Annotated in this window: 40 protein-coding genes; 18 read left to right on the top strand and 22 right to left on the bottom strand. The window is 37.6% G+C overall.

All coding sequences use genetic code 11. The annotated features are described in order from the left end of the window. The first annotated feature begins 120 nt into the window (after positions 1 to 120). Positions 121 to 267 carry a DUF3368 domain-containing protein gene (locus tag H5968_RS14075; RefSeq protein WP_187040460.1) on the top strand — a complete coding sequence of 49 codons (147 nt, stop codon included), beginning with the start codon at positions 121 to 123 and terminating at the stop codon, positions 265 to 267. A gap of 126 nt (positions 268 to 393) precedes the next feature. Here the strand turns inward: H5968_RS14075 and purF are convergent, their stop codons facing one another. Both purF and purL read right to left on the bottom strand, forming a co-directional pair. Beyond that, positions 394 to 1,881, bottom strand: a complete 1,488-nt coding sequence (gene purF, locus H5968_RS14070) for an amidophosphoribosyltransferase (protein WP_187040459.1) — start codon at positions 1,879 to 1,881, stop codon at positions 394 to 396. Positions 1,882 to 2,101: 220 nt separating this feature from the next. Continuing rightward, the gene (gene purL, locus H5968_RS14065) at positions 2,102 to 4,468 is read right to left on the bottom strand and encodes a phosphoribosylformylglycinamidine synthase subunit PurL (protein ID WP_187040458.1); all 2,367 of its coding nucleotides are present in this window, start codon (positions 4,466 to 4,468) and stop codon (positions 2,102 to 2,104) included. An 89-nt stretch (positions 4,469 to 4,557) separates the two neighbouring features. Between purL and H5968_RS14060 the strand changes: the two genes are divergently transcribed. Both H5968_RS14060 and H5968_RS14055 read left to right on the top strand, forming a co-directional pair. Continuing rightward, entirely contained in the window at positions 4,558 to 5,043 is a 486-nt protein-coding gene (locus H5968_RS14060; RefSeq protein ID WP_096567496.1) for a PIN domain-containing protein, read from the top strand. Then, on the top strand, positions 5,030 to 5,224 hold the full coding sequence (locus tag H5968_RS14055; protein ID WP_096567498.1) for a hypothetical protein: 195 nt from the start codon (positions 5,030 to 5,032) through the stop codon (positions 5,222 to 5,224). Before H5968_RS14060 ends, H5968_RS14055 begins: the two co-directional genes overlap by 14 nt. A gap of 579 nt (positions 5,225 to 5,803) precedes the next feature. Here the strand turns inward: H5968_RS14055 and H5968_RS14050 are convergent. From H5968_RS14050 to H5968_RS14040, 3 genes are all read right to left on the bottom strand, one after another. Continuing rightward, entirely contained in the window at positions 5,804 to 6,631 is an 828-nt protein-coding gene (locus tag H5968_RS14050; protein ID WP_187040457.1) for an Rpn family recombination-promoting nuclease/putative transposase, read from the bottom strand. Positions 6,632 to 6,698: 67 nt separating this feature from the next. Further along, a complete protein-coding gene (locus tag H5968_RS14045) occupies positions 6,699 to 7,352 on the bottom strand; it encodes a hypothetical protein (RefSeq protein WP_187040456.1) in 654 nt (217 codons plus the stop codon). A gap of 492 nt (positions 7,353 to 7,844) precedes the next feature. After that, the gene (locus H5968_RS14040) at positions 7,845 to 8,330 is read right to left on the bottom strand and encodes an allophycocyanin subunit alpha-B (protein WP_096567504.1); all 486 of its coding nucleotides are present in this window, start codon (positions 8,328 to 8,330) and stop codon (positions 7,845 to 7,847) included. Between the two features lie 227 nt (positions 8,331 to 8,557). Between H5968_RS14040 and rlmD the strand changes: the two genes are divergently transcribed. Beyond that, positions 8,558 to 9,928, top strand: a complete 1,371-nt coding sequence (rlmD, locus tag H5968_RS14035; protein WP_187040455.1) for a 23S rRNA (uracil(1939)-C(5))-methyltransferase RlmD — start codon at positions 8,558 to 8,560, stop codon at positions 9,926 to 9,928. A 451-nt stretch (positions 9,929 to 10,379) separates the two neighbouring features. Continuing rightward, on the top strand, positions 10,380 to 10,829 hold the full coding sequence (locus H5968_RS14030; RefSeq protein ID WP_096567507.1) for an anti-sigma regulatory factor: 450 nt from the start codon (positions 10,380 to 10,382) through the stop codon (positions 10,827 to 10,829). 76 nt (positions 10,830 to 10,905) lie between these two features. Here the strand turns inward: H5968_RS14030 and H5968_RS14025 are convergent, their stop codons facing one another. Further along, the gene (locus tag H5968_RS14025; RefSeq protein ID WP_187040454.1) at positions 10,906 to 11,166 is read right to left on the bottom strand and encodes a DUF6439 family protein; all 261 of its coding nucleotides are present in this window, start codon (positions 11,164 to 11,166) and stop codon (positions 10,906 to 10,908) included. A gap of 80 nt (positions 11,167 to 11,246) precedes the next feature. On the opposite strand from H5968_RS14025, the gene H5968_RS14020 reads away from it, so the two are divergent. Further along, positions 11,247 to 11,591, top strand: coding sequence for a hypothetical protein (locus H5968_RS14020; RefSeq protein ID WP_187040453.1), 345 nt, complete (start codon positions 11,247 to 11,249; stop codon positions 11,589 to 11,591). 311 nt (positions 11,592 to 11,902) lie between these two features. Continuing rightward, positions 11,903 to 13,294, top strand: a complete 1,392-nt coding sequence (gene asnS, locus H5968_RS14015) for an asparagine--tRNA ligase (protein ID WP_096567513.1) — start codon at positions 11,903 to 11,905, stop codon at positions 13,292 to 13,294. Between the two features lie 316 nt (positions 13,295 to 13,610). On the opposite strand, the gene H5968_RS14010 is transcribed toward asnS, so the two are convergent. Both H5968_RS14010 and H5968_RS14005 read right to left on the bottom strand, forming a co-directional pair. Beyond that, the gene (locus H5968_RS14010; protein WP_187040452.1) at positions 13,611 to 15,404 is read right to left on the bottom strand and encodes a DUF3685 domain-containing protein; all 1,794 of its coding nucleotides are present in this window, start codon (positions 15,402 to 15,404) and stop codon (positions 13,611 to 13,613) included. 360 nt (positions 15,405 to 15,764) lie between these two features. Beyond that, positions 15,765 to 16,223, bottom strand: a complete 459-nt coding sequence (locus tag H5968_RS14005) for a Fur family transcriptional regulator (RefSeq protein ID WP_187040451.1) — start codon at positions 16,221 to 16,223, stop codon at positions 15,765 to 15,767. A 468-nt stretch (positions 16,224 to 16,691) separates the two neighbouring features. Here H5968_RS14005 and H5968_RS14000 point away from each other — a divergent pair, with 468 nt between their 5' ends. Next, positions 16,692 to 17,174 (top strand): CRR6 family NdhI maturation factor, encoded by a 483-nt coding sequence (locus tag H5968_RS14000; protein WP_187040450.1) that lies wholly within the window; start codon positions 16,692 to 16,694, stop codon positions 17,172 to 17,174. Between the two features lie 150 nt (positions 17,175 to 17,324). Here H5968_RS14000 and H5968_RS13995 read toward each other — a convergent pair whose 3' ends face one another. Next, entirely contained in the window at positions 17,325 to 18,284 is a 960-nt protein-coding gene (locus tag H5968_RS13995; RefSeq protein WP_187040449.1) for a glycosyltransferase family 9 protein, read from the bottom strand. 225 nt (positions 18,285 to 18,509) lie between these two features. Here H5968_RS13995 and ispD point away from each other — a divergent pair, with 225 nt between their 5' ends. From ispD to H5968_RS13980, 3 genes are all read left to right on the top strand, one after another. Then, positions 18,510 to 19,214, top strand: a complete 705-nt coding sequence (gene ispD / locus H5968_RS13990) for a 2-C-methyl-D-erythritol 4-phosphate cytidylyltransferase (RefSeq protein WP_187040448.1) — start codon at positions 18,510 to 18,512, stop codon at positions 19,212 to 19,214. Positions 19,215 to 19,443: 229 nt separating this feature from the next. After that, positions 19,444 to 19,986, top strand: coding sequence for an SMC-Scp complex subunit ScpB (scpB, locus tag H5968_RS13985; protein ID WP_187040447.1), 543 nt, complete (start codon positions 19,444 to 19,446; stop codon positions 19,984 to 19,986). A gap of 137 nt (positions 19,987 to 20,123) precedes the next feature. Continuing rightward, positions 20,124 to 20,468, top strand: a complete 345-nt coding sequence (locus H5968_RS13980) for a DUF760 domain-containing protein (RefSeq protein WP_187040446.1) — start codon at positions 20,124 to 20,126, stop codon at positions 20,466 to 20,468. Positions 20,469 to 20,508: 40 nt separating this feature from the next. Here the strand turns inward: H5968_RS13980 and H5968_RS13975 are convergent, their stop codons facing one another. Further along, positions 20,509 to 21,711 carry an HhoA/HhoB/HtrA family serine endopeptidase gene (locus tag H5968_RS13975; RefSeq protein WP_187040445.1) on the bottom strand — a complete coding sequence of 401 codons (1,203 nt, stop codon included), beginning with the start codon at positions 21,709 to 21,711 and terminating at the stop codon, positions 20,509 to 20,511. Positions 21,712 to 21,807: 96 nt separating this feature from the next. Further along, complete coding sequence (locus H5968_RS13970) at positions 21,808 to 23,043, bottom strand: RNA-guided endonuclease TnpB family protein (protein WP_187040444.1); 1,236 nt, start codon at positions 23,041 to 23,043, stop codon at positions 21,808 to 21,810. 396 nt (positions 23,044 to 23,439) lie between these two features. Here H5968_RS13970 and H5968_RS13965 point away from each other — a divergent pair, with 396 nt between their 5' ends. Beyond that, complete coding sequence (locus H5968_RS13965; RefSeq protein ID WP_187040443.1) at positions 23,440 to 24,333, top strand: M23 family metallopeptidase; 894 nt, start codon at positions 23,440 to 23,442, stop codon at positions 24,331 to 24,333. A 118-nt stretch (positions 24,334 to 24,451) separates the two neighbouring features. Here H5968_RS13965 and H5968_RS13960 read toward each other — a convergent pair whose 3' ends face one another. The 4 genes from H5968_RS13960 to H5968_RS13950 form a co-directional block, all read right to left on the bottom strand. Further along, positions 24,452 to 25,483, bottom strand: coding sequence for an isochorismatase (locus tag H5968_RS13960; RefSeq protein ID WP_187040442.1), 1,032 nt, complete (start codon positions 25,481 to 25,483; stop codon positions 24,452 to 24,454). Between the two features lie 874 nt (positions 25,484 to 26,357). Continuing rightward, positions 26,358 to 26,885: a hypothetical protein gene (locus H5968_RS26135; RefSeq protein WP_370569772.1), complete on the bottom strand. Its 528-nt coding sequence runs from the start codon at positions 26,883 to 26,885 to the stop codon at positions 26,358 to 26,360. Positions 26,886 to 26,990: 105 nt separating this feature from the next. Next, complete coding sequence (locus tag H5968_RS26130) at positions 26,991 to 27,398, bottom strand: hypothetical protein (RefSeq protein WP_370569771.1); 408 nt, start codon at positions 27,396 to 27,398, stop codon at positions 26,991 to 26,993. Positions 27,399 to 27,964: 566 nt separating this feature from the next. Then, the gene (locus H5968_RS13950; RefSeq protein WP_187040441.1) at positions 27,965 to 30,259 is read right to left on the bottom strand and encodes a DEAD/DEAH box helicase; all 2,295 of its coding nucleotides are present in this window, start codon (positions 30,257 to 30,259) and stop codon (positions 27,965 to 27,967) included. A gap of 174 nt (positions 30,260 to 30,433) precedes the next feature. Between H5968_RS13950 and H5968_RS13945 the strand changes: the two genes are divergently transcribed. Then, positions 30,434 to 31,813 carry an AAA family ATPase gene (locus H5968_RS13945; protein WP_187040440.1) on the top strand — a complete coding sequence of 460 codons (1,380 nt, stop codon included), beginning with the start codon at positions 30,434 to 30,436 and terminating at the stop codon, positions 31,811 to 31,813. Positions 31,814 to 32,199: 386 nt separating this feature from the next. Here the strand turns inward: H5968_RS13945 and H5968_RS25150 are convergent, their stop codons facing one another. The 5 genes from H5968_RS25150 to lepB form a co-directional block, all read right to left on the bottom strand. Continuing rightward, complete coding sequence (locus tag H5968_RS25150; RefSeq protein WP_222620675.1) at positions 32,200 to 32,484, bottom strand: hypothetical protein; 285 nt, start codon at positions 32,482 to 32,484, stop codon at positions 32,200 to 32,202. A 5-nt stretch (positions 32,485 to 32,489) separates the two neighbouring features. Next, entirely contained in the window at positions 32,490 to 32,729 is a 240-nt protein-coding gene (locus H5968_RS13935; protein ID WP_096567545.1) for a hypothetical protein, read from the bottom strand. Positions 32,730 to 32,826: 97 nt separating this feature from the next. Then, on the bottom strand, positions 32,827 to 34,563 hold the full coding sequence (locus H5968_RS13930; protein ID WP_187040439.1) for a R3H domain-containing nucleic acid-binding protein: 1,737 nt from the start codon (positions 34,561 to 34,563) through the stop codon (positions 32,827 to 32,829). A 53-nt stretch (positions 34,564 to 34,616) separates the two neighbouring features. Continuing rightward, on the bottom strand, positions 34,617 to 35,753 hold the full coding sequence (gene ldpA / locus H5968_RS13925; protein ID WP_187040438.1) for a circadian clock protein LdpA: 1,137 nt from the start codon (positions 35,751 to 35,753) through the stop codon (positions 34,617 to 34,619). Positions 35,754 to 35,886: 133 nt separating this feature from the next. Further along, complete coding sequence (gene lepB, locus H5968_RS13920) at positions 35,887 to 36,537, bottom strand: signal peptidase I (RefSeq protein WP_187040437.1); 651 nt, start codon at positions 36,535 to 36,537, stop codon at positions 35,887 to 35,889. Positions 36,538 to 36,759: 222 nt separating this feature from the next. On the opposite strand from lepB, the gene H5968_RS13915 reads away from it, so the two are divergent. Then, positions 36,760 to 38,079, top strand: a complete 1,320-nt coding sequence (locus H5968_RS13915; protein ID WP_187040436.1) for a dihydroorotase — start codon at positions 36,760 to 36,762, stop codon at positions 38,077 to 38,079. A 100-nt stretch (positions 38,080 to 38,179) separates the two neighbouring features. On the opposite strand, the gene H5968_RS13910 is transcribed toward H5968_RS13915, so the two are convergent. Then, entirely contained in the window at positions 38,180 to 38,722 is a 543-nt protein-coding gene (locus H5968_RS13910) for an acireductone dioxygenase (RefSeq protein WP_187040435.1), read from the bottom strand. 397 nt (positions 38,723 to 39,119) lie between these two features. On the opposite strand from H5968_RS13910, the gene H5968_RS13905 reads away from it, so the two are divergent. Together H5968_RS13905 and H5968_RS13900 are read left to right on the top strand one after the other, a co-directional pair. Beyond that, the gene (locus tag H5968_RS13905; RefSeq protein ID WP_187040434.1) at positions 39,120 to 40,559 is read left to right on the top strand and encodes an FAD-binding domain-containing protein; all 1,440 of its coding nucleotides are present in this window, start codon (positions 39,120 to 39,122) and stop codon (positions 40,557 to 40,559) included. 269 nt (positions 40,560 to 40,828) lie between these two features. Continuing rightward, positions 40,829 to 44,692, top strand: coding sequence for a DUF2157 domain-containing protein (locus H5968_RS13900; RefSeq protein ID WP_187040433.1), 3,864 nt, complete (start codon positions 40,829 to 40,831; stop codon positions 44,690 to 44,692). A gap of 90 nt (positions 44,693 to 44,782) precedes the next feature. Here H5968_RS13900 and H5968_RS13895 read toward each other — a convergent pair whose 3' ends face one another. Next, entirely contained in the window at positions 44,783 to 45,733 is a 951-nt protein-coding gene (locus H5968_RS13895; RefSeq protein WP_187040432.1) for an NAD-dependent epimerase/dehydratase family protein, read from the bottom strand. A gap of 297 nt (positions 45,734 to 46,030) precedes the next feature. Here H5968_RS13895 and purD point away from each other — a divergent pair, with 297 nt between their 5' ends. Beyond that, positions 46,031 to 47,314: a phosphoribosylamine--glycine ligase gene (purD, locus tag H5968_RS13890; RefSeq protein WP_187040431.1), complete on the top strand. Its 1,284-nt coding sequence runs from the start codon at positions 46,031 to 46,033 to the stop codon at positions 47,312 to 47,314. A gap of 404 nt (positions 47,315 to 47,718) precedes the next feature. Continuing rightward, the gene (nblS, locus tag H5968_RS13885) at positions 47,719 to 49,665 is read left to right on the top strand and encodes a two-component system sensor histidine kinase NblS (RefSeq protein WP_187040430.1); all 1,947 of its coding nucleotides are present in this window, start codon (positions 47,719 to 47,721) and stop codon (positions 49,663 to 49,665) included. The last annotated feature ends 244 nt before the right edge of the window (positions 49,666 to 49,909 follow it).

Raw genomic sequence — 49,909 nt, 5'->3', positions numbered from 1 at the left:
TTGTATGTGTCAACAAATTAGTTATGTTCATTGGATGGAAGATATCATGAGATGTTGACATTTTCACCCTTAATAGGACTACTATAACTGAATATGTAAACTTTTGTAACGACATTCAACATTTCTGGTACAATTGGTATTTTATTAGTAGCAAAGCAACAAGGTTTGATTCCTGCAATCAAGGATATTTTAGATGATTTAATTAGGGAAGGTAAACATATTAGTTCACGACTTTATCAAGAAGCTTTGTTAGCTGCAAAAGAGTGATTTTAAGTTAAGGATGTTTTTCTGAATCAGGATATCCAGGATTTAAGGATGTACAGGATGAAAGATTCTGACAAAATAAAATATTGAAGCGGGCAAGATGCCCACCCCACAAGATGATACAATTATCTAGACTGTAGCTTTTTCCAACATCAATTTAGAACGCTTCACTTGTTCAGGAATAGCTACAGGATAATCACCTGTAAAACAAGCAGAACAAAAACTATTTGTATCTTCCCTGGTTGCTTCTAACATTCCTTCCCAACTTAAATAAGCAAGGGTATCAACTTCTAATTTTTTGGCTATGTCTGCTACTGACATTTTAGCGGCAATTAGTTGATCTTGGGTATCGGTATCAATCCCATAAAAGCAAGGATGGGTGACAGGTGGGGAAGATATTCTCATGTGTACTTCTGATGCACCTGCTTCACGCAATGCTTTAACGAGTTTGCGGCTAGTAGTTCCCCGGACAATGGAATCATCAATTATTACCACCCGCTTACCATACAATACATCTTTCAGGGGGTTCAATTTCATCTTAATCCCCGTTTCCCGCATACTTTGGGTAGGTTGAATAAATGTTCTACCGACGTAGCGATTTTTAATCAAACCTTCACCATAAGCTACCCCTGATGCTTGGGAAAAACCAATGGCCGCAGGTATACCAGAATCAGGTACACCAAATACTATATCTGCTTCTATTGGTGATTCTTCCGCTAGTCTCCGTCCCAATCGCATCCGATAGCTATATAATGTCTCATTGTGCATGACACTATCAGGACGAGCAAAGTAGATCATTTCAAAGATACACAGTTTGCGCTGGGGTTGCTGATTCCACTTATATGATGTTAAACCCTGTTCTGTGATCCAAACTAACTCTCCTGGTTCGACATCGCGCAGATATTCAGCACCGATAATATCTAAACCGCAGGTTTCAGAAGCGAGAACGTAACGTACTGGATCACTGTCTAATGTACCAATTACCAGGGGACGAATGCCGTTAGGATCTCTTGCTGCCATGATACCATCGGGTGTACCAACTACCAGACTAAATGCACCTTGACAACGGTGAAGCGCACGAATCGCACCTTCTAACCAGTCTGCACCAGCATTGACTTCTTCTGCGATCGCATAAGCAATCATTTCTGAATCGGTGGTTGTTAGCAAATGAACATTACTCTGAAGTAATTCTTCCCGCAATTGTATGGTATTGACTAAATTACCATTATGTGCTAAAGCCAAATGACCTAAACGAGTTGAGATAACTGCGGGTTGAGCGTTAACTTTGCGACTAGAACCAGTAGTAGAATAACGGTTATGACCAACTGCAATATTACCGACTAATTCTTCTAAAATAGTTTCATTAAATACTTGAGAAACCAGCCCCATATCTTTATGCTGGTGTACATAATGTCCATTAAAGGTAGCAATACCAGCAGATTCTTGACCCCGATGTTGCAGGGCATATAATCCAAAGTATGCCATTTTTGCTACATCTTGTTCTGGTGCATAGATACCAAAAACACCACACGCCTCTTCTGGTTTATCACAAGCGTTTTCACTAATTTCACTAATATTTATAGATGGATCAGAAGTGATAGAATGCTGGGGAATCATGCTGGTTTTTGCTCCTGGTAACTGGGTACTGGGTACTGGTGACTGGTGACTGGTGACTGGTGACTGGGGAGAAATATTTACCTTCTTCCTCCTGACTCCTGACTCCTGCCTCCTGCCTCTTAATAAATCTTTAACCATCCATTAAAACAGTACCGTAAATTGGTCAAGGATGGGGGATGAATTGTAAATTTTCATGCCTGATCCTTGACATTGATGCGGTTTATGTATTGGCATAGAGAGCGAGACGTTGGGCGATCGCCTGATCGTAAACGTTGCTCATATCGCTAATGCTGACTTTCATCACTTCTTGGTGATCAGCAGTAGTCACTGTTAACCCTGTTGCCAAATTAGCAACAATACCTAATTTTTGCCAATTTTCTCCTAAATGTTCCTGTAAATAGGATTCCCAAATTTCTTGATTTTCCACACTCACAGAAACTAAAATTCTCGCACCACCTTCACCAAACAACACTTCATCAAAGCGAAAAGCAGAGTTTGCAGAAATACCTAAATTTAATTCTGCTCCCAACTTTCCACTTAAACAACATTCCGCCAAAGCTACAGTTAGACCGCCTTCAGCAGTATCATGTGCTGAACACACCCACCCAGAATGAATACCATAACGACACACGCTTTGTACTTTTCGTTCTAAATCAAAATTAACCCTTGGCGGTTTACCTGCAATCGTATTATGAATCGCTGCTAAATATTCAGAAGCTCCCAATTCGATTTTAGATTTTGGATTTTGGATTTTGGATTGCACAGGTAAACCTAAAAGATAAATTACATCACCTACATTTTTCCAGCCCTGTCCACAAATTTTATCCAAATCCTCAATTAAACCAACCATTCCCACCACAGGAGTAGGATAAATAGGCTGGGGATTTCCCTGAGCGTCAAAAGTTTCATTATACAAAGAAACATTTCCACCCGTAACAGGCGTTCCCAACTCCTGACACCCTTCACTTAATCCTTTACAAGCTGATGCTAACTGCCAATAACCGATAGGTTTTTCAGGACTACCAAAATTAAGATTATCTGTCACCGCTAAAGGTTCAGCACCCACACAACTAAGATTCCTTGCAGCTTCAGCTACAACAGACTTAGCACCCTCATAAGGATCTAAATAAACATAGCGAGAGTTACAATCAACCGTAGCAGCAACTCCGCTTCGGTGACTGGTGACTGGGAAAGAATTTAAAGGACGTAAGCGCACTACAGCCGCATCTGCCCCACCAGGCAACAACACAGTATTATTTTGCACCTGATGATCATATTGGCGATATACCCAACTCTTAGAAGCAATGGTAGGTGTACCCAGCAAAGTTAATAAAACATCCTGCCAACTTTGTAACTTACCATTAACTGTAATTCCCCTAGCATCACAACTAGGCAAACTATCAACACTCCAATCCCAGGCTGTTTTTGCATATTCTGGTGGTTCTGTTAACAGTTCTCTTTCATACAAAGGCGTATTTTCAGCCAAAGCATCCGCAGGAATTTCCGCAGCAACTTCACCCTTAAACAAAATTCTGACAATGGGTTCAGCAATTACCGTACCTGCGACCACTGCTTGAAGTCCCCAACGGTGGAAAATATCAATTAACTCCTGTTCTCGGCCTTTTTCGGACACAAACAGCATTCTTTCCTGAGATTCAGAAAGCAGATATTCATAAGGTATCATTCCATACTCACGCGCTGGAACTTTGTCAAGGTTAAATTCAATACCGACACTGCCTTTGGCTGCCATTTCCGAAGTAGAACAAGTGATACCCGCAGCACCCATATCTTGAGCCGCTACCACTGCCCCGGTTTTAAATGCCTCTAAACAAGCTTCAATTAAAGACTTCTCTAAAAATGGATCGCCCACTTGCACCGCAGGACGGTTATCCATTGACTCATCGGTTAATTCTGCACTGGCAAAACTCGCACCACCCATACCATCCCTACCGGTGGTTGAACCAACATATAATACAGGGTTGCCAATTCCTGAAGCACCGGATTTTACTATTTCTGGTGTTTCCATTAATCCCAGTGCCATGACGTTAACCAAGGGATTTCCTGAATAAGCTGGATCAAAATAAACCTCACCGCCTACCGTGGGAACACCTACACAGTTACCATAATGGGAAATACCCGCTACAACGCCATTAAATAATCTTTGGGTTTTGGGATCATCCAAACTACCAAAACGCAGAGAATTTAATAACGCAATTGGACGCGCCCCCATTGTAAAAATATCTCTTAATATACCTCCCACACCTGTAGCAGCACCTTGGAAGGGTTCAACTGCGGAAGGATGGTTATGGGATTCTATTTTAAAAGCTAGTTGCAGTCCATCGCCTAAGTCTACCACACCGGCATTTTCACCGGGTCCGACAAGAATGCGGGGTCCTGTGGTGGGAAACTGTTTGAGGAGGGGACGGGAATTTTTATAACAACAATGTTCTGACCACATTACCCCAAACATACCTAGTTCGGCTTTGTTAGGGTGACGGCCTAAGCGGCGGACAATTTCGGTATATTCTTGTGGTTTAATGCCTTCTGAGGCGATTTCCTGGGGAGAAAAGGGACTTTCGGTGGTCATGGTTTGTTATGCACCAAGAGGACAGATGACTATTTTATCTGGTTACGCATCAAGTGGAGTATAATCTTCTTCTACATTGTTTTAAAACTATGAATAAACAATATAGAATATATTTGGACGTTTGTTGCCTTAATCGTCCTTTTGATGACCAAACCCAATGGCGAATTAGGTTAGAAACAGAAGCAATTTTAGAAATTATCAATAATTGTCTATCTGGAACATGGCAATTAGTCAGCAGTACAGCTTTAGAATTAGAAATTGCTAGGACTCCAGATATAAACAGGAGAGAGCAAGTACAAAAAGTATTAAGAATGGCTCATGATAAGATTTTGGTTACAGAAGAAATTACTAGACGTGCAATAGAATTAACAACTTTTAATATTAAAAAATTTGATGCTTTTCATCTGGCTTGTGCTGAAAATAACGCCGATATTTTTCTAACCACTGATAGCCGTCTATTGTCAAAATCATTAAGCTATAAGGATAATATAACTATAATAGTTGCTAATCCAATGATCTGGTTAGCAGAAGCTACTAATAATATTGTACAAGGAGGAGAAAATGACCCCAATTGAATTATACAGAAAAGGATTTCAAGCTCTTGTAGATGCTTTAGGATATGTGGACGCTATCAGATTTATTCGTCAATTTGATAATGGTAGTGGAGACTATACAGAAGAACGTCATCAATGGTTAGATCAGGTGACAATGGATGAAATACTAGCAGATATTAAGAAACATCAAGAAAATATCTAGGGGACTAAAGATAAATAGGGTTAGAAAAAAATTGATCTGTTAAAAAAACACAAGCCATTTCTAAGGTGCGTTGTATATCGGTAGATGTTTTCATGTTGGTTAATTTTTGGGTGGGTTGATCTAGTTTCCTGTTTTCTGACTGGGAATACTAGTATTAAGACAGTATATGATTTTAACATAAAAAACTATAAATATTTTCAATAAATAGATAATTTCAAATAATATATGTTATTCATGAGATTGAATTTGATTGGGATATAATACGAGCTTCCGACAAAGATGTTTTTCTTAGAAGAAATGCAGAAAATAAACGTCAATCGGAGGAAGGTATTATAACAATTTTGTATAATAAAGGTATAGAATCTTTTGAAAATCAAACTGTTTCTAATAAAGGATTAACTGAAAGAAATTTAATATCTCGTGTAGAAAATACTAAGGGTAAAAACACTGCATATCGCAGAGTAAAAGCATAATAATCATGGTGATTTAGATGTCAAAAATGGCTTTATTTCCCATGATGAGATAGAATTTTGAAAAAAGTGATCAGTTAAACTAATCACTTTCCATTTCCTCTTAACCTTACTCCACAGGATTTTGATCCCCAGATTTTTCCGCAACCTTCCTTACCGCTTCAATATCCACATCTAACCTTGTTGCTATTTCTTCCACCGTCAAACCTAACTCTATTAATAGCGGTACTGATTCCAACCTACCTTCTAGCCTACCTTCTAGCCTACCTTTTGTTCTTTCTTCTTCCGCAACTTCTCGGAAATACCTTGTTTGCTTTAAATCTTCAAAAGTAAACATTGCTTCTATCTCCTGACGGGTTAAATTATTGAATTTATAAACTAAGATCGTCTCTAACAATTGTAAGACTTTTTGCCTTTGGGCTGCATCTGTAAATTGTTGTCGGGATTTGTCCATTAACTGTTGACTGTGATCAATTGCAGTTTCTTCTTTCTCTACTACTAATTTTACCATCCCCAACCCAACGGAATTATCATTAGTAACTTCTAATTCATCCAAATAAATGATTGTTACTTGCTGACTCATTAGCAAACCTCGATACTGGATAGGTACACCAGGATCTAAGCTACGTTTAGCAAAAATCGCTACTGCATGAAAATCATTTTTTGGTTGATATTGATTGAGGTAAATAAAGATTTCTGCAAATAATTTCCAGTAAAAATCTGTTTTTGGTTGAAATTGCACCTCAACAAAATAAATCGGTTGTTCAGGTATCTCTGAATTTGGTATGAATAACCCATCAAACCGAAATGCTAACTCTTTTATTTCTACAGATGTAAATTGATAATTTTCTGCTTCTGTAGCTGGTTTACCAATCAATTCAAAAAGAATATTTGGTAATGTTTGAAAGAGTTGATAGAAGATAGTATCTGTTTTCACCCTGCGAAAAATTCCTATTTTTTCAACTACGACAGAAATAAAAAGGTGACAGTTAAAAGATTTGACATTATCCACCTATTTCCAAATTACTTAAAATCAAATCTGCTCTTGGTTCAAAACCATCTCCATATTCTGCTGGATAATGGGTAATTGCATAAAATACTTTACCCTTTTCTTCTCCAATATAAATATTACCAAAAATCTCTTGACCTTGACTAAAAGTAATCTTTGCTTTTGCCCAAGGATAGGTTACAGTGCTGCTACGATTGACAATTTGCCATTTATTAGATGCAATTATCCCATCTTTACTATTAATAAAATTTTTGACTTCTTCTAAAGCTTTTAAATCATCAGGAAAGACAAATTTAACATAAGCATTTTCATTTTTTACACCTCCAAAATTAGCAGTAAATTTCACTTCTCTTACTTTATTGATATCTTTATTTTGAACTAAAAAATCCTCTTGAGGAAAGTAGGTGCTAAATATATTTTTCTCCTGGTAAAGTTTTAAGGAAATGTTGGTTTTTTCCCCTTCCACAGAAATAGTAGCTGTTTTATTATTTGGTCTATTTTGTGCAGATTTATTACTATCTACAATGGGTTTATTTTCGGTAATGCGGCTATTGTCCGCAGAAATTTGGTTTTGAGTAGGTGTAGTACAAGCAGTAATTCCATTTAATAAGATTGTTGCTGCTACTACTTTAATAAGATTCAGATACATTTTACCAAAATGTGTTAGTGTTTACAAAGATTTGACTAATATATGCAATTGACTGTTTCTGCTACCATCAAAATGATGTATTTTTCTCTTTCAATCAATTGCTCAAAGGTATACATTTTTTCTTCAATTCTTCAGTGATTAAAATCACCGATGAATATGATTACAATCACCATTATCCATGATGAAGATCCTCCTCTAAGAATGAACATCTTGGGATAATAACTCATAACTGAACTCTAGCCGAGTCATTAATAGGGAACACAACTAATGACCGACAGCCTCCTGTCGGTTTTTTGTTTTTGGTGAGCGTCAGTAGATGCACATAAAATATCCCCACAACTTTATAATAACTTGACAAATATGTTGCCATAATTTTGCCATAGCAACTATCAAGTGTGGGGAAAGAGTGATCAAATGAGCAAGATCACCAGTAGCTTTACGCAAAGCACCAGCCGTGATGGCGATCGCTAATGTTGCAGAGAAACCTTGTAATTAGGACATCGCTTGAATGATGTAATCAAAGTAAGGCTCTGCGGCTGCTGCATCTTCACCACTCAGTAAGCCCAAGGATGCTTGTTTAAGGCAGTTGATAGCTTCTACCATTCCCGGTACAGGAACACCCAGAGAATTGTACATTTCCCGTACACCAATCAACCCAATTTTTTCAATTGGTTCTTTGTCACCAGCAAGCACACCATAGGTAATCAAGCGCAGATACCAGCCGAAGTCACGGATACATAAAGCGCGTTGCTTATCTCCGTAAGCATTGCCACCGGGAGCGATAAAGTCAGGGCGCTTTTGCCAAAGTTTTTTGGTTGCTTCCTGAACTATCTTTTTTTCGTTTTCTGACAGGGTTGCAGCGATTCTAGTCCGCTGTGCGCCTGTTTGCAAAAATTCTTTGATACTTTTGAGTTCGCCACTGCTAGGGTAACGCAGTTCGTCGTCAGCTTGGAGAATAACTTGGCTAATTACAGTCATGATTATGTAATCACGGAAATTATATTATTTGTTAGTTTAACCAGTTCGCGGTACAGAAGTGAAGGGTATATTGGTGATTGGTGACTGGGGATTGGTGACTGGGGAAGAGGTAATTGGTAATTGGTGATTGGTAAAAATTAATATTTGTTAATAATATTTTTCCTATTCCCTATTCCCTATTCCCTATTCCCTATTCCCACCCACTAATAACTAATAACTAATGACTAATGACTAATACAGTTTGGCAACAGGGTGAAGTAATAGAACTAGAAATTACTGATTTAAGCGACACTGGTGATGGCGTAGGACGCTTTGAGCAGCGTGTGGTATTTGTTCCTGATACAGTAGTGGGCGATCGCACTTTAGTCAGACTTACACACGTCAAACCCAAATATGCTCATGCTACCCTCAAACAAATCCTTCAACCATCTCTTCAACGTATCCGACCTAGTTGCATTGTTGCTGATAAATGTGGTGGTTGTCAGTGGCAGCATATAAATTATGATTATCAGCTTACATCAAAACATAATCAAGTAATTCAAGTTTTAGAAAGAATAGGCGGTTTTGTTAACCCACCGGTAGCTTCCGTCTTATCCACATCATCATCTTTAGGTTATCGCAACAAAGCCACCTATCCCGTCCGGATCTCAGCTACCGGACAAGTTCAAGCTGGTTATTACCAAAAAGGTAGTCATCAACTCATTAACTTAAATCAATGTCCAGTTCAAGACGCTCGTTTAAATCCTTTATTAGCAGAAGTAAAACAGGATATTAAAAAGCGGGATTGGTCAATCTATGACGAAAAACGCCACCAAGGGCAAATTCGCCATTTAAGTTTACGTATAGGTCGCCGTACAGGGGAAATGCTACTAACTTTAGTAGTCAAAGATAGAAATTTACCAGACATTGAAACCCAAGCCCAGGAATGGTTACAGCGTTATCCCCAGTTAGTAGGAGTTTGTTTGAATCGCAATAGCGATCGCACAAATGCTATATTTGGAAAAGATACAACTTGTATTGCTGGGATTCCTTACCTGCGAGAAAAATTCGCTGGTTTAGAATTTGAAATCCGCCCGGATACATTTTTTCAAGTTCATACAGAAACGGCTGAAGCACTGTTACAAGTCATTCAGTCAGAATTAAATTTACAAGGTCAGGAAGTTTTAGTAGATGCCTATTGTGGTATTGGTACTTTGACTTTACCCCTAGCAAAACAAGCACGCCAAGTTATTGGCTTGGAAGTGCAATCAGCAGCCGTAGAACAGGCAATTTTCAATGCCCAACAAAACGAAATTAATAATGTAACCTTTCAAGTAGGAGCAGTGGAGAAAACTCTACCAAATTTGGGAATTATACCAGATATTGTCTTACTTGATCCGCCACGTAAAGGATGTGAAGCTAATGTCATCAAATCTTTACTGAACCTGAAACCTTCGCGCATTATTTACGTCAGCTGTAAAGTAGCCACCTTGGCTCGTGACCTAAAATTACTGTGTGAACATGGACAATACCATCTTACAAGAGTACAGCCAGCCGACTTTTTTCCCCAAACCGCTCACGTAGAAACAGCAGCCTTTCTCCAGCGATATCCATGCTAAAAGCAACTACTTTAGCTTATATGTTAACCAATTGTTTACAAAAACTTAAATGGAAAATTTGTAGTCCAGTGCATACTAATAATGCTAAAATAAAATTAACCTAAAAATAGAGATTTCTTTTTTAACCATTAAAGTTGCATGACTCTGATTTGAAAAAGTGAAATAAATTGTGCGAATTATTAAGCGGCTACAAAGAAAGTTGAATATTTATATACTTTCCCAAAGTAATAAATAGAAACATAGAAGTTGTTAATTGTATTAGCAAAACAATTACAGCCAAATTTTAATTAAGCAATTTTCACTTATATTTAGAGTCAATGCTCCCTAGCAATTTCATAAATTTAGTTTTACAGACGCAAGTTTGAAGGCAGCATGACCACCTTAATCTTTATCAGGGTGCCGATAACAGCAAACTGATGTCTAGCTAACTAAAAGCTACGGGGTTTCTCTTGTGATTACCATTTCTCTTCGTCCACTTGGTCGCTCTTGGGGTACTATTAGTTTTGCCTCCACTCTTTATCTATGCCCAATATTAGATTTACTATTGGCAGATATTCCCACAAAATTACAAGCCGAACTGCGGCTAGGACTGCAAGAAGCCCTAGTAAACGCAGCTAAACATGGCAATAATCTTGATCCCAGTAAACTAGTAGTAGTTCGTTTTTCCTTGATAGATAATCAATATTGGTGGATTATCTCCGATCAAGGTAATGGTTTTACTCCTTGTTGTAATGCTCATAATGATCCCACCGACTTTTTACCACCAGATGAATCAGAAAACGGTCGAGGGATGTCTCTTCTGCATCAAATATTTGATCAAGTACAATGGAACCGCAAAGGAACAGAATTAAGACTTTGCAAGCAAATAGAAACTCGGCGTTTGTTATCTTTAAGAAGATAGAAAATGGGTAATGGGTAATGGGTAATGGGTAATATTATTCCCAATCACCAATCACCAATCACCAATCACCAATCCCTCAATGTTTACCGTGAGTAGGACAAGGAGGGGCAGAAATAGACTTATCTAACCAGCCTATAGCCTGTTCTAACCTAGCTTGTGCCTCTTGAGGCTCATTTTTGACCAAAAAAACCATAGCAGCCGCTACAAGCTCACTAGCGCGGGCATTGCGGTTAGACTTGAGACGATGCCAGTCATCAGGAGAAATAGTCAATTTTTCCATCAAAGTTTGGGCAAGTTCCAGAGTAGTAACATCATTTAATTGACTGGTTTGATACATAAGACTAAGTGCTGAGTTAAGAGTAAAAGTTATGATGTAATTATCATAGCCAATGACCCATCACCAATGACCCATCACCAATGACCAAACCAGAGGAAAACCAGCAAACGGACTTTGAACAGGAACTACAGGAACTAGAAACCGGACTGCGACTGTTAAAAGAAAGATATGCCCAAGTGCAACGGGATCAACAACAAAAGGCACAATGGCAACAAGAAATTAGAAATCTCAAAGAAAATAAAAATCAGACACCAGAAATCACAGCCGAGTTAAAACGCTTGGAAAAAGAGCTAGAAGCCCTAGAAGTTAACCTAGAAAGCCAGTTATTTTCCTGGAAAAACCTAAATCGGCCTTTTTGGCAAGCAGTCCGTTTTGGTGGTTTAGGAATTATTATAGGATGGGTGTTAAAATTTTTGATTGGGTAATTGGTGATTGGGAAAGAAGGCAATAGGCAATAGGCAATAGGCAAAAGTTTCTTAATTTTGACTTTTGACTTGATACCTCCCCATCTCCCGGGAGCATCCCAAATGTGTAAGTTTATTTTTTGCTTGAGTTCAAGACCTGAAATTAACGAACCACGAAGGAGCGAAGGACACGAAGGTAAGAAGGAAGAGGAGAGTTTTTGGTGTTGTGGCGGTTGTTTTTGCAAAATTGGGATGCTCCCCATCTCCCCTGTTCCCTTTTCCCTGACTAAAATTAATGTTATATATAGTTAAAAAAATCCAAACTGTAAAAAATGATTAAACATCGAATTGCTGAAATATTAAGAAGTGGTCAACCAGAAGAAACCTTAACAGTACAAGGTTGGGTAAGAACCAAACGCGAATTAAAAGGATTTGCCTTTTTAGAAGTTAACGATGGTTCAAGTTTAGCCAACTTACAAATAGTTATTAATCAAGAATTACCAAACTACGAAGCCATATTAAAACAGATAAATACAGGTGCTTCCGTCGAAGTTGCAGGAATATTAGTTGCATCTCAAGGTAAAGGACAGAGAATAGAACTAAAAGCAGATGCAGTAAAAGTTTACGGAGATGCTGATCCCGAAACTTATCCTCTGCAAAAGAAACGTCATTCCTTTGAGTTTTTAAGAACCATTGCCCATTTAAGAGGTAGAACTAACTCCTTTGGATCAGTATTTCGGGTAAGAAATGCTTGTGCAACTGCCATACATCAATTTTTCCAAGAACGGGGTTTTATGTGGGTACATACTCCCATTTTAACCGCCAGTGATTGCGAAGGTGCAGGAGAATTATTCAGTGTGACAAGTTTGAATTTAAAAGATATTCCCCGCACAGAAAATAAAGAAGTTGATTATAGTCAAGACTTCTTTGGAAAACCGACTTATTTAACAGTAAGTGGACAGTTAGAAGCGGAAATAATGGCAATGGCGTTTTCTAACGTCTATACCTTTGGTCCCACATTCCGCGCGGAAAATTCTAACACTTCTCGTCACTTAGCCGAATTTTGGATGGTTGAACCAGAAATGGCGTTTTGTGACTTAGAAGGAGATATGAATTTAGCAGAAGATTTCTTAAAACATATTTTTAAATATGTGATGGAAACCTGTGAAGCAGACATGGAATTTTTCAATCAAAGAATTGATAATACTGTTTTAGACACTGCTAACAATATTATTAACAATCAATTTGAAAGATTGACTTATACCGATGCAGTCAAACTTTTAGAAAAAGCGGATGTAAAATTTGAATATCCTGTAAGTTGGGGTGCAGATTTACAATCAGAACATGAACGTTATTTAGCGGAACAATTGTTTAAAAAACCTGTAATTGTTACAGATTATCCAGCGCAAATTAAAGCCTTTTATATGCGGTTGAATGATGATGAAAAAACCGTGAGAGCAATGGATATTCTTGCACCGAAAATAGGTGAAATTATTGGAGGTTCGCAACGGGAAGAAAGATTAGATGTGTTAGAAAAACGGGTTTTAGCCCAGGGAATGAAAACTGAAGATTTGTGGTGGTATTTAGATTTGCGTCGTTATGGTACTGTACCTCATGCTGGTTTTGGTTTGGGGTTTGAAAGACTGGTGCAGTTTATGACGGGTATGGGGAATATTCGGGATGTGATTCCTTTCCCCCGTACACCACAAAGCGCGGATTTTTAATAGTTAGGAGTCGTAGGGGCGAAGTAGGGGCGAAGCATTCGGAAAATAACTGTGATAAAAATTGATAATTTATCGCCCGAATGCTTCGCCCTTACAGGAAAATAACTGTGATAAAAATTGATAATTTATCGCCCGAATGCTTCGCCCTTATAGGAAAATAACCTGTGATAAAAATTGATAATTTATCGGCAGAATGCTTCGCCCCTACAGCAGTCAGGAGGAAAATCTCTTGATTTCTCTAGCTCTTGGCAATATTTCAGCAAACTCTAAGTAAGTCGGCACGAAAAAACAAGTTATGCAACAAAATGTAAAATGCCTAAAAACCTCTTCCCTCCTGACTTCTACCTTTGTTATTGTTTTGCTTGTCGCTATTACGTTTTAAAGTTTTTTCTGTGAAGGAAACACTACCAATACCTTGAAGAATACCACGGGCAACTAAACCTAAACCTCTACCAATTATTTGTGTTAATACAAATACAATTCCATTACCTAAAAAAGATAATAAAGATTGTAAACGTGGTGCGATCGCATCCCGCAATTCTAACAGTAATGTCACCGCTAAAGGGATATCGGCAAGCTTTGCTAATTCTTGGTTACGAGGAGAATAAATTGATATTTTGGCAATTCCACGAGGTGCAAATACAAATAGTTCATAGCGACTTTCAAAAATTGCCTGGGGTTCATTCACATAATTATTCAATCTGTATTTCCAAGATAAATTATTTCTAAATCTTTCAATTTCTCTTGTGGAAATTAAATGACGATCATAAAAATTTTGTTTGATGGTTTCCACATCTGCTAAAAAATTTAATAATGGTTGTAATACACCATTGGCAACTTGAATTACTAAATTCTCTAAAATCATTGATGCTTGAGAATTTGCAGGTTCACTTCCTGCTGCATAAGATGTGTTGTCAATATATAAATCTGTTTGCCAAAGTAGATAAGAAAACAAGTCTTCTACTAAAGGAATTTTATTGAGGATTTCAGTTTCTACACCTGCTGCATTTTTCAATAAAAAAGTGACTATTTCTATATTGACATCTCCGACATTTATCCGGGAAGATTTACCGTAAAATTCGGTAATTGCTGATTCCCATAAATTAGTGAGAATCTGATTTTTTAACTCAGGTATTTGTGGAATTTCAACTTTTGAACTACGTAGCTCATCTAATTTTTGAGATACTTTTTGTAAGATGATATAAAGCAGTTCTCTTTTTTTGTCTTCACGCAGAATATCAATTTCTAAAGGTATGTCTGTCAGATTTTGTAAAGAAAACTGGAGTTTATTAGTACAAGATGTAAATATTATAGATTGTAGTGCTTTTGGACTCAGTAAAGGCGGTACAACAGTTTGCATTTGTTGTGATTCTGCTTTACTAATGGCGCTATTTGAGTAAGAAATGGGTAGCGGTAATGGTTGAGATTTTTGTATTTCTTGTCTTTCTTCTGGTGCAGACAATAAGTTATTTACTAACCAACGCGCTGCTAAAAGTTCTCTTCTTTGTCCTGCCAAAATAGCTTTATCTAATAATGGTAATCCAGGAATTTTTAATTGTGCTGTAACTGCGGATAGATTATTATTAATATGATTAATTCCTGTTAACCTGATATTATTTCTGAGTCTGGCAAAAGGTAAATTAGATAAAGGGAAATTTATTCCTGTTGTTCCTAACCAATAGTAACCACCTGATGCTATTTCTTGCATGATGGGTACTAATTCAGAAATAGATATACCTTTAGGACAATAGCCATTTACACCTGTATTTTTTGCTGCTAATAACATTTCTGTTGTAGAAATAGCACTTAACAACAAAATGGGTATATGAGGATATAAAGCTTTAAGTTGTCTGCAAAATTGTAACCCTAGCTGTTGAGATTCGCTAGAACTGCCATTGCCTAATTCTAAAACTATTAAATTGACTTGGTTTTGATCCGGTGCTGCAATTTCCGCTAAAACCTGTAAGGCTGCGGTATCTGTGGGAACATCGGCTACTACTTGTAGGTGGGGAATTGTTTCTAGAGCTACCCTTAGTCCTAGACGAAAGATGGGATCTGGGTCAATTAATAAGAATTGTAAATTTAAACTACTTAAAGGGCGATCGCTCATAGTCAGGTTAAATAAAAATAGAATTTTTTCCCAGCCAAAAAACCGCAGTCATCCCTAGCTGAGTCATTCCCATTTTCACCTGTTTTTGTCACTTTAATTTATCAGCAGTGATAATGTAAAGCATTAGCCAGTTACTAATAGACATCTCTAGAAAAGAAATTATGGAACCTATTTATGGGGGCAGGTCGAAGCTTATGGGATATCTAGATGTCTGATTTTTACGTTAAATTATCGCCCTGTAAGGGCGAAGCATTCGGAAAATATCCTTTGGTGAATACCGATCATTAATCGCTCGAATGCTTCGCCCCTACTTCACCCCTACAACTTATGACAAATTAATACATTCTATTTTGGAGAGGTCTAATGATCATTGTGATCTGGTTGTAAGTGACGGTGTCCAAAAAAGTTGATGGTATATCCACTAATCTTGACTCCGGTTTGTGCCTCAACTTGCTGGATCAACTCTTCTGGTAGTTCTATATGTACATCTAAAATTTGATTTGTATCTAAACAGTTAACATGGCTGTGAGCATCAGTCACATTACCATATAACCTCCCATCACAATGTTCAATACACTCAATAATACCTTGACTTGATAGAGCTTCTAAATTTTGATAAACAGAAGTGTGGCCAATCTCTTTACCTTGTTGGTTTAAGCGATCGTAAATCTCTCTAGCAGAAAGATGTTCTTTAGCTTGCCATAGTAATTCTAGTATAAATCGGCGCTGGCGGCTGACGCGCATACCTAGCATTTGACATCGATCTAGAGCATCTTCTAAAGAACGAATTGCTTTTGTAGAAATAGCTGGTTTTTGCATATTTCAGTTTTAACTGTAGGAACTGTAGGAATAGTTTTCAGATTTCATGAAAAATGATTATTTTTATACCCAGGGATATTACATATTTACAATATATTCTTTGCTTATACCTGTGTCTTTAATACGAATATCCTTTATTAATCATTGGTTTGAGCCAGTTTCGTTTTTGGTTGGTTGATGATTAATTACATCCTAACTCTAAAACAAACTCATTACAACTTTAGCTTATTCAGGCTATGAATGTCCAGGCGAGGGGTGGTATTTTGGCAAATTGTATATAAAATTTTAAATTGTCAATAGTACAAGTACCCAATCTAGAAAAAATAACACTATAAAATTCAATGTGATTAATAAGTAAATGTTGATATTTAACAAATACAAAATAGAGTAGCATCAATACCTAAAAACTGCTACTGTTGATTCTGGATACTACTCCTAAGCAATCAAAAAAGCTGCCAAAAAAAGTCAATGACAATCACAATCAGCCTTAATAACGACTCTATCAATAATCTAGATTTGTCACCTGCATTAAAAGTAATTGAACCATTGCTGCAAGAGGAATCCATTACATCGCAGGAACAGCAATTGCGTTTTGAAATCAATTACCCACGGGAGGCAAATGATCCACGAGAACTGTCAGAAATTCCAGAGGTCAGGTTGTGGTTTGTGCGTTTAGATGCCAAATATCCGTGGTTGCCGTTTTTACTAGACTGGAAAGCTGGGGAATTAGCGCGTTATGCTGCTATGCTAGTACCCCATCAGTTTACTAAAAAAGAAGGTATACAGTACAACCCTGAAGCCTTAGAGATTTTTTTGATGCACAAAATTTTTATTTTAAGTAATTGGCTAAAACAGCAAAGTATTCCCACACCATTCCGACTTAAATCTTTCGCGCAAATCTTGGGTTATGAATTAGAAGATAGCTTTTTTGAAATGATTGAAAAAAGATAGGAATCTAGGAGTTAGTAGGGGCAATCCCCCCGTGGCTGCCCCAAGAGTCAGGAGTTATAATGTTTGTCATCTGTTATATAAATTTCGGATTTTAGATTTTTCAATCAATCCAAAATCCAAAATCTAAAATCTAAAATCTAAAACTAATAGTCAACCGCCCCAGATTTTTTCTAAAACGGTTGCAGGTGCGATATCAGCGGTTTTGCCAGTGGGAGATTTAATGGCGAGGAATTTATCACTGGTGGGTAATATTTTTCCTGGGTCTGTAGAACCAAGTAGGGCGATAGTATAGGTTTGTACAGCTATAGCCACTTGTAGGGGCGCACTGTTGAGAGAAAGCATTAAACTTGCTCCACCAATTATGGCAGTTAATTTGCCCACATCATCAATGGCAATTACTTTAATACCGGGACAAGATTCCACCAGGGAAGAAACAAATTTATCATCCTCAGTTTCTTTAATGACCACCACTGGTAAATCTGGCTGTTTGCGTTGACAATCTTGAATAATTTGTTGCCAACTAGCTACAGGATAGCTGGTATCAGCACCATTAATTTGGGATAACTTACCAGAACCACCAGAGAGCAAGATGTAACCTGTGTCATTAATACCCAAGCGTTTTTGTTGTTGTTGCGCCCATTCAATATCTGGTTTCAGTATATTTACTGCTAACGGTGGGCAAGGTGTCTTGATTCCCAGAGGTTGCAACAAATCATGATACATGGAAGGGATATATTGGGATGTATTGGGAGATACAACACTGGTAAGAAAATTTGCACCACTACCTTGGAAGCCAATGCGAGTGGGAATACCAGTTAACCAGAGAAATAAACCGACAAACCAACTTTCTCCAGCAGTGATGGCAACATCATATTCGCGATCGCGGATTGTTCCCACCAAGTTACCCCAATCTGCTAAACTATTACGGTCCTTGTAATCAAAGGTCAATACCTCGTGAACTGACTTGCTCACTCGGTAGGCAGCCTTTGACCGGGGTTCCACAACCACATCTATCAAAGCGTCGGGATAGGAACGCTTGAGATCATCCAATGTGGGGAAAAAAAGAACTTGGTCGCCAATTGAACCAGGTACAAAAGCTACTACTCGCATAAATAATATATTTATTGAAGCTTATCGTCCTTATTTTATGTGAAATGGGGAATGGTAATTGGTAATGGGTGATTGGTAATTGGTGATTGGTGACTGGTGACTGGTGATTGGTGATTGGTGACTGGGCATTGGTAAAAATCTTTTCTTCCCCTGCCTCCCCTACCTCCCCTGCTTCCCCTACCTCGTGACTCCTGCCTCCTGCTATTTACAAAATTGAGGAAAGTTGTGTATTTATTAATTCCGGCCGCAGGTAGCGGCAAAAGAATGGGTGCTGACCGCAATAAACTGTTATTAAAGGTTCGTTCAAAAACTCTGATTGCTTGGACTTTGTTAGCTGCGGAAGCTGCTAGTGCTATCAGTTGGATCGGAATTATTTCCCAACCTCATGACTGGGAGGACTTTAAGGCAATTTTGGCTGATTTAAAGCTAACTAAACCTGTGGAGTTTATTCCTGGTGGTGCTACCCGCCAAGAGTCGGTTTATAACGGATTACAGGCATTACCAGGAAATGCTGAACAAGTATTAATTCATGATGGGGCGCGATGTTTAGCTACACCGGACTTATTTAATGCTTGTGCAGCAGCTATTCTTCATTGTCCAGGGTTAATTGCGGCTATACCTGTAAAAGATACAATTAAAGTTGTGGGGGAAAGTGGCATAATTCAAAGTACACCCAGCAGAGAGCAACTTTGGGCGGCGCAAACTCCCCAAGGATTTGATGTTAAGTTGTTAAAAGAATGTCATGCTGATGGTGTGCGTCAAGGTTGGGAAGTGACAGATGATGCAGCTTTGTTTGAAAAATGCGGGCTTGAAGTACGGATAGTACCGGGGGAAGAAACGAATTTGAAAGTGACAACTCCTCAAGATTTGGCGATCGCAGAATTTATTCTCAGTAACAGGGAACAGGTAACTGGTGATTGGTGGCAGTGAAGAAAGGAAGCGGAGCAGGGGAGGAAAATTAAAAGTCATGCATTCAAAAGTCAAAAAACAGAGAATAGGGAATAGGGAATAGGAAAAGGCAAAAGTTACAATTTTCATTTCTCCTAACTCCTGACTCCTATACGGGCGAAGCATTCGGAAAATAAACTGTGATAAAAATTGATAATTTATCGCCCGAATGCTTCGCCCCTACGACTCCTGAATTCCTGAACTTTTAAATATGTCCAAGAAGAATATAGCCATAGCAATCAAAATAGAAGCGATTTTGTATTTAAAGGGTAAACCCTTATCTGTGAGTGAAATTGCCGAGCATGCTGGGTGCGATCGCCATACAGCGGAAGAAGGGATAATTGAACTGATGGATAATTATGCCCGTCGAGATAGTGCGCTAGAAATTGTGGAAACTGCAAATGGTTATAGTTTGCAACTGCGGTCAGATTTTCATGATTTAGTACAGACTTTGATCCCTGTGGAGTTGGGTGTGGGGGCTTTACGCACTTTAGCAGCGATCGCTCTTAACAGTCCCATTTTGCAAAGTGAGTTAATAGAACTGCGGGGTTCAGGTGTATATCAGCACGTTCCTGAACTGGTAGAATTAGGATTTGTGCGTAAACGACGAGACAATGAATCCCGGTCATATTCGTTACAAGTCACGTCAAAATTTCACCAATATTTCCAAATTGATCAACTTCCCGAAATTATTCCCAAAACCGACAAAGAACAACAGTTAGAACTGAAGTTAGAGGTGACAGGTGATGGGTGACTGGGGACTGGGGACTGGGGACTGGGTTAAATTATCCTTGAACTCCTGACTCCTTGAACTCCTGTTCCCTTATAAATGCGCTAGGCTTGTGATATGGTTTAAAGTAGAATTAGCAACTAAGCTAAGAAGAATTGCCAATGGTGTTTGATCCTGATTTTTTGAATGACAACTCTGAGGAACACACTCATCAGCTTCTGAACGAACACTTGGGGGAAAATCCGAATCAGTTATTGAAATATTTACAGCATCAATCTCCCGACGTTCTAGCCCGTGTAGCCCAATCTGCCAGCCCAGAAATTAAACAAATCATTTCCCAGAATGTCCAAGGACTGGTAGGAATGCTCCCAGGAGAGAGTTTTAATGTGCAAGTTACTACAGACCGAGATAACCTCGCAGGACTGTTAGCATCAGCAATGATGACTGGTTATTTTCTGCGGCAGATGGAACAAAGAATGCAATTAGAGCATTTGTCTAATCAATAGTTCCAAGTACAGACGTGATCAACTACGCCTGTACTAATAACTAATTTTGTGTCTCAGTTCCTGAGCGTATTTTAAAGGTTTGAGTTTTGCCATTACGGTTAACTTCAATTTTGAAAATGTCTCCGACTTGACTTGAATCAATAATTTTCTGCAATTGGGCTGTGATGTTCACTGGTTTACCGTTGATTTTTTGAATCACGTCTCCGGGGAGCAGTCCTCCCTCCTCTGCCGGTGAATTTTTGATAACTTTCTTAATCACAATCCCAACATCTGGCTGAATGTTGAGTGTATTGTCTTGATTCAATTGCTGTTTTTTGGTCGGTGAAAGGTCTACCATTTCAATGCCCAAAAAAGGGTGATCTGCTTTTCCTTTGGTAAATAACTCATGAGCTATGCGGGCGGCGGTTTCAATGGGAATGGCAAAACCCAGTCCTTGAGCATCGGCGCGAATGGCGGTATTAACGCCAATCACTTCACCTTGGGCATTTAAAAGCGGTCCACCTGAGTTACCAGGGTTAATTGCCGCATCGGTTTGGATAAAACTAACCCGTTTATTGGGAACGCCTACTTGGGCGCTGGTCCGATCAGTGGCGCTGATAATACCAATTGTGACAGTATTATCTAAACCTAAAGGATTGCCAATGGCGATCGCCCACTGACCAGGAATTAAATTTTGTGAATTACCTAATTTAACGGTAGGCAATTTATCCGCAGGAATTTTGACCACTGCTACATCTGTAACAGTATCAACTCCCACCACCTTACCTTCAAAAGTGCGACCATCTTTAAGGGTGACTAATACTGTATCTGTTTGGGCGACTACGTGAGCATTTGTTACTAATTGACCATCCTCGCTAAGTATAAACCCTGAACCAGTACCGCGCTCAATTCGTTCTTGGGGAATTGGTTCTTCATCTTCGCCAAAAAAACGCCGCCACATTGGATTTTTCAAAGCGTCAAAAATTGGATTTACTACTTTACGAGTAGCATTAATTCGCACAACCGCAGGACCAACTTTCTGTACAGCAGCAGCAATAAAATTTACATTATCGCCACCAGTAGAATTAGGCAAGCCCTGAGAAGGATAGGTAATCACAGATTCTGAAGGTAAAGCCGCTGTAACATTTTTCAACTCTTGAAACGAACCATTGCTGGGAAAAAATCGACTACCAAGTATACCCAGACTACTGCCCATAGCCACTAAGAACAGATAAACGGCTAATTGCTTCACAGATAACTTCATATTAATTAATTAATTAATTAATTAAGAATAATTGCGATCATAGTCAGACAGTTACTAATTGACACTCCCTCGACTTCTAGTCGGGGGATTCTTGGTTCACTGAGTCAACTTACCTGAACTTGTCGCCAAATCCAAACAGAGGTCGTTCTCTCCCCAAGCGTTAGTTCCGGTGTGTCCCACCGTACTTAATCCTTTGGCTAAAATATTCAGTGCGGCATTCTCATCTCGGTCTAAAACAGTTCCACAGTGGCAACATTCATGAGTTCTTGTTGACAAAGTTTTGACAACAGTTTTCCCACAACTAGAACAGTTTTGACTTGTCCAGTGTGGTGGTACTGCAATAGTTATCTTGCTATAAACTTTACCAAAATATTCCAGCCAACACCGGAATTGATACCAAGACGCATCACTAATACTTTTGGCTAATTTATGGTTCTTAACCATATTTTGCACTTGCAAGTCTTCATAAACAACCACGTCGTTAGACTGGATTACGCACTTTGCTAACTTCACAACAAAGTCTTTACGCTGTCTACTAACTTTCAAGTGCTTTCTTGCTAGTTTATTCTTAGCTTTTTTGTAGTTATTGGATTGAGATTTACCTTTTCTAAATTTTTTAGAAACCCGTTTTTGTAGGCGTTTTAATCCTCTCTCTGATTTCTTGAAAAATCTAGGATTTTCTATCTTATCTCTATTGGAATCAGCATAGAAATGGTTTAAGCCAACGTCTAAAGCAATAACCTTTTTACTTGGTGTTAATTTAATTTCTCGGTCAACAGCAATGCAAAATTGGGCATAATACCCATCTGCACGTTTTACCAATCGGACACGCTTGATGTCTGTAATTTGGTAGAAATGCAGATCATAAGTTCCTACTAATTTTAATTTCCCAATTCCAAACCCATCAGTTAGAGTTAGATATTTTCTATCTGCTGATAGCTTCCATCCTGTAGTTTTGTATTCTACAGAATGACCACGTTTCTTAAAATTTGGAAACCCCTTACTTCGACTACGCCCTTCGGCTATGCTCAGGACAGGCTCAGTACAAGTTTTGCCTGAAACTTTTTTCTTGCAGTTGCTATAAAAACGAGAAATTGCCACCCAAGCTGTATCTGCTGATGCCTGTCTTGCCATTGAGTTAAGTTTACCTGCCCACTCAAAGTTTGCAGCCAGTTCTTTGCAGTATGCGCTCAGATCGTATTTACCGAGTTTTTGGTTGTCCATCCAGTAGCGAATACAAGAATTACGGACAAACAAAGCAGTTCTGATTGCTTCATCAATCAGATTTAACTGCTGGTGTTTACCCTTTAACTTGAACTCGTATACTAACATAGATGACTATTATATTACGCCATAAATTATAGCGTAAACGGAAAGCGAGTGCAAGATGGCACTGCGACTAAAGTCGCTTGAGTCGTTTTTCATCCCACCCCTAAAGGACGTAAAAACCTGAACACTTTTTGGATTTTCAGGCTTTTACTGGTAGGCTTTCAAACTTCCCACTATTTCTTGTAAATGATCAGTGAACAGATTAGTTAACAGAAATTGAATAATTAATACATTATTTGGGATCATTTTCAGTTTTCGGACTTTGGATTTTGGATTGACTCTGGGGTTAAGTTTGAGGACTTATACCATGAAAGAATTATCAGTCAAACAAAAAAAATGATCCCATCTTGAAAATTCCCCAACTAAAATCTAGAATTAGCTATTTCTTTCTTAGTTAACATGACTTTTCGCTATCGTCCAATGTTTCTCTGTAGCTTAATTAGCACCTTGGGGCTAATTTCCACAATGCTACAACTGCAAAGCGCGAATGCAGTACCAAGTTGTCCAACTCCAGCCTTATCGAGAATTCAAAAACATCAAGTTACTGGTGGTGAGACTTTAGATAGCATAGCCGAGAGATATAAACTCATGCCAGAAACAATTATTAACATGAATCCCTTTGTTAATAACGGTACTGTGACACCTGGTAATCAATTGCAAATTCCCCCCTTTGATGGAATTGTGGTACAAGTTCCCAGTGGTCAAAATTGGAGACAAGTGGCAGCAAATTACAAAGTTCGTCCAGATACATTGTTTGAAATTAATGGTTGTCAACAAAACCCCAGAGTTGTTTTTGTTCCTGTTTTACCAGGAATGAGAGAAAGACAAAATCGGATAATTGCTAGTTCTCCTGTAGCAAATACACCAACTTTACCATCGGCAAGTATAACCGGATATCCTTTAGCTAATTCTACAACTGTAGCTTTACCTTATGGGTGGCAAATTCATCCGATTACAGGTAAAGTTTTTTTTCATAGTGGTGTAGATTTAGTAGCAGAAGTAGGTAAACCTGTGCAAGCGATCGCTCCTGGTGTTGTAGTCTTTGCTAAAGATCAAGCCAGCTACGGAAAATTAGTAATTATTAATCATGCAGGTGGACTACAAACTCGTTACGCTCAATTAGAAACAATACAAGTTAAGCTGGGACAAAATGTAAAACAAGGTGACATATTAGGAACAGTTGGTGCTACAGGTCAACCAACTTCTAGAGAACCACATTTACATTTTGAAATTCGTGCTAATGAACCCCTTGGTTGGACTGCAAAAGATCCAAAAGAATATTTAACTAGGTGACTGGTGACTGGTGACTGGTGACTGGTGACTGGTGACTGGTGACTGGTGACTGGGTAATCAATTTTATGTTTCCCAATCAACTATTAACTATCAACTGTCAACTATCAACTATCAACTATCAACTATCACCAATTACCCATTCTGTTGATTTAATAATGTGCATTCCTGCTGCTGCAAATCTGTCAAATGCTATGTTAGCTTGTTCTGTGTAGTCAACAACATCGGAAACAACAACAGGAGATGTGCAATCTTCTAACAGATAGATTTTATTTGTCAGGGTGCTATCTACCTGTTGAATTTCTGTTAATAAATCGTCAATTGTCCACGCCACACAATGACTCTTAGCTTGTCCACCAATAATCACTGCATCATATTCTAAAAGTTGTTTAATCAAGTTTGTGTTTTTTTTGGCAATTGGTTTTTCATCAAATCCTGTTAAAACTTCTGGACGTAAAATAGAATAATTTTCTGTTAAAGTATTTTCCCCTTTTAATTCAAATTGGGATTGACTTTGACGAGCAATACTATGATAAAATATTGCTTCTTCCACTGCGGAAACTAAAGCATGACCAATTCCTCCTAACATGGAATGATAAGGCCAAATTGTCAGGGGATATTTACCATCTTGACTGAGTTGTTTAACATAGTGAAAAGCTTGTTTTTTCAGAAGTTCATAATCTCCATTAGTCACACTATGAGCAACTGCTGGGTTAACTTGCCAAATCCCTTTTTCAATATCCGATAAAGTGATATTAGTTTCTGCTGGTGTGGGGTGTTTTCCATCGGCATTTATCCAAAAAATCGGATGGAAAATTTGCATTGCTGTGTGAGTATCTAAGGTGGGGATAATTTTGGTAATTCTGCCCAAGTTACGATAAATAAACTCACACAATCTTTTGTTATCATCAACAGCACCAGTTCCGCTTTGTCCACCTACATATAATTCAAATTCTGGAATACAAAAGGTGTTTTGGACATCTATTAATAATAGACAAATGCGGTTTTTATCGGTTGCTGCTGGGGGAATATTATATTGTTTTGTCCATGCTTCTGCTTCAGATGCTAGTTGTTGATAAGGTACGCGGTATATTTCCCCGACTTTGTTGGGGTGGAAGTGGGGAGGGATGGGGAGTTGGTTTGGTTGTGTCATCGGTTTATTTAATCTTTTTCTATTTACAGCTATTTTCAGGTAAATGAACCACACTTTGATCAAGATTTCGCGCAAAGGTGGAAAGGTGCAAAGGCGCAAAGTTATAATTAATCTCGTTTTTTCAAATCTCGTATATTTTTAGTATTGATAAATCCCTATCCTATATAAAAGCAGGCTGCAAAAAAGCTGATTTTAACCTTGTTTGTTAATTGAGTGATAATTTAAAGTTATGATAATACCATCAATGGTTTAAATATTCCTAAATTTGGAAATTTCCTCTTTATATTTTCTTAATATTTAATTGAGAATTATTTTTATTTACCCACGAGCTTGCAATACTTTCAGCGATTTGCTATAATTTTTTAAAATTTCATAATTTAGGCGTAGTATATACTTTTTAAAAAAAAAGGTTTATAGATAGCCAAAACCCTTGATTTTACGTTATTTGAGAAATAGTCAAAATCTGCATAGAGAAAAAAGCGGTGATTTCGTAAACTTTTTTGCGGGTGAAATGAGAGGTTGATCCATGTCTTGTAAAAGGGTGGGTTGACAAAATAGACATTTTATGTATTAGCGGTGAGTGAGAGTCAAGTTATAGGGTAAAAGTGATCGCTTTTCTCTAGGTATAGATAATAGAGTTTTTGTGCGATCGCTCTTTTTATTAATAATTCAAAAATCATAATTCATAGATTATAAATGGCGAATTATTTGTATCGGTAATTTATTGATAAAAACAGATATCTTGGTTTGAGGGTTGAAACCAAATTAAGGTAATTAGAAAATTGAAACAGGTAAGGAAGTAGAGAAATAAATGTAAGATAATTCAAGATAATTCAAGATTTCTCTATTTCTCTACCTCTGTTTTTTTCTACTATTAATCTTGTGATGTTGGTAATTTAGAATTAACTAAATTGGTAAATTCTTCCAAAGAAGTAATCGTAATTGATGATACAAATAATTCTTCTAAAGCGGTTAGATCATCAATTTTCTGAATATTTTTGCTCAGTATTTCGGGAATATCACCAAACTTGACTTGCAGAAGTTTAATAATATCTTGTTGGCGAGTTCTTGCAATAAATAATTCTTCAGTAGGTGTTAAAAAAGGCATTTCTATCTCCTTTTCATACTCGGTTATTTTGGTGAGCAATTTCTGTTGTAATTCCTGAGTTAATGACATCATTTTGTCAATAAATCTAAAGAGGTTTTCAATGTCATATCTGCTTAAACCTCGCTCATATAAACTTCTAATTAATTGCCATTTCCACTGCTCCCTATCTGCGAGTTTGTTAGTAGTAGTTTTGGTTTTTAAATGTGCCATTACTAATATAGCAAAGAGATTGCTGCTTTGCTCTAGTTCTTCCCATTTGTAATCTATGAGTTTGACTGTATCAAACTTACACACAACCTCACTATTACCTAAACCGTATTGATAACAATTAGGTCGCCATGTTTTGCTTTCATCTCCTAATATGGCTAAACTAACTACTGGTTTATGGTATAACAGGACTTACGCAGAAGTTACGGAAGAATGAACCACGAAGGACACGAAGGACACGAAGATAAGAGGTTTTGAGAGATATTTTGCGTAAGTCCTATATAAGTCAAAGGAGCGGTATTTATAGATATACATCCTTTGGGAAAATTCTTCATCGTATTGACTTTGTACTTCGATGTGAATTAATATCCAAATTTCTGTGTTATCTAGTAACCACACTTGATATAATTTATCAGCATAGCGTTTTTCTGTGTTAGAGGTAGCTGTAATTTGTTCTAGTTCTTTGTCTAGGGAAATTGGTGTTTTACTCCAGTCTATTTGCTGATAAATTTGGGGATAAAAGAAGCTGATAAATTCTGGAAAGTATTTTTCTATTGCTCCTTTCCATGCTTGATCATAATTTGCTGTTGTTGGGTTCATGTTTAGGTTTTTTAGTTTTTTATTTGCTGGTTAATTGTATATGATACTGATGTATTGATGAGGATTTTTATGATGTTTTAATTATTTGATTTTGGTGGAGGTAAGGCAAATTATGGGTAGTATAGCGATCGCTTCAGGGAGTTACCGCTAACTCATTTCCAAAGTATCACTAAATCGCGCATCATTAATAAATTAAAAATATCGAATTATTTACATATGCAATTTATTTACAAAAACTGATATTACTGATATTTTTGTAGGGGTTTAGCAATGCTAATTGGTGTCAATTTAAAATCAAAACCATAACCCGACTGGGAATGAATTCCCAGTCTAATAGCAAAAGTCATCTAAAGATGACTAAATACACAAAAAATCTTCTAGTAAACTTTAGTTTACTTTGGTTATTAGCCCGGAAATTCATTTCTGGGCGGGGGTGGAAGCTAACAGATCAGCCATTTTTTGATTAAGTTGACACCACACTATTAAGTATTTTTAAATAGGTGAGTTTATTCAAGATTGATATATGTGTTGGGTTTCGTTTCCTCAACCCAACCTACTACTGAATATTAAAGATTTTGTTCATCTTCTTCAGTTAAATCATCATTAGCATCTTCAGGTAGTTTGACTCCTTTCAAAGTGAAAGTAAAAGTATTACCTTGTGCAATTACTTTATTTACTTCTTCATAGAAAGGATAATTACCAATACCACTAATATTCACCCAACCACGAGAACGCGTTAAAGCTACAAATAATTGATTTCGTAGTTTTGTATCGCTTTCATTTTTAGCAATGTTATCTAACCCAACTACATAAACCATATCTGCTTCATTTCCCTTAGTTCTATCAATTCTAGAAACGGTTACACCACCATCAAACCAGAATAAATCAGGATTATTATTAGGCCATTTGGGATTAATATCATTTAATGCTAATGCGCTAGGAATATAAATATCAATTCCATAATCTATTAAAAAATTAGCTATTTCTCTTTCTAATTTATTGCCATTATAAAAAGGTGGAGTAGTATAACCCAAAGCAATTACTAAGATGTTGCGACTAGGACTTAATTGATCTTCTTGTAAATTATATTTAATTTTCTCTACTAATGCGAAAAGCTCATCTTGACGAGAATCATAGTTTTCAAATTTAATCACTGGATGATTAGAGATGCGAGGAACTGGATTAGGTGAATTTTCTGGAGGTCTGGTAATAGTAATTTTAGCATTACTGCTGATTTTACCTTCTACCACTTCAAACCCAATAGAATGTAAATCTTGTTTCTGCATACGTTCGGGTTTTAGCACTCCTTCTGTTCTTAATAAACCAGTACCAAAAGCATAAGCAGCAGTTAAGATTTCTCCAGGAGTACGGTAGCAACGTTCCATCTCATGAGCTTTACGAATACCCCCCGGATAAATACCACCTTCACGACTACCACCTTTACGACTACCACCTAAGACATTACTCAGTTCATCACCCAAGACTTTGCTTGCTGTTGGTGCAACTGCTCCTGTAGAATGTATGGTCTGCGCCTCATCATAAGCCCAAATCAAACGTTTTTGCTCAGGTTGCTCCTTAGTCACAGATTTTAATGATTGATATGCTAACCAATAAATTGACTGTTTCTCTTCACCATCTTCTGCTGTAAATTTTAGATCATCTTCCGTCATTAAATCCTGTCCTTCATCAATCACTAAAGCATCAAAAATAGGGTTGAATTTTGGCTTTTGCTGCAAAAAGTTTCGACAACCATAGGCTAATGCATTATTAGGAACTTCTTCTCCTGTATCAGGTGGATTTAACTTTCTTATCCTTTCGATTCTACAAATTTCACCATATAAACCATCTCTATTGTTTGCACCCCAAGCATGAAGAACTCTTAAATTGGAATTAGGGAAATTGTTATATTCGATTTCTCCATTAGTAAAATGTTCTATCCATAACTCAAATAATTTTTCAATTTGGTCATATAAACTACGAGTAAAGAAGACAAATGCAATTTTCCATTCAGGATGTTTCAGGTGCATAATCACTGCTTTCTGACTAAAAAGAACAGTTTTTCCTGAACCAGCAATTCCTCTTACTCGTTGTGGACCTGGTGGAATAGTTTTACCAATATATTCCTGTTTAACATCCCATTCATACATCAGTTTTTGTGCTTCTGCTAATATATTGTAAAGACTTTGATTATCAGCAGATTCTATTCTTTCTAAAGACTTACGCAGAATAGATGTTCCACTTATAACACTTAAAAGGGATTTATATTGACTATCATTTAATGATTCGCCTGTAATCGCCGCCTGAGATTTTTCTATACGGTTTTTTAAACCAACTTCACCCAGTTGATTATTAAATATAAATGGTGTACCCTCTTCTGTTCCCGTCCATCCTTTTTCTTGCCATTGTTTTGTACTAATATTGGGAAAAGCAATTAAAGTACGTCCAATGATTTTTTGTTGAATATCTGATTCTGGAGTTTTAATAGGTTCTTGATCACAATATTTACGCAACACTGCGGCATATTTAGAAATATTTTCCAGAGAATAATTTTGTTGTAGAGTATTATTTATAAACTGGATATAGTTATCATTAACTGATGTAATTTGTTCAATATTTACAGGACAAACTTCTATTATAATAATGCCCCATTGTTGATCAACAATAAGTATATCTGGTTCTTTGCGGCGATCGCCAACTTGCAGAAAAAGAGGATAACGCCAATACCCAATACTAGACTCACGACTAGAAGAAAATGCTGCTCTGACTGCATCCCAAACTTTTTGATAACCAGCATCATTATTTGGTGCAATAGCTTCTGTAGTAATAAAACGTGGTAAACCTTGTCTAGCTTTCGTAGTCATTGTATTTGTTGTTTATGTGTAGATTAATTCTTTATACTATAGTTTTCATTGTTGTAGATACGGATTTATACTGTTCTTGTATTACAAAATACTAAGAAAAAAACCGGAAAAGATCGGAAAAAATGGGATCACATTTAGCTATAATGGTTAAAAACCATACCATGTATAGCTTTTATGACTGTAAACGAAGTTGTAAAATTTGTTGATCAGATAGTCTTTGATAAAACTGGAAAGCATCTAGATGATATTCAAACTGCTGTCATTGCAGGAACATGGGAAAGACAAACCTATGATAATATTGCACAAGAACACAATGTTACTAAAAATCATATAGGTGATGTAGGTGCGGAATTATGGCAACTTTTATCTAAAGCATTGAATGAAGATATTAAAAAAACTAATTTTCGTTCTACATTAGAAAGGGGATATATTAAATCATTTGAAAGTTCTAATATTTATAATATAAATGGTAATAATAATAGTTTTTATTATCCGCAAACCTTAAATAATCCTAATAAACAAAATCAAGAAACTAATATAAATAATCAACATAAATCATCTTACCACGATCTCACTCTATCACCCCAAATCATCAAATTTCACAACCGAGAAACCGAACTGCAAACCCTCACACAATGGATACTAAACCAAAATACCCGCTTAACCTGCATCTTAGGAACATCAGGAATAGGTAAAACCACCCTCACAAAAAGATTCATAGATTTAAACCTCGATAAATTTGAAATCATTATCTGGAAAACCCTCAAATACCCTAAACCATTAACCCAACTCCTTAATGACTTATTTAACACCTGTCAAAAACAACCCAAAGAAACCTTAGATGATAAAATCAAACAACTACTTGATATTCTCACCAACAACAAATGTTTAATCATCCTTGATGATATCCAAAATCTCTTTACACCTGGTGAACTTGCAGGAAAATATCAACCAGAATATCAAGATTATCAAACCTTATTCAAACTTGTTACAGAAACCCAACATCAAAGTAATATTATTGTAATTAGTCAAGAACAATGTCCAGAAATGGAATCTTTAGATCCAGAATTATATCCCATTAAATCTTTAGAACTCTCAGGTTTATATCATCCTGAAATACTCCAAAATACAGGATTAACAAATCAGGATAGTTGGTTAAATCTTATTACCTTATACCAAGGTAATTTGATGTTTTTAAAAACTATTACCGTCTTAATCACCAAAAATTATGATGGTGAAGTTGCCGATTTTTTAGCAGAGAATATATTACATATTACCCAACAAATGCAGTCTTATTTTCAAGATAAATTTAACCGTTTATCACCGATAGAACAACAAATAGTATTACAACTGAGTAAATTTGAAAAACCGATTTCCAGAGAAGAATTAAGACAAAGGTTAGCACAAAAATTAAATTTATCTTCTGTTGATTTTAATAATGGATTACAATCTTTACAACAACGGTATTTAGTGGTGAAAATTAAAGAAGATAAAGTCATGTTTTCATTGTCTCCTGTTTTTCGGGAATATGTGAAAAATTACTGTAAAGATTGAGCATCATTCATGTATCAATACTCAAAAATACTATCAAAAATTTCTCGCTTGATCCTAAAATTAACATCCCTGATTTTTTGGTACAATATATCTAAATCCGAAATATTAATCTTACCATCTAGTTGTAATTTACGAATTATTGCTAAAGTTCCTTTAACGTTTAATCCTAATCTTATTGCTTCTTTTCTAGCAGCAAAGTCATCTAAAATAATATAATCTGGTTGTAATTCTACCCCTAAAGCAATAGCTTCAGACTCTCCTATTCCTAAGAAGTCATTTAAACTATTAGCTAGAGAAACTAATTGTACTTTTTGTACTGTTAATTTATTTTCGCTGATTAGTTTATTAATATGTATGGCACAAGTGTTGAATCCTGCAATAAAACTTTACAATCTTTTCGTTTTACCCAGGTAAAATCCATTGTCTATTGAGAATAGAGTCATTAATTGCTCAAATTTGGTATCACCAATACCAATGCACAACTTGGACAAAATCCTCAAAATCTTAACATTCAACACTTCTGTATGTATGGATGATTGATCTTGTTTAGCACTGATTTCTTCTTTAACACTTTCTGGTAATAAAAATTCAGCTTCCATAGTCAGAAATAAATCAAGAAAATCTAACCTAGATAAAAAAATCAAAGGAGAAGAGTTAAAAACTATTTTCATGATCTTTACCAGTTTTTTTCTATAGCAATATCGTCAACGGTAAGATATGAAAAATCTATTCCCATTAATTCTAAAATTTTCAAAAATATTTCTGTATCCATTTCCATAATTTCGGCTGCTTTATGTAAACTAATTAACCGAGATGTTAAAGCACCAAGCACAAATATAAATCTTTCTTTCTGTTCTATACTCTGAAATAATTGCACTTGAGAAGCAATTTCTTTAAAGGTAGTTTGATGATTCATTTATTTGCTACTCGTAAATCTTTGATTTTCTGATTTTGGATGATTTGATGTCATTATTAGCCCCCTCTCCTTGTAGGAGAGGGGGTTGGGGGAGAGGTTAAGCCGGATAAATCCTTAACCTGCGATTTGGTTCTTCACCAAAACTATGAGACTTGAGCCGATAATGTTCCACCAATTCATGCTGCATTTTCCGCACCTGAGCAGAACGGGGTAACAACTCCACTGGCTGACCTTTAGGAATAACGATTTGCTCAACAGCTAATCTCGCTTCTTCCAAAGCGTCCATCTCGTCATCACTACCACTGTGTAAAAACAATTGTAACTCCTGATCATCGGTAATTTCCGGCTCGTCAATATTCAACAACCGCCGCAAACCGCGAGTAATCTGGGGAATAGTGCTGGACTTAATCACATGAATAGGGACATGACGCGCCTTAGCCATCTGCCTTAACTTTGCGTGGTTTTTAACGTGCGATCGCAACGCCAGAATCGCATCAGCACTATCTATGTCTTTTGTCAAGACCACAGGCAAACTTAACACCCCAATCACCTGTTCCAACTGGTGACGACTCACTCCATAGGGGTAAACGTGCAAAGGCAAATCTTCCCCATTGGGACCTGGTGATTTAGTATGACCGAAATCAATACTTTCACCATAATTCAAAGACTCATCTAACAAGCGGTCAAACTCGCTGCGTCCCGTTACCCGTTCCCTTTCCACAGACAAAGGAGGTAAAGCTACCATTTGACCAGAAGCACGCCAGCCATTAACTTGTTTAACTGCGGGAAAAGATTCATCCTCACTAGCTAAATGACCACCGCGACCATTAACCACAGATAACTGTCTAGTAATAGACACCTTACCCTTGTCGTCCACAGTGCGCGTTTGTGGGTTAGCTTGACGACCTCTTAATAGAGTATCAACGGTATCGGACACGCTTTCGTGTACTACCCAGCGTTGTCTCTCCAACATTTCCACAGCAATTTCAAAGGTGGGAGGCGCTTTGCGTTCCAACACCGTTTTTTGTGAACCGCGTCTTCTCGCTTCGTCATCTCCTAGCGTCACCGCTTGAATACCCCCTACCAAATCAGAAAGAGTGGGGTTTTTGATCAAGTTTTCAATTTGGTTTCCGTGGGCAGTACCCACTAATTGTACACCTCTCTCCGCAATTGTACGGGCAGCTAAAGCTTCCAATTCTGTACCAATTTCATCAATGACAATCACTTCTGGCATATGGTTTTCCACTGCCTCAATCATCACCTGATGCTGTAATTCTGGTTTTGCTACCTGCATCCGCCGAGCGCGACCAATAGCTGGGTGAGCAACATCACCATCCCCGGCAATTTCATTTGAGGTGTCAATTATCACCACTCGTTTATTCAATTCATCTGCCAACACACGGGCAATTTCCCGCAAAGCAGTAGTTTTACCTACACCGGGACGACCAAGCATGAGAATTGATTTACCAGTTTCTACCAAATCGCGGATCATGCCAATAGTACCAAATACCGCCCGACCCACACGACAAGTCAAGCCAATAATTTTACCATTGCGGTTGCGGATAGCACTGATCCGATGTAAAGTTTGCTCAATACCCGCCCGATTATCTCCACCAAAGGTTCCGACTCGTTGAATACAATCATCTATTTGTGCTTGAGTGACAGGGGATTCGCTCAGATACTCAGCAGCATGAGGAAAGCGAGCTTCTGGGCGACGACCTAGATCCAAAACCACTTCAACTAAATGATCTCTTTTAGGATGGTTATCTAGTTGCTGTTGCAGGTCTTGGGGTAAAATGTCCAGTAACTTTTGCAGGTCTTCTGTAATCGTCATGCTTTCTATGGTGGTGACGTTTTTAGAGATAACGAATGAGCAATTTAACGCTCTTACTGTGACTTAATCTGAGAAACGAGAGAATCAGCAAGTTTTACAGCTTGCCAAAGTAATTCCGGTTCATCCTCAAGGCGCAGACTTGCCTTAACACCAGTGGAACTCACCTCCTGATTTTCCAACTTGTCAATAACTGATGACAGCAACACACGAGCATAGCTACCATAGGCTACACCAGCAATAAAGGCAGGGGGCAGAGGAGAAAAGTTTTCCCCCTTGCTCCCTGCTCCCTGCTCCGTTTCCTCCTGAAGTAGTCCCATAGCCTTTAATTTAGGAACTGTGTAGCTATTAGTACCCCCAGCTAACTGCACATATCCCGGTAGATTTGCTGCCAAAACTTTTTGTCCTAATTTTATGGCTGCTATGGTAGTACCATTACCGATATCACCACTCATAGAGCGCCCGTCTGTTTGCCAAATCAAGGTTTGGGTACGGGGTGAAATTAGATCATAAATTGTTTGTAGGTAATCAATTAAACCATCACCATCATTGCAACTGATAGCTAATAACTTTAATTGATCTGCCCAAGGAGCGATCGCCTCCCACAAACGCTGAAACTCTGCCAAACGCCCTACTTTTGTATGAATTTCTATGGCATCTATTCCCGTTGACATGATCAATGGTGCAATCGCTCCCGGCGTTGACAGATATGATGCTGTATCAATTATCTCATAAGGACAAACCGGAATGCAACGCCCACAGCCATAACATTTTTCGGCAATAATTCCTGAAAAGCTATCTTTTTGATTGTTAAAAACTATAGCTTGGGCTGGACAAATCTTTTCACAGGGTCTAGGGCAATCTGGTGGACAATAAATAGGATTAAATTGGGCTTTTCTAAAATGGGGATCTTCTCCATCGTTAAGGCTGACCATTAACAAGGGTAAATGGCCTGAAAAATTAAAGCCTCTCGCTTGAGCATCTTTAACAAGAGTTTTAGCAACAAGTAAAGCTTCCTGAGCGGCATTAATTACAGCCGGATCAGCAGCCACATCTATGCAGTCAGCACCCGCCAAAGTATAGGCTAAAGTTAAACTTCTGACCGCCGGTAGATGTTGGAAACTGGCTCCACAAATCAGCTTAAACCAGTTACCTTGTTTTAGGGATTGTAAAGGGGCTAAGAGTTTGGTCACCCTTCTATTATGCTTTTTTTGCCATCAAAATTGCAGCCCCCGATCAGGAAAAAATCCAATTTTTTGATCAGCAGATGGGGAGTAGGGGAGTAGGGGAGAAATATTTGCCTCATGCCTCCTGCCTCCTGCCTTCTTAATTTTGAGATGGATACAAAGGAGACTTATCAAGACCGCCAATTTTATTCAGAGGCCAAAAACGAATCACAGCACGACCAATAATATTTTCCCGTGGTACTAAACCCCAACAGCGTCCATCATAACTACTACCACGATTGTCACCTAACACTAAGTATGAATCAGTTGGTATGGTTTGCGGTTTCGCTAAGAAAGGAGGTTGCGATCCTGATGCACAAACATCCACAACAGTACGGGATGAGGTAAATAAATATTGTTCTTCTGGCAGATATTTTTTATTAATATATACTTTGCCGTCTTTAAGTTCTATTTTTTCTCCTGGTAAACCTATAATGCGTTTAATAAAGGCATCATGGTATTGTTCTCTTTTGAGTTCATCTGTGGGTGAAAATACAACTATATCCCCTCGCTGTGGGTTAGCAAATTTATATGTCACCTTATCGACAATAATCTTATCAGCCTTCCATTGGTCTTGTACACCGTGCAGCGTCGGTTCCATTGACCCTGTAGGAATCCAACGCGCTTCAGCGACTAGGGTACGAATCCCCAAAGCTAGAAAGACGCTCAATATAACAGTTTTGCCTAGCTCGAGGATCCAGGAATTATCAGGTTGTTGGCTAGAGTTTTTATCAGACACTTGATTTTGCATGAAATTACTGAAATTTAGGGTAATAGACAAGCACTGAACTGATGAGAGAGACTGTGATGTTATTGTTATTTTAATATTTTAACTAGACAACTGATTTTTCCTAATAGATGTTGATATGGGTTACTAGAAGTTTGTGACTGAGTAGAAATTAATTTTCTTTTAACATATGGGAGAAGATAAAACTGATAACTGTTAACTGTGAACTGATAACTGATTAAATTTATGTCATCTGCTAAAAGTTTACTGATTCGCCAAGCACGCGTGATTTTACCGAATGGTGAGTTTATGATTGGAGATGTGCTGACCCAAGGCGGTAAAATAGTCGAGGTAGCGTCAGAAATCTCTCATGCCACACCAACTCAAGAAATAGACGCACAAGGTTTAACTTTGTTGCCGGGAGTCATTGATCCGCAAGTACATTTCCGCGAACCCGGTTTGGAATACAAGGAGGACTTGTTTACTGCTAGTTGTGCTTGTGCTAGAGGCGGTGTCACCTCTTTTCTGGAAATGCCGAATACAAGACCTTTGACAACCAGCCAGTCAGCCTTAGATGATAAACTACAAAGGGCTGCCAATAAGTGCTTAGTTAATTATGGCTTTTTTATTGGGGCAACGGGCGATAATTTAACAGAATTAGTTTCTGCCCAACCCACTCCGGGTATTAAGATTTTTATGGGGTCTATGCACGGTCAATTGCTGGTTGACCAGGAAACTGTACTAGAGCAGATTTTTGCTCATGGTAGTCGTTTAATTGCTGTTCATGCAGAGGATCAAGCGAGAATTAACCAACGTCGTCAAGAGTTTGCTGGTATTCATGATCCGGCTATTCATTCCCAAATTCAAGATAATCAAGCTGCTTTGAATGCGACACAATTAGCATTGAAGCTTTCTAAGAAATATCAACGACGGTTACATATTCTACATATGTCAACTGCTGAAGAAGCGGAGTTACTGCGTGAAGATAAACCGAGTTGGGTGACAGCGGAAGTGACTCCACAACATTTGTTATTAAATACCAGTGCTTATCAAACTATTGGCACATTAGCACAGATGAACCCACCGTTGCGATCGCCCCATGATAATGAAGTTCTTTGGCAAGCTTTACGAGATGGTGTAATTGATTTTATCGCTACTGACCACGCACCACATACTTTAGAAGAAAAGGCGCAAACTTACCCCAATACTCCTTCCGGTATGCCAGGTGTGGAAACCTCTCTACCTTTAATGTTAACCTCAGCAATGGCTGGAAAATGTACTGTTTCCCAAGTTGTGAACTGGATGTCTAAAGCAGTAGCTACCGCTTATGGTATTCCCAACAAGGGAGAAATTACCCCTGGATACGATGCGGATTTAGTTTTAGTAGATTTAAATACCTACAAACCAGTAAAGCGGGAAGAAGTTTTAAGTAAATGTGGTTGGAATTCCTTTGAAGGTTGGAATTTGACAGGGTGGCCTGTGACAACTATTGTCGGTGGTGAAATTGTTTATAATCAAGGAAAGGTAAATACGGAAATTCGCGGACAAGCTTTAACTTTCCTGTAGTAAATAATCGGTTTTTCCCAGAAAATTAAAAAATTAAAGCGAATCTATTTTACCCAGACTCGCCGAAAGTAGATTATTGGTAGATGCACTTTCTCAAAAGCTAAATTTTAAACTGTTGATGAGTACCTGTATAAATTGGCATCCAACCCTCGACAGTTGTGAAATAGCGTATTACCTTAAAATGTAAAGATGCTGAGAAACTACACCAATGTTCTACTCCGGCGGGAATGTGTAAATAGTCTTGTGATGTAATTAACAGTTGTACTTGAGTGCGATCAGGTTTCACAAAACCATAAATTATTTCTCCTGCTAACAAATAAATAGCTTCCGCAGCATTATGGGTGTGATAACTTCCATAAGTTGCCATCCAAGTTTCCAAATTTGGCGAACCAGGATGTATATTGAGTAAATCACTCCACAAATAACCATTTTCTTGCTGAAGAAACTCAAACACGCTGTTATGAAGTCCTACAATATGATGCTTTTCGACATCTGTAACGGTTTCTTGTTCCATCAGTTCTGGAAAAAGTAAAGATGTCCCCGGATCATAATGTCTGAGTTTAATACCTAGAGGTTCTAACTCATGAGCGATCGCACTTAAATCACTTTCCGTTGTTCCGTCTTCCAGTAATAAAATTGCCATGATAAAATACTAAATTCTCTATTAACAACAGTTTACTGAAAATTGTCTCAAATAGCCACTATTGCCGATCGATAATTAGGTGTTTTTAAAGATACTTTATAAAATCAGGAGTTCAGGGTTCAAAGAGTCGTAGGGGCGAAGCATTCGGTCGACAAATTATCAATTTTATGAAAAGGCTATTTTCCGAATGCTTCGCCCGTACAGGAGTCAGGAGTCAGAATATTTATTTGTAGCAGAAATCCATAACAGTAAGTTTTTTTATAAATTATCAAGAATGACGTGAAAACTCTGCTTTATTATCAGTCCTTACATAAAAATTAATCACTTGCATGATGCTAAATAATACTATTACTAGTATCATAGTACAAATAAACTATATTGTAACCATTGTCAACAAATGTCTGACCTGATTTTATTTTGGCATCGTCGAGACTTACGTATTTCCGATAATACAGGACTAGCAGCAGCTAGAAAACAAACTGCAAAGGTAGTAGGTGTTTTTTGTTTAGATCCTGGTATTTTACAACAGGATGATGTTGCATCTGCTAGAGTTAGTTACATGATTGGTTGTTTACAAGCATTGCAACAACGATATCTTCAAGCAGGTAGTCAGTTATTAATTTTACAAGATAATCCAGTAACAGCCATTCCCAAATTAGCTGAAGCTTTGAAAGCAAAAGCAGTTTTTTGGAATTGGGATGTAGAACCCTATGCACAAACACGGGATAAAAATGTAATTTTAGCACTTAAAGAAAAAAGTATTCAGACTCTAGAGAAAAATTGGGATCAATTATTACATTCACCCGATGAGATTTTTAGTGGTTCAAAAACTCCTTACACAGTTTATACTCCCTTCTGGAAAAATTGGAGTAGCAAACCTAAAAATAACCCAGTTGCAACTTTAGAAAACTGCGAAAATTTAACAGATGCAGAACAGGAAATAGCTAAAAAAACAGGCACAATTAATTTACTATCAGCGAAAGATTTAGGTTTTATTTGGGATAGGGAATTAATAATTGCACCAGGAGAAACAGCAGCACATAAAAAATTAGACAAATTTACCAAGTTTGTGATTAATGAATATGATCAAAAAAGAAATTATCCTGCTATTGAAGGTACATCTTTATTAAGTCCAGCCTTAAAATTTGGTGTGATAGGAGTAAGAAAAATTTGGCATAAAACCGCAGAATTATTAGCAAATAGTAACAGTGAAGAATTCACTAATAATATTATTGCTTGGCAAAAAGAATTAGCTTGGCGGGAATTTTATCAACACGCCATGTACCATTTTCCAGAATTAGCTGAAGGTGCATATAGAGAAGTTTTTAAAAACTTTCCTTGGCGAAATAACGAAAAACATTTTCAAGCTTGGTGTGAAGGAAAAACAGGTTATCCCATAGTTGATGCAGCCATGCGACAATTAAATGAAACAGGCTGGATGCACAATAGATGTAGAATGATAGTAGCCAGTTTTTTAACCAAAGATTTAATTATTAACCCCCAATGGGGAGAAAAATATTTTATGCAGAAACTCATTGACGGTGACTTATCTGCTAATAATGGTGGTTGGCAATGGAGTGCGTCAAGTGGAATGGACCCCAAACCGTTAAGAATTTTTAACCCAGCTAGTCAAGCACAGAAATTTGATGCTGATGGTGAATATATCAGACAATGGGTGAGAGAATTGGAATCTGTAGATACAGAATATTTAATAAGTGGAAATATTACACCCTTAGAACGTCGTGCAGTTGGTTATCCTGCACCCATTGTAGATCATAAAAAACAACAAGCTTTGTTTAAACAATTGTATCAAGAACAGAAAGCTGGTACAGATTAATTTTTATTTTTAGAGGGGAAGGATATAAACATTAACCATCCCCCACACAAAACACACACAGAACTTACTCCAGCAGCAATAATTAAACCTCTAAAGTGACAGTTTTAGCAAATGGCTACAACATACCTTGTACTTTTAGCGATAAAACTTAACTTTTCTTTGTGTTTTTGCGGCTTTGCGTAAGATATTCTGAGAACTGGCACAACAAACACCAAAATATTGTAACAATACAATCAAAATATAAGTATCTACTGATACGGTTGAAACTTATGTCATCATCCCGTGATCCTCTACTAACAGTTGAACTGAGAATACCTAGTTCCCATCCTCAGTTATTAGAAGGTTTAGATATTTGGTTGCGTCTAGGTTTAATATCTGATGCCAAAGTTAGGCAAATATGTCAAACTTATCTAGTTTGTGCTGTAGTTTTACAACCACAATTACAACCACAATTACAACCACAATTAGAATATCAAACACAAGCAGTACTGACAAAGACTACCACATCAAAACCATTAATTGCCACCTCAACCCCAAAACCACAAACACCACCTCAACCTAATTTTATCACTGCGATGCTGCAATCATTAGGTGAAGAATTAAGTGTGAGATGGTTATTATTTTTAGGAGTGTTTTTAGTTGTTTTATCCTCTGGTGTTTTAGCAGCAAGTCAATGGGAAAAATTTCCCGCTATTGGACAATATGGAGTTTTATTAGCTTATACTTTAACATTTGGTGGTTTTACTTTTTGGGCAGGTAAACAAGATAATTTAAAATTAACAGCACAGACATTATTAATTGTCACTTGGTTATTAGTGCCTGTTAATTTTTGGGCAATGGATAGCTTTAATTTATGGAATAATCCTATTAACTGGTTAGTATTAGCTATTGCTTCTTTATTTCTATCAACCATTACAGTTTTACTTGCTAAAAATCGCACAATTATTAATAATTTCCCCAATGGCAAATTACCATTTTTGAATATTCTCAGTTTAAGTTATTTACATTGGGGTTGGAAAATATCAGGTTTTCCCCTAATTGCTATTTATATAGCAATAGTATGTACAACCTTAATTACAGTTTATCAAAAACTCAAACAACCAAGAGAAAATATCGACACACAGGATGATAGCTGGGGAGTAGGAATTTATTTTGTAGTCATTATTTATGGTTTATTAGGATTATTATTTCGAGCCATTTTTGTTGCTAGTGTTAATGTCACGCAGTTAGGTTTAGCAATTAGTATTTGTGGTTTGTTAGCGGTTTTGTTATCAGCTAAAAATATTAAATCTACCCCCTCTGTTGATGCTATTTGGCAAAAAATAGGGGGAATTTTATTATTTTTAGGTTGGTTAGTTTCAGTGTTCACTCAACCACAACAAGCAATAATTATCAGTGGTTTAAGTTTATGGGTTTTTAGTCAGCGTTTACAAATTCATAACTCAAAAATTGATTTCACAGCTATTTTCTTGATTGGTTTACAAACAACCTGGTTAAGTTGGCGGATAGTACCAGAAACATTACAGCAATTTATCATTAATACAGCAACTTATCTGACTAATTCTCAAAATCAACCTTTAGCATTATTGAGTATTGCTTTATTCCCTTATTTAATATTGATGTTAATTCTCACAGAAAAATTGCATCATGAACAAAAAGAAGAATTAGCAGTTTTTGGTAAACAGCTAACCCTATTATTAGGGGTTTGCTTAACAATGTTCGCTTTACTAAATTCTACCTTATTAACAGTCAATCTTTTATTGTCTGCCATTACTTTAGCTATCGTTACTAAACGCTATGCGTCTCTTCCCCATTTAGTGTATTTAACTCATGTTACAGGTTTGTTGACTGTTTTTTCTGCTATCAATTGGTTATCACCAAATTTGAGTAAAGAAATTTGGGCAGCAATTTTATTAACTGTCATGGTTGCGGAGTGGGTATTTAGTCTCGGTGCAGGAATTTGGAAACGTAGTGCTTGGTATATTGGTTTAGCACTTGCTACCTTGAGTTTTACCTTGTTGTTTGTAAATGTCCAATCATTATCTTATAACAGTTGGGGAGCTATTTGGTTAATTACACCTTTAGCACTTACAGGTTTAGCTACTTGTACTCATAATGAACAGCATCGCACTTTTAATACTTTTTTAAGTGTGTTAACTGTCCTAGCAGCCCAATTTTTAACTTTACCTTCCCCAGAAACTAGGTTAATAGGTTTGGGTGTGGGTGTAGGTGTGATGTTTGTCAATACCCGTTATTTAAGAAAACAAGAAACTGCCGCTTTAACCATTGGTTTTGGACTGAGTTTCATTGCTGCATTATTGTGGAATATACCAAATTTAGCTTTATCAGTTTGGTTTTTAGTTGGTAGTTTTGCTATCTTGAGTTTATGGTTAGGACATACCATACTTTTAAGAAAAAATACGGAATTAACCCTTATTTACGCAGCAGCAAGTGATAAATGGGCTATTGCACTATCTACCATAGAATTAATAGGAATTACCTTACATTCATTCCTTGTTTATACAGGAAATAGCAATGCCGAAATTTTCTATTTATTGGCTACATCAATAACTTTAACTGCCATTATTTATCGTACTTATCAACAATTAACAAACTGGGCATTTTATAGCATTGGTTGGTGTTTAGAATTATTAGTGGCGGAAATTTTAGGTTTTGGTGAACCATCAATTATTAAAATAGGAATTGCTAATATTGCATTGGGTTTAATAACTCAACTATTCGGTGAATTGTGGCGCAGAAAATATCAAGCACAATATCAAACTATACCTCAAAGTTTCCATATTTTACCCATCATTTATGGTGCATTTAGTGTTTTATTAAGGTTCAATACCTTTACCGACTGGACAGGTTTATATAGTTTAGGAATAGCCTTAATTTTAGTTGGTGTAGGAAGGAGAAGAGAAGAATTTAAACCATTACTTTATTTTGGCATTATTGGGATATCAATTTCTGCTTATGAACTGCTATTTTATCAAATGTCTGAAGCTACAGGAGGTGCATTAAGAGATGGTTTAATAGCTATGTCAGCGTTAGGAACTAGCATCATGTATGCTTACCGTATCCTTTCCCCTTGGTTAATAAATTATTTTTGTCTCACACCAGGAGAATTAAAAAATATTGCCCATTTACATTGGTTTTGGAGTAGCATTTTATTATTAGCTGCTGTCACAGTTTCCATAGAAATTAACCTTTATCCAGCTATAGGAACAGGACTATTTTTAACCCGCTATGGAATATGGCAAGGAAGAAGAAATAATTTCCATCAACCTGTACAAACTGTTAGTAATATCAGTAAAGATGAAATTTGGGTTTATCTAGGTTTATTAACAGCAGGGATAACAGGTATTTATCTACAAAATTTACCCATAGGTAGCTTTTTAACTCAACAGTTAACACCTTGGAACGGTGCTTTAGCTTGCATCTTTGCCTACTTCCTCTACATTACACCTTGGGAAAAATTAGGTTGGTCAAAAACACCGTGGCAACGTACATCATACATTCTACCATTAATCATCATCGGAATTACCCAACAGCAAATTTATCCCCTGACCTTAATTATTGCTGCTTTATACTATATCTTTCTGTCTACAACAACCAGACAAATTCGCTTTACCTACATTAGTGTAATTTTAATTAATTGGGCATTATTTAAATGGTTTATTCAATTAAACTTCACAGATAGCTTATGGTATACCACACCCATCAGCTTATCAATATTATATATTGCCCAAATAGACCCACAATTAAAACCACAAGAATTTAAACCAATACGTCATTTAATCAGAACAATTGGTAGTAGCTTAATTTGTGGATGGACAATATTATTTTATCAAAATTTACCTTACATACCCGGTATTTTTAGCCTTATTGCTATCTTTGCCGGACTAGCTTTAAAAATACGTGCCTTCCTGTATGTTGGTACAGCAACGTTTATCATTACCAGCATTTATCAATTAGTAATTTTCAGCCTCAGTTACTCCTTCTTAAAATGGATAATTGGCTTATTAGTAGGCATTCTTTTAATTTATATAGCAGCCAACTTTGAAACCCGACGCACTCAAATTACTTCTTTACTTCGCAATAGCATCGAGAAATTTCAACAATGGGAATAATGAAAATTAAAAATTGAGAATTAAAAATTAAAAATTAAAAATTAAAAATTAAAAGCCCCCGTTTTTAAGGGTGGTTGGGGGGATCAACAACTACAAATACAACGACTTAACCCACTCCCATTCCTGCTGCAAACCTTCCTTTAAAGAAACCTGTGGCCGATAACCAAGAATTTTTCGCGCCTTAGAAACATCAGCAGCAGTATGACGCGCATCACCCATAGCCTTTTCAATATGATTGCGTTTAAGAGGCTTACCAACAATTTCTTCCATCGTATCCAAAACTTCAGTTAAAACCACCCTACTACCACCACCAATGTTAAAAATTTCTCCCACCGCTTCTGGTGCAGTAGCAGCAGCTAAGTTAGCAGCAACCGCATCACTGACAAATGTAAAATCTCGCGTTTGCTGTCCATCACCATAGACAGGAATAGCCTCATCCTGCAAAACCCCTTTAAAAAACTTATGAAATGCCATATCTGGTCTTTGTCTTGGACCATAAACCGTAAAATACCGCAAAGAAACAAAAGGCACACCAAAATTTTTATGATATAGTCCACACAACCTTTCAGCAGCTAACTTAGTGATACCATAGGGTGAAACCGGTTTAGGTGCAATTTCCTCATGAGTTGGTAAAGTTTCCGCATCACCATATACACTGGATGTTGAGGCAAATACTAACCTTTTCAACCGGGAAGCATCCTTAGCAGCTTCCAACAAAACCTGTGTAGTGTTAATATTCCGTTCCGTATAAGCCCGAAAACCCTGACCCCAGGAATTTCTCACCCCAGCTTGTGCCGCCTGATGATATACTATTTCCACATCTTGAAAAAGTTTTGGCAAATCTAAAAATTGAATATCCCCTTCAACTAAAGTAAAATTCGGTGAATTTTCAAAGGTGGCAATATTTTTTCGCTTTAACTGTGGATCATAATAATCATTAAATTCATCAATGCCAATTACTTCTTCTCCCTGTTGCAATAAGGTATTGACCAGGTGAGAACCTATAAACCCAGCAGCCCCAGTAACGATAATTTTAGTCATGTTCCCGATGTTTTGAAATGGTTATGATTTTTTTATCAACGTCATTCTAACTGTTAATAAGTTATGCTAAGTTGTGCTAATTTTTTAACTAGACATTTTCTTTTTACTAAAAACCACAAAACTTTATAGTTTGTTGACAATTTTAGTAAATCGTGATGAATTTGACTTACTAAATTAAGTGTTCCTAGTTTCCCCTTGCCCGTTCAGACCTTGATTATGTAGGATAATTAGTGAAAAAATTAATCTGCGAGTAACTTTGTGGCATTCGCACTTTGACAGGAACGCACGAGGAAATAAGTGAAAGTTTTAGTTGTCGGTAATGGGGGACGTGAACACGCTCTAGCGTGGAAACTGCTACAATCAGACAAAATTGAGCAAGTTGTTTGTGTACCCGGAAATGGCGGTACTGCAACAATGGAACGTTGTCAAAACTTGCCTTTAGCGGTAAATGACTTTGAAGGCATAGGCAAATTTGCTCTAGAAAAGGGCATTTCTCTGGTAGTAGTCGGTCCAGAAGTACCTTTAGCAAATGGTATTACAGACTATCTGCAAACTAAAGGACTAATGGTATTTGGTCCAAACCAAGCTGGAGCGCAAATTGAAGCCAGTAAAGCCTGGGCTAAAGCGTTAATGCAAGAAGCAGGAGTTCCCACAGCTAAAGCGGCAGTTTTTCAAGCAGCAGCAGCAGCAAAAGCTTATGTACAAGCAGAGGGAGTACCAATTGTTATTAAAGCCGATGGTTTAGCAGCTGGTAAAGGTGTCATAGTAGCCCAAACCGTTGAACAAGCAGAAACCGCCATTGAAGCTATTTTTCAAGGACAGTTTGGCAGTGCAGGTAATTTTGTTGTCATTGAAGAATGCTTATTAGGTCAAGAAGTTTCGGTTTTAGCATTAACAGACGGGTTAACAATTCGCCCCTTGTTACCTGCTCAAGATCATAAACGCATTGGGGAAGGAGACACCGGAGAAAATACTGGAGGTATGGGAGTGTATACGCCTACACCCATAGCCACACCTGAATTAATGGCGCGTGTGCAAACAGAAGTTTTAGAAAGAACCATCACAGCTTTAAAAAATAGAGGTATTGACTACCGGGGAGTTTTGTACGCTGGTTTAATGGTTGCAGACAATGGCGACTTTAGCGTTTTAGAATTTAACTGTCGCTTCGGTGATCCAGAAACACAAGTAATTTTACCTTTGTTAGAAACACCCTTAGAAGATTTAATCTTGGCTTGTATCCAGCAGAGTTTAGGAGAAATGCCACCTCTAACTTGGAAACCAGGTGCAGCAGCTACAGTAGTTGCCGCTTCAGGTGGTTATCCTGGAGATTATGAGACAGGCCAAGTGATCACTGGTATTGAAGCAGCAGAAACAGTAGGTGCAATAGTATTTCATGCCGGCACAAAGCTGAATTCAGACCAGCAAATCGTTACAGACGGTGGTAGAGTCTTAAATATTACTGGACTAGGAGAAAATTTCCCACAGGCGATCGCCCAAGCTTACACTGGAATCAAACACATTCAATTTTCAGGAATGTACTACCGTCGAGATATCGGTCATTGTGTCTTGAAAACAAAGTGATACAGCACTTTGCAGGTAAATGAAGTACACATATTAACATTTTAATATAATAAATCTTGTGGGGTGGGCATCCTGCCCGCCTTTGTGTACCTCATTCAGATAAAATAGACTGTAATTTAGCAGGTTAGTAGGTTTTCCACCACCCCACCATTCCATCTTCCCAATTCCTCCCTAACACCTTTTTTGAATTAACTGTTAATTTTTAAATGGTTGAGACAGAAAACACACAACTACTAACAGCTATAGTGATCCGATTTGATTCATGAATTTTTCGTGGAGGCAGGGAACAGGGAACAGGGAACAGGAAAGAAGGCTGTCAGTATTTATGGTGAGCGAAGCCGAACCATGTACTGAGTTCTGTTCAAAAATCAAATAGGAGTCCTATATATATAAATATATTTAAGATGCTGGCTTTTTTCACAACAATCCGCAACGTCATTAGCCATTGGTGGTATGAATTTACCCTCCAAACCAAACTTCTAGCAGTCGCCACCCTAGTTGTTTCCTTATTCATGAGTGGCCTAACTTTTTGGGCAGTCAACACCATTCAACAAGATGCACGTCTTAACGATACCCGCTTTGGTCGTGACCTGGGACTACTACTAGCTTCCAACGTTGCCCCACTCATCGCGGAAAACAATCTCACAGAGGTAGCCCAATTTTCCCAACGTTTCTACAGCAGTACATCTAGCGTCAGATATATGCTTTACTCTGATGAAACCGGGAAAATCTTTTTTGGCATTCCTTTTTGGGAACCCGAAGTAGAAAACTCCCTCACCATCAAACGAAAAATACAACTACCAGAAGATTATCCTGGTGACGATGACCAGCCAATGGTACGCCAACATAACACCCCAGATGGTTTAGTCACAGATGTATTTATTCCTTTAATAGAGGATCAAAAATATTTAGGCGTGTTGGCCATTGGCATCAACCCCAACCCCACAGTAGTCATTTCCTCTAACTTTACCCGTGATGTCACCATCGCTGTATTTATCACAATTTGGGTGATGGTTATTTTAGCAGGAGTAATTAACGCTTTAACCATTACAAAACCAATTAAAGAACTATTAGTAGGCGTTAAACAAATTGCCGCCGGGAATTTTAAACAGCGAATTGACCTACCACTGGGAGGGGAACTAGGAGAGCTTATTTTCAGCTTTAATGAAATGGCAGAGCGTCTAGAACGCTACGAAGAACAAAACATAGAAGAATTAACCGCCGAAAAAGCCAAATTAGAAACCTTGGTTTCCACCATTGCCGATGGTGCAGTATTAATTGACAACAATATGCAGGTAATTTTAGTCAACCCCACAGCACGACGCATTTTTGCCTGGGAAGGGGTTGATGTGGTAGGTAAGAATGTACTGCATAACTTACCCCAAAGCGTACAAATGGAAATTACCCGCACCTTGTACGAAATGGCAGCCGGTGAATGTGAAAGTGCTGAGTTCCGCATCCCCCTCAACCAACCCACCAAACGCACTATCCGTATTCTTTTAACCACAGTCCTCAACCTGCAACGAGAAAGTATTAAAGGTATCGCCATTACAGTGCAAGATATCACCCGTGAAGTAGAACTGAATGAAGCCAAAAGTCAATTTATCAGCAATATTTCTCACGAACTACGCACACCATTATTTAATATCAAGACCTATATAGAAACACTCCATGACTACGGTGAAGACTTAGGAGCAGAAGACCGCCGCGAATTTCTCGCAACTGTAAATCATGAAACCGACAGACTTACCCGCTTAGTTAATGATGTATTAGATTTATCAAAACTAGAATCCGGTCGCACTTACAACTTTGATGGTGTTGATTTAGCACAAGCATTAGAGCAGACCTTACGTACTTACCAACTCAACGCCAAAGATAAAGGAATTGAACTGGTTCAGGAAGTAGCCCCGAATTTACCGCTAGTAATGGGTAATTATGATTTATTACTGCAAGTTTTTGGTAATTTAATCGGTAATGCGCTCAAATTCACTCCCGCAGGTGGTCAAGTAGCCATTCGCGCCTACCAGCTAAAGCCTCCCATATCAGAACAAAAGCATCCCCTAGTCAGGATTGAAATTAGTGATACAGGTATAGGTATCGCTCCAGAAGACCAACAGGCAATATTTGACCGCTTCTTCCGGGTGGAAAATCGAGTTCACACCCTGGAAGGTACAGGTTTAGGTTTATCAATTGTCAGAAACATCATGGAAAGACATCATAGTCAAGTACATTTAGTCAGTGAAGTTGGTGTAGGTACTACTTTCTGGTTCGACTTAGCCATATTTGATGAAGAAGCCGTACCCGCATTGCTGCAAACCACAGGTGACACATCTGAAATAGCAAAGGTTTGACGCTTAACTATTAGGACTTACGCAAAATATCTCTCAAACCCTCTTTCCTTCGTGTCCTTCGTTGCTTTGTGGTTGATTCTGCCGATACAAAAAAGCTAACTAATGCTAACAAAAGTCGGCTTTTTCTTCCTGTTTCACCCTAGCAGTGTCGGCACTATCTAGTCCACAGTTCGACTTCGCTCACTGACCACAGGCTAACACGATCAATCTGACCGCTTCTTGTTTTAAATTAATCGCAGCGTTT

This window comes from Sphaerospermopsis sp. LEGE 00249 (assembly GCF_014299995.1).
Taxonomy (GTDB): domain Bacteria; phylum Cyanobacteriota; class Cyanobacteriia; order Cyanobacteriales; family Nostocaceae; genus Sphaerospermopsis; species Sphaerospermopsis kisseleviana.
This window is presented reverse-complemented; position numbering and strand designations above follow the sequence as displayed.

Bases quoted from the DNA above. Each gene is read 5' to 3' on its own strand.
- purF (WP_187040459.1), bottom strand. From the start codon at position 1,881: ATGATTCCCCAGCATTCTATCACTTCTGATCCATCTATAAATATTAGT.
- purL (WP_187040458.1), bottom strand. From the start codon at position 4,468: ATGACCACCGAAAGTCCCTTTTCTCCCCAGGAAATCGCCTCAGAAGGC.
- H5968_RS14060 (WP_096567496.1), top strand. From the start codon at position 4,558: ATGAATAAACAATATAGAATATATTTGGACGTTTGTTGCCTTAATCGT.
- H5968_RS14055 (WP_096567498.1), top strand. From the start codon at position 5,030: ATGACCCCAATTGAATTATACAGAAAAGGATTTCAAGCTCTTGTAGAT.
- H5968_RS14045 (WP_187040456.1), bottom strand. From the start codon at position 7,352: ATGTATCTGAATCTTATTAAAGTAGTAGCAGCAACAATCTTATTAAAT.
- H5968_RS14040 (WP_096567504.1), bottom strand. From the start codon at position 8,330: ATGACTGTAATTAGCCAAGTTATTCTCCAAGCTGACGACGAACTGCGT.
- rlmD (WP_187040455.1), top strand. From the start codon at position 8,558: ATGACTAATACAGTTTGGCAACAGGGTGAAGTAATAGAACTAGAAATT.
- H5968_RS14025 (WP_187040454.1), bottom strand. From the start codon at position 11,166: ATGTATCAAACCAGTCAATTAAATGATGTTACTACTCTGGAACTTGCC.
- H5968_RS14020 (WP_187040453.1), top strand. From the start codon at position 11,247: ATGACCAAACCAGAGGAAAACCAGCAAACGGACTTTGAACAGGAACTA.
- asnS (WP_096567513.1), top strand. From the start codon at position 11,903: ATGATTAAACATCGAATTGCTGAAATATTAAGAAGTGGTCAACCAGAA.
- H5968_RS14010 (WP_187040452.1), bottom strand. From the start codon at position 15,404: ATGAGCGATCGCCCTTTAAGTAGTTTAAATTTACAATTCTTATTAATT.
- H5968_RS14005 (WP_187040451.1), bottom strand. From the start codon at position 16,223: ATGCAAAAACCAGCTATTTCTACAAAAGCAATTCGTTCTTTAGAAGAT.
- H5968_RS14000 (WP_187040450.1), top strand. From the start codon at position 16,692: ATGACAATCACAATCAGCCTTAATAACGACTCTATCAATAATCTAGAT.
- H5968_RS13995 (WP_187040449.1), bottom strand. From the start codon at position 18,284: ATGCGAGTAGTAGCTTTTGTACCTGGTTCAATTGGCGACCAAGTTCTT.
- scpB (WP_187040447.1), top strand. From the start codon at position 19,444: ATGTCCAAGAAGAATATAGCCATAGCAATCAAAATAGAAGCGATTTTG.
- H5968_RS13980 (WP_187040446.1), top strand. From the start codon at position 20,124: ATGGTGTTTGATCCTGATTTTTTGAATGACAACTCTGAGGAACACACT.
- H5968_RS13975 (WP_187040445.1), bottom strand. From the start codon at position 21,711: ATGAAGTTATCTGTGAAGCAATTAGCCGTTTATCTGTTCTTAGTGGCT.
- H5968_RS13970 (WP_187040444.1), bottom strand. From the start codon at position 23,043: ATGTTAGTATACGAGTTCAAGTTAAAGGGTAAACACCAGCAGTTAAAT.
- H5968_RS13965 (WP_187040443.1), top strand. From the start codon at position 23,440: ATGACTTTTCGCTATCGTCCAATGTTTCTCTGTAGCTTAATTAGCACC.
- H5968_RS13960 (WP_187040442.1), bottom strand. From the start codon at position 25,483: ATGACACAACCAAACCAACTCCCCATCCCTCCCCACTTCCACCCCAAC.
- H5968_RS26130 (WP_370569771.1), bottom strand. From the start codon at position 27,398: ATGAACCCAACAACAGCAAATTATGATCAAGCATGGAAAGGAGCAATA.
- H5968_RS13950 (WP_187040441.1), bottom strand. From the start codon at position 30,259: ATGACTACGAAAGCTAGACAAGGTTTACCACGTTTTATTACTACAGAA.
- H5968_RS13945 (WP_187040440.1), top strand. From the start codon at position 30,434: ATGACTGTAAACGAAGTTGTAAAATTTGTTGATCAGATAGTCTTTGAT.
- H5968_RS25150 (WP_222620675.1), bottom strand. From the start codon at position 32,484: ATGAAAATAGTTTTTAACTCTTCTCCTTTGATTTTTTTATCTAGGTTA.
- H5968_RS13935 (WP_096567545.1), bottom strand. From the start codon at position 32,729: ATGAATCATCAAACTACCTTTAAAGAAATTGCTTCTCAAGTGCAATTA.
- H5968_RS13930 (WP_187040439.1), bottom strand. From the start codon at position 34,563: ATGACGATTACAGAAGACCTGCAAAAGTTACTGGACATTTTACCCCAA.
- lepB (WP_187040437.1), bottom strand. From the start codon at position 36,537: ATGCAAAATCAAGTGTCTGATAAAAACTCTAGCCAACAACCTGATAAT.
- H5968_RS13915 (WP_187040436.1), top strand. From the start codon at position 36,760: ATGTCATCTGCTAAAAGTTTACTGATTCGCCAAGCACGCGTGATTTTA.
- H5968_RS13910 (WP_187040435.1), bottom strand. From the start codon at position 38,722: ATGGCAATTTTATTACTGGAAGACGGAACAACGGAAAGTGATTTAAGT.
- H5968_RS13905 (WP_187040434.1), top strand. From the start codon at position 39,120: ATGTCTGACCTGATTTTATTTTGGCATCGTCGAGACTTACGTATTTCC.
- H5968_RS13900 (WP_187040433.1), top strand. From the start codon at position 40,829: ATGTCATCATCCCGTGATCCTCTACTAACAGTTGAACTGAGAATACCT.
- H5968_RS13895 (WP_187040432.1), bottom strand. From the start codon at position 45,733: ATGACTAAAATTATCGTTACTGGGGCTGCTGGGTTTATAGGTTCTCAC.
- nblS (WP_187040430.1), top strand. From the start codon at position 47,719: ATGCTGGCTTTTTTCACAACAATCCGCAACGTCATTAGCCATTGGTGG.